Annotated in this window: 55 protein-coding genes (1 of these 55 cut by a window edge); 20 read left to right on the plus strand and 35 right to left on the minus strand. The window is 65.4% G+C overall.

Annotated elements, in window-relative coordinates:
* Positions 1-245: 245 nt before the first annotated feature.
* On the minus strand, positions 246-746 hold the full coding sequence (locus tag G3N58_RS16720) for a hypothetical protein (protein ID WP_205999664.1): 501 nt from the start codon (positions 744-746) through the stop codon (positions 246-248).
* A gap of 427 nt (positions 747-1173) precedes the next feature.
* On the opposite strand from G3N58_RS16720, the gene G3N58_RS16725 reads away from it, so the two are divergent.
* The 5 genes from G3N58_RS16725 (at position 1174) to fumC (ending at position 8107) form a co-directional block, all read left to right on the plus strand.
* On the plus strand, positions 1174-1392 hold the full coding sequence (locus G3N58_RS16725) for an RNA-binding S4 domain-containing protein (RefSeq protein ID WP_167285420.1): 219 nt from the start codon (positions 1174-1176) through the stop codon (positions 1390-1392).
* A gap of 392 nt (positions 1393-1784) precedes the next feature.
* A complete protein-coding gene (locus tag G3N58_RS16730; protein WP_167050297.1) occupies positions 1785-3197 on the plus strand; it encodes an MATE family efflux transporter in 1413 nt (470 codons plus the stop codon).
* Positions 3198-3611: 414 nt separating this feature from the next.
* Positions 3612-4571 (plus strand): bile acid:sodium symporter family protein, encoded by a 960-nt coding sequence (locus G3N58_RS16735; RefSeq protein WP_167050295.1) that lies wholly within the window; start codon positions 3612-3614, stop codon positions 4569-4571.
* 500 nt (positions 4572-5071) lie between these two features.
* Positions 5072-6691 carry a phospholipase D family protein gene (locus tag G3N58_RS16740; RefSeq protein ID WP_205999693.1) on the plus strand — a complete coding sequence of 540 codons (1620 nt, stop codon included), beginning with the start codon at positions 5072-5074 and terminating at the stop codon, positions 6689-6691.
* Between the two features lie 15 nt (positions 6692-6706).
* Positions 6707-8107: a class II fumarate hydratase gene (gene fumC, locus G3N58_RS16745; RefSeq protein ID WP_167050291.1), complete on the plus strand. Its 1401-nt coding sequence runs from the start codon at positions 6707-6709 to the stop codon at positions 8105-8107.
* 97 nt (positions 8108-8204) lie between these two features.
* On the opposite strand, the gene G3N58_RS16750 is transcribed toward fumC, so the two are convergent.
* Together G3N58_RS16750 and G3N58_RS16755 are read right to left on the minus strand one after the other, a co-directional pair.
* Positions 8205-8711 carry an acyl-CoA thioesterase gene (locus G3N58_RS16750; RefSeq protein ID WP_167050289.1) on the minus strand — a complete coding sequence of 169 codons (507 nt, stop codon included), beginning with the start codon at positions 8709-8711 and terminating at the stop codon, positions 8205-8207.
* A gap of 144 nt (positions 8712-8855) precedes the next feature.
* The gene (locus G3N58_RS16755) at positions 8856-8996 is read right to left on the minus strand and encodes a hypothetical protein (RefSeq protein WP_167050287.1); all 141 of its coding nucleotides are present in this window, start codon (positions 8994-8996) and stop codon (positions 8856-8858) included.
* Positions 8997-9373: 377 nt separating this feature from the next.
* Here G3N58_RS16755 and G3N58_RS16760 point away from each other — a divergent pair, with 377 nt between their 5' ends.
* Positions 9374-10099, plus strand: a complete 726-nt coding sequence (locus G3N58_RS16760; RefSeq protein ID WP_205999665.1) for a helix-turn-helix transcriptional regulator — start codon at positions 9374-9376, stop codon at positions 10097-10099.
* A gap of 372 nt (positions 10100-10471) precedes the next feature.
* The gene (locus tag G3N58_RS16765; protein WP_205999666.1) at positions 10472-13078 is read left to right on the plus strand and encodes a DUF6600 domain-containing protein; all 2607 of its coding nucleotides are present in this window, start codon (positions 10472-10474) and stop codon (positions 13076-13078) included.
* Positions 13079-13223: 145 nt separating this feature from the next.
* On the opposite strand, the gene G3N58_RS16770 is transcribed toward G3N58_RS16765, so the two are convergent.
* Both G3N58_RS16770 and G3N58_RS16775 read right to left on the minus strand, forming a co-directional pair.
* A complete protein-coding gene (locus G3N58_RS16770; RefSeq protein ID WP_167050281.1) occupies positions 13224-14195 on the minus strand; it encodes a thymidylate synthase in 972 nt (323 codons plus the stop codon).
* Between the two features lie 394 nt (positions 14196-14589).
* Positions 14590-15984, minus strand: a complete 1395-nt coding sequence (locus tag G3N58_RS16775) for a sigma-54 dependent transcriptional regulator (RefSeq protein ID WP_167050279.1) — start codon at positions 15982-15984, stop codon at positions 14590-14592.
* Between the two features lie 39 nt (positions 15985-16023).
* On the opposite strand from G3N58_RS16775, the gene G3N58_RS16780 reads away from it, so the two are divergent.
* From G3N58_RS16780 to G3N58_RS16790, 3 genes are all read left to right on the plus strand, one after another.
* Positions 16024-16299: a hypothetical protein gene (locus G3N58_RS16780; RefSeq protein WP_167050238.1), complete on the plus strand. Its 276-nt coding sequence runs from the start codon at positions 16024-16026 to the stop codon at positions 16297-16299.
* 223 nt (positions 16300-16522) lie between these two features.
* The gene (locus tag G3N58_RS16785) at positions 16523-16771 is read left to right on the plus strand and encodes a hypothetical protein (protein WP_205999695.1); all 249 of its coding nucleotides are present in this window, start codon (positions 16523-16525) and stop codon (positions 16769-16771) included.
* Positions 16772-16880: 109 nt separating this feature from the next.
* Entirely contained in the window at positions 16881-17381 is a 501-nt protein-coding gene (locus tag G3N58_RS16790; RefSeq protein WP_205999667.1) for a dihydrofolate reductase, read from the plus strand.
* Positions 17382-17520: 139 nt separating this feature from the next.
* Here G3N58_RS16790 and pmbA read toward each other — a convergent pair whose 3' ends face one another.
* The gene (gene pmbA / locus G3N58_RS16795) at positions 17521-18891 is read right to left on the minus strand and encodes a metalloprotease PmbA (RefSeq protein ID WP_205999668.1); all 1371 of its coding nucleotides are present in this window, start codon (positions 18889-18891) and stop codon (positions 17521-17523) included.
* Between the two features lie 295 nt (positions 18892-19186).
* On the opposite strand from pmbA, the gene yjgA reads away from it, so the two are divergent.
* Together yjgA and mog are read left to right on the plus strand one after the other, a co-directional pair.
* Positions 19187-19825, plus strand: coding sequence for a ribosome biogenesis factor YjgA (yjgA, locus tag G3N58_RS16800; protein ID WP_167050273.1), 639 nt, complete (start codon positions 19187-19189; stop codon positions 19823-19825).
* Positions 19806-20450 (plus strand): molybdopterin adenylyltransferase, encoded by a 645-nt coding sequence (mog, locus tag G3N58_RS16805; protein WP_167050271.1) that lies wholly within the window; start codon positions 19806-19808, stop codon positions 20448-20450. Before yjgA ends, mog begins: the two co-directional genes overlap by 20 nt.
* Before the next feature lie 74 nt (positions 20451-20524).
* Here mog and orn read toward each other — a convergent pair whose 3' ends face one another.
* Positions 20525-21142 carry an oligoribonuclease gene (gene orn, locus G3N58_RS16810; RefSeq protein ID WP_167050270.1) on the minus strand — a complete coding sequence of 206 codons (618 nt, stop codon included), beginning with the start codon at positions 21140-21142 and terminating at the stop codon, positions 20525-20527.
* 251 nt (positions 21143-21393) lie between these two features.
* Between orn and G3N58_RS16815 the strand changes: the two genes are divergently transcribed.
* Genes G3N58_RS16815 through G3N58_RS16825 form a run of 3 tightly spaced genes read left to right on the plus strand, consistent with a single transcriptional unit; the run spans position 21394 to position 23988 of the window.
* Positions 21394-22653: a M48 family metallopeptidase gene (locus tag G3N58_RS16815; RefSeq protein ID WP_167050268.1), complete on the plus strand. Its 1260-nt coding sequence runs from the start codon at positions 21394-21396 to the stop codon at positions 22651-22653.
* A complete protein-coding gene (rsgA, locus tag G3N58_RS16820) occupies positions 22650-23666 on the plus strand; it encodes a ribosome small subunit-dependent GTPase A (protein ID WP_205999669.1) in 1017 nt (338 codons plus the stop codon). The genes G3N58_RS16815 and rsgA overlap by 4 nt, the downstream gene beginning before the upstream one ends.
* A gap of 1 nt (position 23667) precedes the next feature.
* Positions 23668-23988, plus strand: a complete 321-nt coding sequence (locus tag G3N58_RS16825) for a DUF2007 domain-containing protein (RefSeq protein ID WP_167050262.1) — start codon at positions 23668-23670, stop codon at positions 23986-23988.
* 122 nt (positions 23989-24110) lie between these two features.
* Here the strand turns inward: G3N58_RS16825 and G3N58_RS16830 are convergent, their stop codons facing one another.
* From G3N58_RS16830 to rpsP, 6 genes are all read right to left on the minus strand, one after another.
* A complete protein-coding gene (locus G3N58_RS16830) occupies positions 24111-25049 on the minus strand; it encodes a CobD/CbiB family protein (protein ID WP_167050260.1) in 939 nt (312 codons plus the stop codon).
* A 128-nt stretch (positions 25050-25177) separates the two neighbouring features.
* Positions 25178-25966, minus strand: coding sequence for a CoA pyrophosphatase (locus G3N58_RS16835; RefSeq protein ID WP_205999670.1), 789 nt, complete (start codon positions 25964-25966; stop codon positions 25178-25180).
* Between the two features lie 89 nt (positions 25967-26055).
* Positions 26056-26442: a 50S ribosomal protein L19 gene (rplS, locus tag G3N58_RS16840; protein ID WP_167050256.1), complete on the minus strand. Its 387-nt coding sequence runs from the start codon at positions 26440-26442 to the stop codon at positions 26056-26058.
* A 165-nt stretch (positions 26443-26607) separates the two neighbouring features.
* Positions 26608-27387: a tRNA (guanosine(37)-N1)-methyltransferase TrmD gene (trmD, locus tag G3N58_RS16845; RefSeq protein ID WP_205193424.1), complete on the minus strand. Its 780-nt coding sequence runs from the start codon at positions 27385-27387 to the stop codon at positions 26608-26610.
* Positions 27388-27400: 13 nt separating this feature from the next.
* Positions 27401-28108: a ribosome maturation factor RimM gene (gene rimM / locus G3N58_RS16850; RefSeq protein ID WP_205990436.1), complete on the minus strand. Its 708-nt coding sequence runs from the start codon at positions 28106-28108 to the stop codon at positions 27401-27403.
* Between the two features lie 134 nt (positions 28109-28242).
* Complete coding sequence (gene rpsP, locus G3N58_RS16855) at positions 28243-28497, minus strand: 30S ribosomal protein S16 (protein WP_013090118.1); 255 nt, start codon at positions 28495-28497, stop codon at positions 28243-28245.
* Positions 28498-28743: 246 nt separating this feature from the next.
* On the opposite strand from rpsP, the gene G3N58_RS16860 reads away from it, so the two are divergent.
* Both G3N58_RS16860 and G3N58_RS16865 read left to right on the plus strand, forming a co-directional pair.
* Positions 28744-29853: a PQQ-dependent sugar dehydrogenase gene (locus G3N58_RS16860; protein ID WP_241017141.1), complete on the plus strand. Its 1110-nt coding sequence runs from the start codon at positions 28744-28746 to the stop codon at positions 29851-29853.
* 292 nt (positions 29854-30145) lie between these two features.
* Positions 30146-30613 (plus strand): TM2 domain-containing protein, encoded by a 468-nt coding sequence (locus G3N58_RS16865; protein WP_205999671.1) that lies wholly within the window; start codon positions 30146-30148, stop codon positions 30611-30613.
* A gap of 29 nt (positions 30614-30642) precedes the next feature.
* On the opposite strand, the gene G3N58_RS16870 is transcribed toward G3N58_RS16865, so the two are convergent.
* Entirely contained in the window at positions 30643-31788 is a 1146-nt protein-coding gene (locus G3N58_RS16870) for a PA0069 family radical SAM protein (protein WP_205999672.1), read from the minus strand.
* Between the two features lie 183 nt (positions 31789-31971).
* Positions 31972-32460, minus strand: coding sequence for an Lrp/AsnC ligand binding domain-containing protein (locus G3N58_RS16875; RefSeq protein WP_167050244.1), 489 nt, complete (start codon positions 32458-32460; stop codon positions 31972-31974).
* A 192-nt stretch (positions 32461-32652) separates the two neighbouring features.
* Here G3N58_RS16875 and G3N58_RS16880 point away from each other — a divergent pair, with 192 nt between their 5' ends.
* Positions 32653-33939: a D-amino acid dehydrogenase gene (locus G3N58_RS16880; protein ID WP_205999673.1), complete on the plus strand. Its 1287-nt coding sequence runs from the start codon at positions 32653-32655 to the stop codon at positions 33937-33939.
* 209 nt (positions 33940-34148) lie between these two features.
* Here G3N58_RS16880 and G3N58_RS16885 read toward each other — a convergent pair whose 3' ends face one another.
* The 6 genes from G3N58_RS16885 to G3N58_RS16910 all read right to left on the minus strand — a co-directional run bounded on the left by G3N58_RS16885 (position 34149) and on the right by G3N58_RS16910 (position 40520).
* On the minus strand, positions 34149-35951 hold the full coding sequence (locus tag G3N58_RS16885) for an acyl-CoA dehydrogenase (protein ID WP_205999674.1): 1803 nt from the start codon (positions 35949-35951) through the stop codon (positions 34149-34151).
* A gap of 98 nt (positions 35952-36049) precedes the next feature.
* Complete coding sequence (locus G3N58_RS16890; protein ID WP_205999675.1) at positions 36050-36985, minus strand: electron transfer flavoprotein subunit alpha/FixB family protein; 936 nt, start codon at positions 36983-36985, stop codon at positions 36050-36052.
* Positions 36986-37000: 15 nt separating this feature from the next.
* Positions 37001-37750 carry an electron transfer flavoprotein subunit beta/FixA family protein gene (locus tag G3N58_RS16895; RefSeq protein ID WP_205999676.1) on the minus strand — a complete coding sequence of 250 codons (750 nt, stop codon included), beginning with the start codon at positions 37748-37750 and terminating at the stop codon, positions 37001-37003.
* A gap of 248 nt (positions 37751-37998) precedes the next feature.
* Positions 37999-38796, minus strand: a complete 798-nt coding sequence (locus G3N58_RS16900) for a MetQ/NlpA family ABC transporter substrate-binding protein (RefSeq protein ID WP_205999677.1) — start codon at positions 38794-38796, stop codon at positions 37999-38001.
* Positions 38797-38842: 46 nt separating this feature from the next.
* The gene (locus tag G3N58_RS16905; protein ID WP_167049479.1) at positions 38843-39496 is read right to left on the minus strand and encodes a methionine ABC transporter permease; all 654 of its coding nucleotides are present in this window, start codon (positions 39494-39496) and stop codon (positions 38843-38845) included.
* Positions 39486-40520 carry a methionine ABC transporter ATP-binding protein gene (locus G3N58_RS16910; RefSeq protein WP_205999678.1) on the minus strand — a complete coding sequence of 345 codons (1035 nt, stop codon included), beginning with the start codon at positions 40518-40520 and terminating at the stop codon, positions 39486-39488. The genes G3N58_RS16905 and G3N58_RS16910 overlap by 11 nt, the downstream gene beginning before the upstream one ends.
* A 237-nt stretch (positions 40521-40757) precedes the next feature.
* Between G3N58_RS16910 and G3N58_RS16915 the strand changes: the two genes are divergently transcribed.
* On the plus strand, positions 40758-41675 hold the full coding sequence (locus G3N58_RS16915; RefSeq protein WP_205999679.1) for an alpha/beta hydrolase: 918 nt from the start codon (positions 40758-40760) through the stop codon (positions 41673-41675).
* Between the two features lie 95 nt (positions 41676-41770).
* Here G3N58_RS16915 and G3N58_RS16920 read toward each other — a convergent pair whose 3' ends face one another.
* Both G3N58_RS16920 and G3N58_RS16925 read right to left on the minus strand, forming a co-directional pair.
* Positions 41771-42580, minus strand: coding sequence for an enoyl-CoA hydratase (locus G3N58_RS16920; RefSeq protein WP_167049485.1), 810 nt, complete (start codon positions 42578-42580; stop codon positions 41771-41773).
* Between the two features lie 34 nt (positions 42581-42614).
* On the minus strand, positions 42615-43538 hold the full coding sequence (locus G3N58_RS16925) for a histone deacetylase family protein (RefSeq protein WP_167049487.1): 924 nt from the start codon (positions 43536-43538) through the stop codon (positions 42615-42617).
* 328 nt (positions 43539-43866) lie between these two features.
* On the opposite strand from G3N58_RS16925, the gene mltB reads away from it, so the two are divergent.
* The gene (gene mltB, locus G3N58_RS16930) at positions 43867-45078 is read left to right on the plus strand and encodes a lytic murein transglycosylase B (RefSeq protein WP_241016321.1); all 1212 of its coding nucleotides are present in this window, start codon (positions 43867-43869) and stop codon (positions 45076-45078) included.
* 114 nt (positions 45079-45192) lie between these two features.
* On the opposite strand, the gene cysM is transcribed toward mltB, so the two are convergent.
* The 12 genes from cysM to G3N58_RS16990 form a co-directional block, all read right to left on the minus strand.
* The gene (gene cysM, locus G3N58_RS16935; protein WP_167049491.1) at positions 45193-46095 is read right to left on the minus strand and encodes a cysteine synthase CysM; all 903 of its coding nucleotides are present in this window, start codon (positions 46093-46095) and stop codon (positions 45193-45195) included.
* Between the two features lie 341 nt (positions 46096-46436).
* Entirely contained in the window at positions 46437-46802 is a 366-nt protein-coding gene (locus tag G3N58_RS16940; RefSeq protein WP_167049493.1) for a helix-hairpin-helix domain-containing protein, read from the minus strand.
* 78 nt (positions 46803-46880) lie between these two features.
* Positions 46881-47873 carry an ADP-glyceromanno-heptose 6-epimerase gene (gene rfaD, locus G3N58_RS16945; RefSeq protein ID WP_205999680.1) on the minus strand — a complete coding sequence of 331 codons (993 nt, stop codon included), beginning with the start codon at positions 47871-47873 and terminating at the stop codon, positions 46881-46883.
* Between the two features lie 112 nt (positions 47874-47985).
* Entirely contained in the window at positions 47986-48993 is a 1008-nt protein-coding gene (gene rfaE1 / locus G3N58_RS16950) for a D-glycero-beta-D-manno-heptose-7-phosphate kinase (RefSeq protein ID WP_275691481.1), read from the minus strand.
* Positions 48959-50362, minus strand: a complete 1404-nt coding sequence (locus G3N58_RS16955; RefSeq protein ID WP_167284697.1) for a UDP-glucose/GDP-mannose dehydrogenase family protein — start codon at positions 50360-50362, stop codon at positions 48959-48961. Before G3N58_RS16955 ends, rfaE1 begins: the two co-directional genes overlap by 35 nt.
* A gap of 150 nt (positions 50363-50512) precedes the next feature.
* The gene (gene lapB / locus G3N58_RS16960) at positions 50513-51688 is read right to left on the minus strand and encodes a lipopolysaccharide assembly protein LapB (RefSeq protein ID WP_205999681.1); all 1176 of its coding nucleotides are present in this window, start codon (positions 51686-51688) and stop codon (positions 50513-50515) included.
* A 69-nt stretch (positions 51689-51757) separates the two neighbouring features.
* On the minus strand, positions 51758-52051 hold the full coding sequence (locus tag G3N58_RS16965; protein ID WP_167049501.1) for a LapA family protein: 294 nt from the start codon (positions 52049-52051) through the stop codon (positions 51758-51760).
* A 351-nt stretch (positions 52052-52402) separates the two neighbouring features.
* Positions 52403-52726 (minus strand): integration host factor subunit beta, encoded by a 324-nt coding sequence (locus tag G3N58_RS16970; RefSeq protein ID WP_007180889.1) that lies wholly within the window; start codon positions 52724-52726, stop codon positions 52403-52405.
* 21 nt (positions 52727-52747) lie between these two features.
* Positions 52748-54481 (minus strand): 30S ribosomal protein S1, encoded by a 1734-nt coding sequence (gene rpsA / locus G3N58_RS16975; RefSeq protein ID WP_167049503.1) that lies wholly within the window; start codon positions 54479-54481, stop codon positions 52748-52750.
* A 156-nt stretch (positions 54482-54637) separates the two neighbouring features.
* Positions 54638-55324 (minus strand): (d)CMP kinase, encoded by a 687-nt coding sequence (gene cmk / locus G3N58_RS16980; RefSeq protein ID WP_167284695.1) that lies wholly within the window; start codon positions 55322-55324, stop codon positions 54638-54640.
* 46 nt (positions 55325-55370) lie between these two features.
* A complete protein-coding gene (aroA, locus tag G3N58_RS16985) occupies positions 55371-56675 on the minus strand; it encodes a 3-phosphoshikimate 1-carboxyvinyltransferase (RefSeq protein ID WP_205989241.1) in 1305 nt (434 codons plus the stop codon).
* 18 nt (positions 56676-56693) lie between these two features.
* Positions 56694-56698 carry the final stretch of a prephenate dehydrogenase/arogenate dehydrogenase family protein gene (locus G3N58_RS16990; protein WP_167049509.1) on the minus strand. 937 nt of this gene lie beyond the right edge of the window, so the window shows 5 of its 942 coding nt (coding positions 938-942); the start codon falls outside the window, past its right edge; it ends in the stop codon at positions 56694-56696.

The raw sequence follows: 56698 nt of genomic DNA on the forward strand, positions 1-56698 counted from the left end.
GGTTGCCGGTTGCCGGTTGCCGGTTGCCGGTTGCCGGTTGCCGGTTGCCGGTTGCCGGTTGCCGGTTGCCGGTTGCCGGTTGCCGGTTGCCGGTTGCCGGTTGCCGGTTGCCGGTTGCCGGTTGCCGGTTGCCGTCAGAGCTTACGCTGTCGGGAAGTTCCCTGTGGAAAATCCGCGCCGGAGCACGCGCCCGCGTGTTTCTACGCCGCTCGCGCGCCCCGGCATCGGGGCCTGATGCCGGCGGCTTAATGCTTGACGTCGGCACCCTCGGCCTGCTCGCCCGCCTGCCCTTCCATGTTCATCTTCATCGCGTTGTTGGCGGTCTGCTTGTCGGCCTTCTGGTTGATCTTCGCGTCGCGCACCTGCTCCTTGTACTGTGTCTTCGCGGCCTTCTGCTGCGCCTTCATTTCCGCCCTCGACGTCTTCTTCGACGCGCGATATTCCGCGTTGGCCTTCGCATCGGCTTCACGCTTCTGCACGAGCGGGTCGGGCGAGCCCGGCGCCGTCAGACGGGTCGGCGGCGGGGCCGGCTCGACGCCCTGGGCGGCGGGCGCATCCGGAGTCGGCAGCGCGCCCTGGACAACAGGGACGGACGGGGCCGGCGGAGCAACGCCAACGGTGCCTTGCGTCTGGATCTGCGCCTGACCGCCGATGCCGGTGGCCGGCTGCGCGGTCTGTGCAACGGCGGCCGTCGCGGCAAAAGCGGTAAGGGCGGTACCGATCAGGAGCAAACGGATCTGGGTCATGGCTAAATCCTCTCTAAAGTGGTCGTGACACGGGCGGACGATCTGACGTCACGATGGCGGGGTATGCCGGATGCCTCGCGTGCCGCGCCCGGTCCTGGGCGTCGCCGGACCAGTTGCCATCAGGTGCGTATCCGAGGTGCGTATCCGGAATCCAGCGGGCTTCACTGCTGAGTTGCACTTTAGGAGTGAAATCCATCCGGTACGACTAGCGTTACGGAACGTTTCACTTTCCGACATCTGCATAACATCTGCTTTCAATTGCTTGCGGGGAGACCGGCGCCCGTCTCACCCGCCGACGGAACCGACCGCGCCGCCGCCGGCCGCCTCGTGCTCTGCTGGCGGCCGCCGGTTTCCGCTCGCGCCCGCGTTGTGCTTTATGATGCGAACCCCGACCGCCAACCCGCAGCCCCGCAAAGGCGCAAACGTCATGCCCAACCTCAATTTCACGCTCACCGGCGAGTACGTCGAACTGCACAATCTCCTGAAGATAACTGGCCTCGCGGACAGCGGCGGCTCCGCGAAAATGATGGTCGCGGAAGGTGCCGTGACCGTCGACGGTCAGGTCGAAACGCGTAAAACGTGCAAGATCCGCGCGGGCCAGGTCGTGCTGCTCGGCGATACGCGCATTGCGGTTCACGAGGGCTGACGCGGAGCCGAAGCCGCTTGCCGCGGCTCAAAGCCCGTGGCGCGGGGCCGGGGCCGCTGCCACGGTCCGCTTAGGCAATGCATCCACGGCCCCCGCCGCCGCACATCCGGCCCCACCGTCGCAGTCCGGAAATGCGCCGGACGGCACGCACTGGAACCGTGCATCCACCATCGACATTGGCCGGGCGAGGCAATAAGCTGTGGGTTTCGACAGGTAAGCGTAAGCGACAGCCCGCGCAACGAACCGCGCCGCCGGCCGCCGCGCCACGAATTGCTCCCCGTTCGTCGCGCCACCGGGCCGCCCGGCGCGCCGTTCCCGACCCGCGCCGCCGCTTTTGCCCGCGCCTCGCTGTCGCCACTTTTCGCCGCCAGGCATTTCATGACCCGCTTTTCATGACCCAATCCGGCTTCGCCCGCGCGGCCTCCCGGCCGCCGACCCTATCCCGCCACGCGGCCGACACCGCGCGGCTCGCCGCGCCGCTCGCCATTGCCCAACTGTCGCAGATGGCAATGAGCGTCACCGATACGATCCTGCTCGGCTCGCTCGGCCCCGACGCGCTCGCCGCCGGCGGCCTCGGCGCGAATCTGTTTTTCGTCGTCGTCACGCTGCTGCAGGGCGTGCTGACCTCGGTCAGCGTCAGCGTCGCGCACGCGCGCGGCGCGCAGGACGACGGCCGCGTGCCGCCTATCTACTGGACCGGTTTCGTGCTGTCGGTGCTGCTCTCGGTGCCGGCGTTCATCCTGCTGTCGTTCGCCTCGCAGATCCTGCTCGCGTTCGGCGAGCCGGGCCTGCTCGCGCACAACGTCGGCGAATATGCGGCGGTGCTGCGCTGGGGCGCGCCCGCGAGCCTGATCGGCGTGGGGCTCATGCGCTCGTTCCTGCCGGCGATCGGCGCGGCGCGGCGGCTGCTGTGGGTGTCGATCGCGAGCGTCGGCGTGAACGGCTTCCTGAACTACGGGCTGATCCACGGCGCCTACGGACTGCCGCGGCTCGGCTTTCTCGGCTCGGCGGCCGCGACCACGATCACCGTCTGGTTGACCGCGCTCGTGCTGATGGCGCTGCTGCATCTGCGGCCGCGTTTCCGGCATTTCGTCGTCGCGACGCGGCCCAGGCTGCCGCTGATGGGCGAGCTGTTCGGCATCGGCTGGCCGGTCGCGATCACCTACGGCGTCGAGTCGACCCTCTTCCTCGCGACGGGGCTGATGGTCGGCCTGCTCGGCGAATCGCAGCTGGCCGCGCATCAGATCGCGCTGAACGTCGCCTCGGTCGCGTTCATGGTGCCGCTGTCGATCGGCCAAGCCGCCAACGTGCGGGTCGGCTACTGGGCCGGCGCCGGCCAGCCGCTCGCCGCGCGCCATGCGGGCTTCGTCGCGCTGGCGCTCGGCGTCGGCTTCATGTCGATGTCGGGCCTCGTGCTGATCACCGCGCCGCACTGGATCGTCGGCCTGTATCTGCATCTCGACGACCCCGCCAACGCGCCGACCGTCGCGCTCGCGAGTTCGCTGCTCGGCGTGGCGGCGATCTTCCAGATCGTCGACGGCATGCAGGCGGTCGGCTCGGGCTGTCTGCGCGGCCTGAAGGACACGCGCATCCCGATGATCGCCGCCGCGTTCGGCTACTGGGTGATCGGCTTTCCGACCGGCTATCTGCTCGCGTTTCACGGCGGCCTCGGCGCGCGCGGCTTGTGGTGGGGGCTTGCCGCCGGCCTCGCGAGCGTCGCGCTGCTGATGACGCTGCGCTTTCACCGGCTGAGCCTGCGCCGGCTGCCGGCGGAACCGGCCACGCCGCCGGCGCGGCCGGTCTGAGCGAAATAGCGGAAACCCCCACTCCTGAAGCACTCCCTGCAAACGGTAAAATGGCCGCCTCGGCACGCGCGCGCTTACCCGCGTTCGCGCGTCGCGAGCCACGAGCCGCACACAGGCAGGCGCGCCTCACGAAGGCCTGCGCCGGATTGCGTAGCTGGGGCGCCTACCCTCGCCCACGCGGCCTGCCGCTCGAATGGGCTGCTCGCCACGCGCCGTGCATCGGATCGCACCGGGTTAGCCGCGCGTCGACGATGCCGTGGCCGCGCACCTGCTGTCACCGCTCACCGCTTCACGCGCTCCGGCGCAGCAAAAAAACGGAACGCCCGCCGCCGGTAGCCGACTCCCCGGCCGATGCCGGCTGCCGGACCCGTCACACCGATTTCTCGCAATAAAAAAACCTGAGGACCCACCGCCATGCTTGCCCGCGTCACCCGCCTGTTCCCGCTCTGGGCCGTGCTCGTTTCGATCGCCGCGTATTTCTCGCCAGCGTCGTTTGCCGGCGTCGCGCCGCACGTCACCACGCTTCTCACGATCATCATGCTGGCGATGGGCGTCACGCTGTCGGCGTCCGACTTCCTGCGCGTGTTCACGCGCCCCGCGCCCGTGATCGCCGGCATCGTGCTGCACTACCTCGTGATGCCGCTCGCCGCGTGGGTCATCGCCCGGGTGCTGCGCATGCCGCCCGACCTGACCGCCGGCATGGTGCTGGTCGGCAGCGTCGCGAGCGGCACCGCGTCGAACGTGATGATCTATCTCGCGCGCGGCGACGTCGCGCTGTCGGTCACGATCAGCGCGCTGTCGACGCTCGTCGGCGTGTTCGCGACACCGCTGCTGACGCGTCTTTACGTCGACGCGTCGATCGTCGTCGACGTGCAAGGCATGCTGATGAGCATCCTGCAGATCGTCGCGCTGCCGATCGTCGTCGGTCTCGTCATCAACCATCTGTTCGGCAAGCTCGTGCGCAAGGTCGAGCCGATTCTGCCGCTCGTCTCGATGGTCGCGATCGTGCTGATCATCGGCGCGGTGGTCGGCGGCACGCAGAAGAGCATTGCCTCGGTCGGTCTCGTGGTGATGCTCGGCGTCGTGCTGCATAACGGCATCGGCCTGCTCGGCGGCTACTGGGGCGGCCGGCTGCTCGGTTTCGACGAAGCCGTCTGCCGCACGCTCGCGATCGAAGTCGGCATGCAAAATTCCGGCCTCGCCGCGACGCTCGGCAAGCTCTACTTCACGCCGCTCGCGGCGCTGCCGGGCGCGCTCTTTTCGGTGTGGCACAACCTCTCGGGGTCGCTGCTCGCGGGCTACTGGGCCGGCCGTCCGGCGAAGGGCTCGACGCATGCCGACGGCGAGCGCGCGCTGAACGCCGAGCGCGGGTAAGTTGGGGCTTGGCGCGGCGATTGCGGTTCGGGTGATCGCCGCGCGCGCAGTGGTCAGCACGAAGCCCGTCGACGCGACGACCGTGGCCAACGAGCGCTTCAACAACGAAGTTGCGCGTCAGACGCCTCAAGGGCGGCTACGGTCATCGCAACGCACGAAGCAGCTGGCCCGGAGCCTGTCGGTGCGCGCCATGACGCAACGAAAGCCTCACCCGCGATCGCAATCTCGATCACGGCAACAGCGTGGCCGCCCTATCTCACCCTGCACGGCAACCGGGGAAAAAACACCCGCTCACCCGCCACGCACCCAGACGCCGCGCCAAACCACAAGCACGATCCCCCGCCACCTTATCGCCCTGCGCGGAACGAAAGCCACCTCGCCCGATTCCCCTTAGAATTGGCTTCTCGACAGCGCGGACCCTGCCTTCGCGCCAGTCGCCACGAGACGCTTGCGAAAAGGGAGAACACCACGTGCACGAGCCTCTCGCCCCGAGCCGGACCATGCCGCGCCGCCGGCGCGCACCGGGCATAGCGGGACGTATCCTTCTGCTCTGCTGCTTCGGCGCATTGCTGAGCGCGTGCGCCACCAGGCCGCCCGCTACCGCGTACGACCGCGCCCTCACCCACGCCCTCCCCGCCACCGCCGACACCCCGCTGCGCGCCGCGCTCGTGCCGCTCGAAGCGCAGCATCCGCGGCAATCGGGCTTCCGGGTGCTGTCGAGCGGCACCGACGCGTTGCAGATGCGCATCGCGCTCGCGCGCGCGGCGACGAAAACGCTCGACATGCAGTACTACATCGCCAACGAGGACACCACCGGCAAGCTGCTGCTCGGCGCCGCGCTCTATGCGGCCGATCACGGCGTGCGCGTGCGCATGCTCGTCGACGATCTGAACTTCAAGGACATCGACCGCACCATGGCCGGCCTGAACACGCACAAGAACATCGAGATTCGCGTGTTCAACCCGTTCGGCAGCGCGCAGGAAGGCATGTTCGAGCGCACCACGAATCTGTTCACGCAGATCGGCCATTTCACGCGCCGCATGCACAACAAGGCGATGATCGCGGACAACCAGCTGGCGATCGTCGGCGGCCGCAATCTCGGCGACGAATACTTCAGCGCCAGCGAAACGCTGCAATTCCGCGACCTCGATGTGCTGGCGGCCGGCCCGATCGTCGCGGATGTCTCCGCGAGTTTCGACGACTACTGGAACAGCGGCATCGCCTATCCGCTAAGCGTGCTCAACAAGCAGACGTTCGATCAGAAGGAGCTCGACCAGACGCGCGACGATCTGCGCGAGCACTGGCGCGAGAACGCCGATCCGTACAACGCGAAGCCGCTGAACGCCACGCCGCTCGCCTCGCAGATCGCGAGCGAGCAACTGGACCTCACCTGGGCGCCGGCCGAATTCGCGGCAGACCTGCCGGAGAAAATCGAGCATCCCTCGCCGGATTACGTGAGCCCGCCGATGCAACGGCTGTTCCAGCTGATGCGCGATGCGCGCCACGACTTCCTGATCATCTCGCCGTACTTCGTGCCGCACGAAGCGGGTGTCAAGGCGGCCGGCGAACTCACGCAGCGCGGCATCCGCATCGCCGTGCTGACCAATTCGCTTGCCGCGACCGACGCGGTCGCCGTGCAGGCCGGCTACAGTCCGTTCCGCGTGCCGCTGCTGCAACAGGGCGTCGAGCTGTACGAATTCAAGCCGCGCCAGGACACGCCGCGCGCGCGGCTGGTGGGCTCGAGTTCGCGCGCGAGCCTGCATGCGAAAACCTATGTGATCGACCACCGGATTCTCGTGATCGGCTCGATGAATCTCGATCCGCGCTCGGCGCATCTGAACACCGAACTCGCGCTCGTGATCCACAGCCCCGCCCTCGCGAATCAGGTCGCGAAGATCTTCGATTTCGCGACCCAGCCCGAGCAGAGTTATCGCGTGACGCTCGCCGACCCCACGCAGCTTGCCTACCTGTGCTCGATCGGCGCGCCGCGCTCGCCGCTCGTGTGGACCGACGTCGAGGACGGCCGGCCGCGCACCTACATTTTCGATCCGCAGGCGGGTTTCTACCGCAATGCGCTAACGGGTCTATTCTCCCTATTGCCTGTCAACGATGAACTTTGAGAAGTGGAGTGCAAGATGACTGAAGACGTACGCATGGAACGCGACACGTTCGGCGAAATCGCCGTGCCGAACGCCCGTTTGTGGGGCGCGCAAACGCAGCGCTCGCTGCAGAACTTCAAGATTTCGACGGAGAAGCAGTCGCCCGAACTGATTACCGCGCTCGCCGTCGTCAAGCGCGCGGCGGCCGAGGTCAATCTCGGTCTCGGCGTGCTCGACGAAAAGAAGGCGCACGCGATCATGCAGGCGGCCGACGAGATCATCGACGGCAAGCATCCCGGCGAATTTCCGCTCGCGGTCTGGCAGACCGGCTCCGGCACGCAGACCAACATGAACCTCAACGAGGTGATCGCGAACCGCGCGAGCGAGCTGCTCGGCGGCGAGCGCGGCGAGGCGCGCAAGGTGCATCCGAACGACGACGTGAATCGCGGCCAGTCGTCGAACGACGTGTTCCCGACCGCGATGCACGTGGCCGCCGCCTACGCGATCGTCAAGCATCTGCTGCCCGCGCTGAAGACGCTGCGCGACACGCTCGACGGCAAGGCGAAGGCGTTCGCCGAAGTCGTCAAGATCGGCCGCACGCACCTGCAGGACGCGACGCCGCTCACGCTCGGCCAGGAGTTTTCGGGCTATGTCGCGCAACTCGAGCACGGCATCCGTCACGTGGAATCGGCGCTGCCGCATCTGTACGAGCTCGCGCAGGGCGGCACCGCGGTCGGCACGGGCCTGAACGCGCATCCGCAGTTCGCGGACAACGTCGCGGCCGCGATCGGCAAGCTGACCGGTCTGCCGTTCGTGTCGGCGCCCAACAAGTTCGAGGTGATGGCCGGCGCCGACGCGCTCGTGTTCGCGCATGGCGCGCTGAAAACGGTGGCCGCGAGCCTGAACAAGATCGCCAACGACATCCGCTGGCTCGCGAGCGGACCGCGCTGCGGTCTCGGCGAGCTGTCGATTCCCGAAAACGAGCCGGGCAGCTCGATCATGCCGGGCAAGGTCAACCCGACCCAGTCCGAAGCGCTGACGATGCTGTGCGCGCAGGTGTTCGGCAACGACGTCGCAGTGAACATCGGCGGCGCGAGCGGCAACTTCGAGCTGAACGTGTTTCGTCCGATGATCGCGCACAACGTGCTGCAATCGGTGCGTCTGCTCGCCGACGGCGCGCTGAGCTTCAATGAGAACTGCGCGGTCGGCATCGAGCCGAATCGCGAGCGCATCGATACCTTGCTCAACGAATCGCTGATGCTCGTGACGGCGCTCAATCCGCACATCGGCTACGACAAGGCCGCGCAGATCGCCAAGAAGGCGCACAAGGAAGGCACGACGCTGAAGGCGTCGGCGCTGGCGCTCGGCTATGTCACCGAACAGCAGTTCGACGAGTGGGTGCAGCCGAAGGATATGGTGGGGCGCACGGCGGGGTAAGTGCGCCAGAAAGTGCGGCTGGAAGTGCGCGGGGCGGCGCGTGCAGCAGACGCGCCGCCAGTCTCGGCATGCAGGCTGGAGGGCAACCCCGCGGTGCTCAGATCTTCCCTTGAGCGACTTCTTCCGGCTTCAGCTCGACGATCGCGTCGAGCGCGTCCTTGACGTCCATCGCGTACTTGGCGAGGCGCTTCTGCTCATCGGTCTGCGGCACGAAAGCGGGCACCTGCACCGGATGGCCGTTCTCGTTGACGGCGACCATCACGACGAGGCAGTCCGTGGTTTGCAGCAGCTCGCCGCCTTTCGGGTCGCCCGCCTGCACCGACACGTGGATATGCATGCTCGTGCGGCCCGTCGCGACGACCCGCGCGCGCAATTCGACGAGATTGCCGACGAGGATCGGCCGGCGAAAACGGATATTGCCGACGCTGACCGTCACGCAATAGCGCCCCGACCAGACTGCCGCGCACGCATAGGCGGTCTCGTCGATCCACTTCATCAGCGCGCCGCCATGCACCTTGCCGCCGAAGTTGACCGAGATCGGCTCGGCGAGAAAGCGGAAGGTGGTTTCCGAACGGTCCAGCGGTGCGGTGGGGAGAGTGCTCATCTTGACTCCGGTCAATCGGATGCATTGAAAGGGGGCGATTATACGAGCGCAATATTGCGCGCGGCGCGGCGTCGAGCGCATGGAGAGGCGAAATATCCGCCGGGGAGCGCCTCGCGCGCGGCACGGCCGCGATAAAAACCGCGCCTAGTTGTGGACGCTGATGCCTTCGTCGATCGTGCCGTACATCTCGATGCTGCCGCTACCCGCCGAGCCCGAACCGGCACCGCCCTGCGCGCAGGCGCCCAGCAGCAGAACCGCAGCGGCGACGGCCAGAAGAGTTTTCATCACGCGTATTCCTGCAAAGACAGGCTTCGATTCTAGCCTGGCGGGCCGAGACGGCGCCGAAACGCGGGTTCCCGGCCCGAGCTGCCGGTTTTGGGCGCGCTTGCGGTATGGCATCGTTCACGCCAGGCTGAAACATCGAATCGCGCGGACGGATACAGTGGAGAGCAAGGCACGCCGCGTCGCCGCCGTGTGCCGCCAGGCTTGGCCGCTTGCCGAGGCTTGAGGCTAAAGGTTCAAGGCGGCTAATCGCAATGCTTCGCCGTCTGTCGCGTTGCCGCATTACCGCGTTAGCCGCCGGATCGACGTCAGCCACATCCAGCCAACCGCAGCCACCTTTGGACACGTCAAGCGGCGTTTCACACGACTCAGGAGCCCCGATGACTTCCCCCACAACAGCCCCCCGCGCCGACGACCAGAACCATTTCCCCGGCTTGAGCCGCATCGGCGCCTTGCTCGCCGACCCGGGCCGGGCCGCGATGCTGTGGGCGCTGATGGACGGCAGCGCCCGCCCCGCTGGCGAACTGACGATGATCGCAGGGCTCTCGCCCTCGGCGGCGAGCGCGCATCTCTCGCGCCTCACCGACGGCGGCCTGCTCGCGCTCGACGTGCGCGGACGGCATCGCTATTTCCGCATCGCCTCGCCGGAGATCGCGGCGTCGATCGAAGCGCTCGCCAACGTCGCCCAGCTCAGCGCGCCGCAACGGGCCGCGCCGCGCGCCGCGCGCACCGTGCCGCTCGAAATGCGCTACGCCCGCACCTGCTACGACCACATGGCGGGCGAATTGTCGGTGCGGCTGTTCGAGCGCATGCTCGCGCGCGGGATGCTCACCCAGCACGGCGCCTCGCTCGAAACCACCGTCGAGGGAGCCGCCCGGTTTGCCGACTGGGGCATCGCTCTGTCCGAACAGAAGAGCCGCCGCCGGCGCTTCGCGTGCACCTGCCCGGACTGGAGCATGCGCCGTCCGCACCTGGGCGGCGCGCTCGGCGCGGCGCTGCTCGATGCATGGTGCGCGCACGACTGGGTCGAACGCAGCGAGCGGCCGCGCATTCTGCGCATCACGCCTGCTGGACAACGGTATTTCGATGCGTTTCTCGCCGAATGAACGCCGAATGAGCACCAACGCAAGCACCAGTCGCCAGTTGCGACCCGATGAATACGAGTGAACGCGCGCCTGTCCCGCATCGTCTGACGCATCGCCGGAATCGTGCCGCTGGCCCGAATCGTCGAAACCGCGGGTGCAGCAGGAACCGCAAGCGCCACGTGAACCGCTCGTAGCAACCGTCCAATCCCAGCCGCCCCGAACCCGCGAACGACCGCTCGCCGGGCCCTGCCCGCGCGCCCTTGCACCCGGCGGAGACCTTTTGTTACCGCCAGCGAATCCACCTTACAAAAGTGGCGGCCCTGAAACATCGGCGACGGGTACAGTACCTTACGGGCCCGGCGGATTGCCGCGTCCGTCGGAGGGAGATCAATCATGACAAACGTTACCCAGACCACCATGAAATCCGGGATCGAACGACACGCACGCCAACGCCGGCTCTCCGGCTACACGCTGATCGCGGCCTCCGTGCTCGCGCTCGCCGCGCAAACCGGCTTCGCGCAGGAAGCGCCGCCCGCGCCAGCAGGCGCGGCCGCCACGCAGGGCGGCGATCCGCCCGGGCGCATCGCGCGTCTGAATTACACGGCCGGCACCGTGACCACCGAGCCCGCCGGCGCCGGCGACTGGTCGTACGCGCAGATCAACCGCCCGCTCACGGCCGGCGACCAGCTCTGGAACGACCAGAACGCGCGCTCGGAGCTGCACATCGGCTCGACCGCGGTGCGCCTCGGCCAGAACACGAGCCTCGACGTGCTCAATCTCGACGACACGAGCGCGCAGCTCAAAGTCGCGCAGGGCACGCTGTCGACGCACGTGCGCGAACTCCCGCCGGGCTCGTCGTATGAAATCGACACGCCCAATCTCGCGCTCGGCATGAACGGCCCCGGCGACTACCGCGTCGACGTCGCGCCGGACGGCAGCAGCACGACCGTCACCGTCAGAAGCGGCAGCGCGATCGCGTACGGCGACGGCGGCCAGGTGCCGGTCGCGGCGGGCCAGCAGATCCGCTTCGGCGGCACCAATCTGCAGCAGCTCGCCGACAACCGCGCGCCCGGCCTCGACGATCTCGACCAGTGGGCGGCCAGCCGCGACGCCACGGAAGACCGTTCCTTGTCGGCGCGCTACGTGTCGCGCGACATCCCCGGTTACGAGGACCTCGACGCCAACGGCACCTGGCGCGACAGCCCGCAGTACGGCGAAGTATGGGTGCCGCGCGCGACGCCCGCCGGCTGGGCGCCGTATCACGACGGCCACTGGGTATGGCAGGCGCCTTGGGGCTGGACCTGGGTCGACGACGAACCGTGGGGCTTCGCGCCCTACCACTACGGCCGCTGGGCCGACATCGACGGCTCGTGGGCGTGGGTGCCGGGTCCGCTCGAAGCCGCCGCGCCGCCCGTCTATGCGCCCGCGCTGGTGGCCTTCGTCGGCGACGATGACGGCGGCGTCGACTGGGGTGTGAATCTGGCGATCGGCGGGGCGATCGCGGCGGGCGTGGCGTGGTTCCCGCTCGGTCCGGGCGAGCCGTGGCATCCGCACTGGGGCGATCACGACCGCTGGAGCCCTGGGTACTACAACCGCGTGAACCGCACGACGATCGTCAACGACTACCACCGCAACGTGACGAACGTGAACATCCACAACACGTATGTGAACTATCGCGTGCCCGGCGGCGTGACAGCCGTGCCGGCGACCGCGTTCGTGCATGGTCAGCCGGTCGGACGTTTCGCGCAGAAGGTCGATCCGGGTCAATGGCGCAACGCGCGGATCAACCCCGGTGCGCCGGGAATCGCGCCGGTGCGCGAGAGCTTCGGGTCCGATCTGCGGCGCGCGAATTACCGGCCGCCCGCGAGCGTCGCCGCCCGGCAGGTCGTGGCGACGCGCACTCCGGCCATGCCGGCCGCGTATCGCGACGACCTCGCGCAGCGTTTCGCCCAAAGCGGCGGACGCGTGCCGGGCGGCGGTCAGCCGGTCGTGCGGACCTCGGTGCCCGCGCATATGATGGGCTCGCCGGGGACGCAGTCGGTCGCGAACGTGCGGGTCGTGCAGTCGCATATTCCGGGTCGGCCGCCGGGTATGGCGGCGGGTGTGCCAGGTACGCCGGGTGTGACGAATCCGGCGGCGGCACGCGGTGTCGTGCAGGCCGGGGCCGGACCGCGGCCGGGCGAAGGCGGTGCTCCTGGGCCGCGTGGCGAGACGCCGCACGGGCCGCAAGGACCACAGCCAAGGCCCGGCATGCCGCCGTCGATGGCCGGCAACCTGCCGCATGGGCCACAGGCGGGTCCGCAAGCCGGTCTTCAAGCGGCCGGAGGCGAGCATCCGGCTCCGACGAATGGCGTGCCGCGTCCGCCGCAGGCGGCCGGCGGCAATCCGGCCTATGCGCAACAGCACGGTACGCCGCAGCAATGGGGCGCAGTTGGACGCCAGCAGCCGGCCTGGACGCAGCCGCATACGCCGATGGCGCAGCAGGCGCCGCGTGCGGAGCAGCCTCGCGTGCCGCATCCGATGGACAATCCGGCCGCGCAACAGCAGGCGCGTCAGCCGGAGTTTCGTCCGCAAGGGGCGTCGCCGATGCAACAGTCGCCGCAAGTGCCGCGTCCGGAGCCGCAGGTTCAGCAAGCGCAGCAGCCGCATTTCGAGCCGCGTCCGCAACCGATGCAGCAAGCGCGCCCGGAACCGCAGCCTCAGCAGGCACAGCAACCGCGTTTCGAACAACGTCCGCAGCCGATGCCGCAAGCACGTCCCGAACCGCAGCCTCAGCAGGCGCAGCAGCCGCACTTCGAACCGCATCCGCAGCCGCAGCCGATGCCGCAACCGCGCCCTGAACCGCAGGTCCGGCAGGTGCAGCAGCCGCATTTCGAGCCGCGTCCGCAGCCGATGCAACAACCTCGCCCCGAACCGCGTCCGCAACCGCAGCAATCTCAGCCGCAGCACGCCGAGCAGCATCAGGGCGGCGGCAATCACGACGAGCATCACAAAGGCTGAGCGCGGCATCCCGGCAAGCGCCCCGCTACCGCATCAGCCAGCGGGAGCCGCAATAAAAAACCCGCGATCTTGCGATCGCGGGTTTTTTCGTATGCCGTACGCAACACGGGCGCCACCACCCCGCATCACACGGCTTCACACGGCTTCAGATCGCCATCGGCGCCGTCAGCGGCTCGTGGTGGCGATAGCCGGTCAGCGAGAAATCCGCGGGCTCGATCTTCTCAAGCCATTCCGGCTCGTACACACCGGTTTTCGCGTAATCAGGCACCCGTTCCGAGATCGCGAGCTGCGGGCTCTCGTACGGCTCGCGCGCGAGCTGCTGTTGCAGCATGTCGAGCTGGTTCTCGTAGATGTGCGCATCGCCGATGAAATAGCTGAACCAGCGCGGCGTATAACCGGTCAGCCGTCCGACGAGATGCAGCAGCGCCGCGCCCTCGGTCAGATTGAACGGCGTGCCGAGCCCCACGTCATTGCTGCGGATGTACAGACACAGCGAAATCTCGCGGCGCGCGACGTTCGGCAGGAACTGATAGAGCAGATGGCAGGCCGGCAGCGCGATCTGATCCAGCACAGCGGGATTCCACGCATGAAACAGAATGCGCCGGTCGGCCGGGTTCTGCATGATCGTGTCGAGGCATTGGCGCAACTGGTCGATCGCCTTGTAGAGCAGTACTTTCGGGCGGCCGTCCTCGTCGAATTGCGTGATCACGCGAAAGCCGCGCGCCTCGGCGTCGGCGAGCTGCGCGCTCCGGTCGGCGTCGAGCACCTTGTAGGCTGGCCATTTGCGCCACTGCACGCCGTACACGTCGCCGAGATCGTCGGGGCCTTCGCGATACGGATTCGCGAGCCACTGCGCGTTCTGGTTCGCGTTGCCGTCCCACACCTTGCAGCCGAGATCGCGGAAGTCCGCGGCGCTGCGCGAGGCGCGCAGAAACCCGACCAGTTCGCCGATCGCCGACTTGAACGCGAGCTTCTTCGTGGTCACCGCGGGAAAGCCCTGCTGCAGATCGAAGCGCAGCATCGCGCCCGGCATGCTGATGGTGCGGATGCCGGTGCGGTTTTCCTGCCACGTGCCGGTGTCGAGAATCGTGCGGACGAGGTCCAGGTATTGTTTCATGCGGTTTCCTTCGACGAGGCGCGAGAACGGCCCGATCCGCGCCACGGGATTGAGCAAAGCTCGATTCTAGCAAGCGCGCCCGGCCGACGCCCGGGCATGGCGAGCGGCGCCGACGATTTCAGCGTGAAGCCGATAGAGAGGAAAAGCGCGGGCTGGACGAAGCCAGCGCGGCCAGGAAATAGAAGCGGTGGAAGCGGCAGAAGCAACGGCATGCCGCAGGGGGCCCGCCGCAGCCTCTCTGCGGCGACATTCCGCGGGACCGATAGTGCAGAGGGCTAACTGACAGACCGGATAGACAAGGCGCCCCGCCACCGCCGATACGGCAGTTCGACGATTGCCGTCGGACCGCCCGCCTCACGGCACTTCAACTCTTGGGTCGCGAATCACTCCCGCATCAAAGATGCGGCACCGAAGCCGGCAGATCGCCATGCGGCGCCGTCATCGGCTCGCCTTCCATATGGCGCATGCCGTGCGAGCACAGCAGCCGATACAGCGTGACCCGCGAAATACCGAGCTCCTGCGCCGCGTCGCCAAGCCGCCCGCGATGCCGCAGCAGCGCGAGTTCGATCGCCTGCCGCTCGGCCGCTTCGCGCGCCTGCGCGAGCGACACCGGCACGATCTCGACATACTCGGCGAGTTCGAGGTCACGCGCGGTGATCGCGCGCCCCTCGGACATCACGATCGCCCGCCGCACCCGGTTGATCAGCTCGCGCACATTGCCTGGCCAGCCGTAGTTATGCAGGGCCGCGATCGCGTCGGGTGCGAAACCACGCAGGCGGCGACTCGCATCTTTCTTGAAACGCTCCAGCATGTGCCGCGCGAGCAGTTCGATGTCCTTGCCGCGCGCGCGCAGCGGCGGCTCATCGATCTGCAGCACACACAGCCGGTGATACAGGTCCGAGCGGAAACGCCCCTCGATCATCGCCGCGGTCATGTCCACGTGGGTGGCGGAGATAATGCGCACGTCGACGTCGATCGCGGTATGGCCGCCGAGCCGCTCGACCTTGCGCTCCTGCAGGAAGCGCAGCAGGCTCGCCTGGCTTTCGAGCGGCAGATCGCCGATTTCGTCGAGGAAAAGCGTGCCGCCGTTGGCGGCCTCGACGCGGCCGATCTTGCGCTGATTCGCGCCCGTGAACGCGCCGCGCTCATAGCCGAATAGCTCGGACTGCAAAAGATGCGGCGGAATCGCGCCGCAGTTGATCGGCACGAACGGCGCGTTGCGGCGCGCCGAGCGCTCGTGAATCGCGACCGCCGTCAGCTCCTTGCCGGTGCCCGATTCGCCGGAAATGAACACCGGCGCGTCGGTCATCGCGACCTTGCGGATCGAGCGAAACAGCGCCAGCATCGCGTCGCACGAGCCGACCATCTCGCCTTCGGCGCCCTGCGAACCGTCGTTCGAGGCCGTTTCGCTCAGCGAGATCATGCCGTACGCATGGCCGACCGAATCGACGATGCGATCACCCGAATACGGCACCGTCACGTAATCGAAACAGTAGTCGCGCACGAGCCGGCGCAAAGCTGCGTCCTGCAGCTGGCCAGGCGTGGTGGCCGCGACCCAGCCGACGTTCGGCATGGTCAGACAGGACTCGAATGCGGCGATCTCGTGCGGCTGGAAATCGCAGGACAGATCGAGAAGACCGCCCGCCGCCATGCCGGCGCGAACCGCCCGGCGCACATCGCGAGCCGAGCCCACGACTTCGACATGCCAGCCGCGCTGATGAAAACGCGTATTCAACTCCGCGCTCGGATCGCGCGAAACGTAAATCAGTTGCCGCGTTGCGGATTCCATTATTCAGATCCTCTCGTCAACGAACGTTAAGGACGACGCATGCACCTGAAACTGCGGTTCAGACACGCTGACTCGTTCGGGATTCGCGAATCGCAAAAACCGAACGGCCATTCCATTCCGTGCGGACAGCTGATCCCCAAGAAAGCGGCGTGTGTGTTTGAGACGGCCCGTTACGGGCCTTTTTTAAATCTGAAGCTCTTTTTCGAGAGCTTACTATACGTGCGGCGCTTCGAAAACAATTATGCGAATTCAGCCAAAAATCCCTTACCCATCAATGACATCCGTCCGGTAAAGATTTATTCAGCCGACCAATAAAACCATATTGCAAGTACTTTTTTCAGCCTTCTTCCGAAGGTAGTTCGTACCTTTCGAATTAACAAATTACAGGTATTTTCTGCTGCGTCGTTTCAGCACTGAAACGTTTTTCGCGGATTTCCACGGCATTACGCCTTCGTTAGCACGCCGCATCCCGATGCATCAATGGATTGCGCGCGATGGCACATGTTTCGCTAAATAGCGTCCACAAGGGAGAGACATCATGCGACTCGTTTTCCGTAGCGCTCCAATAAACCGCACGGCATTATTCGCGATTCGCGAAGCAGGCGCGCCAAAGCGACAACGCGGCGGCGCGGCCGGCATGCCGACGGTTGCCGCCACGCCGCAACGGCCAGGCGGCTCCCACCAGGTGACGCTGTGGGACGAAATCGCGCCGCCCGCGCCGCCGCCGGTGCCGGTCGACGCCATGCACGCCGGCGAAAGCAACGCCGCGACGTACCGGAAGGCATAGCGAACGGCGACGAAGCACCGGCAGCCGCAACGGCACACGGGGTTCCTCCGCAGCAGCCCACGCCTGCCCGTCGGGTAGAATCATCCGGTTACGTTCCCTTTCCCATTCGATGACGACGCTCACCCTGATCGTCGCTCGCGCCAGCAACGGCGTGATCGGCCGCGACAACCAGTTGCCCTGGCGACTGCCCGAAGACCTCAAGTTCTTCAAGCGCACGACGATGGGCGCGCCCATCATCATGGGCCGCAAGACGCACGAATCGATCGGCCGGCCGCTGCCGGGACGCCGCAACATCGTCGTGACACGCGACGCCGAACGGCGCTTTCAGGGCTGCGACACGGCAACCAATCTGGACGACGCGCTGCGCCTCGCCGCGCAGGACCAGGCGCCGCAGGCGTTTCTGATCGGCGGCGCGCAGCTGTACCCCGAGGGTTTGCGTCTCGCGCAGAAGCTCATCATCACCGAGATCGCCGCCGACTTCAACGGCGATGCGACCTTCCCCGCGGTCGACAAGACCGTGTGGGAAGAAATCGCGCGCGAGACGCATCACGCGCATGCGCCGAACGATTTCGACTACGCGTTTGTGACGTACCAGCGCAAAGAGCACTGAACGCGGACGCGCTGGCGGGTTTCGCGAAGCCGGCGCCATGCATCCCATGAAAAAACGCCACGCAATTTCCATTGCGCGGCGTTTCCCATTCCTGCTTGCTGCGAGCCGAGAGGAGCACGCGCCCCGCTCATTGCCCGAATTACTGCCCCGCGATCGTCATGCGCTCGATCAGTACCGAGCCGGTCTGCTTGGTGCCGCGCGTGATCGTATCGGCGCCGATCGCGACGATGTGGTGGAACATCTCCTGCAACGTGCTCGCGACCGTGATCTCCTCGACCGGATACAGGATCTTGCCGTTCTCGACCCAGAAGCCCGACGCGCCGCGCGAATAGTCGCCCGTCACGTAGTTCACGCCCTGCCCCATCAGCTCGGTCAGCAGAAGACCGGTGCCGAGCTTGCGCAGCATCTCTTCGAAGTCGTCCTCGGGACGCGTGTCCGAGCTCAGCAGCGAGAGATTGTGCGAGCCGCCCGCGTTGCCGGTGGTCTGCATGCCGAGCTTGCGCGCCGAGTACGTGGACAGGAAGTAGCCCTCCACGACGCCGTCCTTCACGACCGAACGCTGGCGCGTACGCACGCCTTCCTCGTCGAACGGCGCGCTGCCCATCGCGCGGGCGACGTGCGGGTCTTCGACCACCTGCACGTGCGGCGCGAACACCGGCTTGCCGAGGCTGTCGACCAGAAACGAGGTCTTGCGATACAGCGCGCCGCCGCTCGTCGCCTGCACGAACGCACCGAGCAGACCGGCGGCGAGCGGCGCTTCGAACAGCACCGGCACCTTGCGCGTATCGAGGCCGCGCGCGCCGATGCGCGCGAGCGCGCGCTGCGCCGCGTAACGGCCCACGGCCTCGGGATCGGCCAGCTCGGACGCGCTGCGCGTCGACGTGTACCAGTCGTCGCGCTGCATGTTGCGGCCGCTGCCCGCGATCGGCGCGCACGCAATGTAGTGGCGCGAGTACGGATAGCCGGCGAGGAAGCCGCGCGAGGTCGCCAGCACGAATTGCGAATGCTGCGCCGACACGCTCGCGCCTTCCGAATTCCTGATCTGCGGATCGGTGGCGAACGCGGCGTCTTCGGCGCGGCGCGCGATCTCGACCGCCTCGTCGGCGGACAGATTCCACGGATGATAGAGATCGAGGTCGCGCGGCGCGGTTTCGAGCAGTTCGGCTTCGGCAAGGCCCGCGCAATCGTCCTCGGCGGTGAAGCGGGCGATGTTGTAGGCCGCCGCGACCGTGTCCTTCAACGCTTGCGGCGAGAAGTCCGAGGTACTGGCGTTGCCGCGCTTGTTGCCGATGAACACCGTCACGCCGACCATCTTGTCGCGGTTGTGCTCGATCGTCTCGACTTCGCCGCGCCGCACCGAGACGGACAGGCCGTCGCCTTCGGAAATTTCCGTTGCGGCGTCGGTGCCGCCGAGCGCCTTCGCGTGACGAAGGATGTCCGAGGCGATTTCCTTCAGCTCATCCTGGGTATGCGGAAAAAAGCGCTGCTTGACGTCCATGTCTGCTGCCATTGTGGTTGCCGTCCTGTTCGGGGCCGCGCGGCCCTGGGTATGCGCACCGTGCGCCTTATGCCACGCGAGAAGACAGGTGGCGGCGCAGGCGTGCGAGATAAATGCATCCCGCGATCATAGCAAGGTAAGCGACGCCGTACCTGGCATTCGCGTCACGGCGCGAGGGCTTCGCGCGCGGCGGCGACAGTGCGCGAATGGGCATCACGCCGACGGCCTGGCAAACGGAATCCGCCGCGGCAGCGAACGCAGCCTCACGGCCGCGAGTTGGACTGGCGCCGCACGTTACAATATCGCCATGACACGCAAAACCCGCATTCAACCGATCGAATCCGTCGTGACGGAAGTCGACGAAAACGGCTACGACCGCCCGAGCAAGTCCCAGGTCAAGCGCGAAATGCAAGCGCTGCAGGACCTGGGTGCGGAGCTGGTCGCGCTGCCGAAAGATGCGCTCAAGCGCATGCCGATGCCCGAAAAGCTCGACGAAGCCGTGCGCGAAGCGCGCCGCATCACCGATCACGAAGGCAAGCGCCGCCAGATCCAGTACGTCGGCCGCGTGATGCGCTCGCTGCACGACACGGAAACCGCCGCGCTGCGCACCGCGCTCGACACCTACAAGGGCATCAACAAGACGGAAACGGCGAAGCTGCACTGGATCGAGCGCACCCGCGAGAAACTGCTCGCCGACGACGCCGCGCTGACCGAGTTCATCCGCCAGCACCCGGGCGCCGATCCGCAGCAGGGCCGCACGCTGATCCGCAACGCGCGCAAGGAAGCGCAGCAGAACAAGCCGCCGCGCTATTTCCGCGAACTGTTCCAGTGGATCAAAACCGCGGCCGGCGCGGACGAAGCCGACGACGCGTCCGATACCGCGCATGATGCCGAACCCGATACGGATTTCGCCCCGGAAGACGACGATGCCGACCGCGACGCCTGAGCAACGCCCACCACGCAACCACCCCGACGAGATCGTGATCGGCCTCGTGTCGATCAGCGACCGCGCCTCGGCCGGCGTGTACGAGGACAAGGGCATTCCGGCGCTGCAGGAATGGCTCGGCGCAGCGCTCGCGTCGCCGTGGCAGGTCGTCACGCGGCTGATTCAGGACGACGCGCCGACCATTTCGGCCACGCTGATCGAACTCGTCGACGAAGTGGGCTGCGATCTCGTGCTGACCACGGGCGGCACGGGCCCGTCGCGCCGCGACGTGACGCCCGAGGCGACGCTCGCGGTCGCGACGAAGGAGATGCCGGGCTTCGGCGAGCAGATGCGACAGATCAGCCTGAATTTCGTGCCGACCGCGATCCTGTCGCGCCAGGTGGCGGTGATCCGCGAAACGGCGGAGCACGCAGCGCTGATCGTCAACCTGCCGGGTCAGCCAAAGTCGATCAGGGAAACGCTCGAAGGTCTTCGCGACGACGAGGCGGCCGTCAAGGTGCCGGGGATTTTCGCGGCGGTGCCCTACTGCATCGATCTGATCGGCGGCCCGTACGTGGAAACCAACGCCGAGGTGGTCAAGGCGTTCCGGCCGAAGAGCGCATTGCGCGCTCCGCGGCAGGACTGAGGTTTATCCCGGGTTAAGCGCGGACTGGTCCGCGCGGCTTGGGCTTGGGCTTGGGCTTGGGCTTGGGCTTGGGCTTATTTGGCGCTCGCCGGTGCGTCCGGCGCCGGCTGCGACGGCACGAGGAAATGTTCGCGGTAGTACTTCAGCTCATCGATCGACTCGTGGATATCGGCAAGCGCCGTGTGCATCGCGCGCTTCTGGAAGCCCTTGTAGATGGCCGGCTGCCAGCGCCGGCACAGTTCCTTGAGCGTGCTCACGTCGAGATTGCGGTAATGGAAAAAGCGCTCGAGATCCGGCATCCAGCGCGCCATGAAGCGGCGGTCCTGACAGATCGAGTTGCCGCACATCGGCGACTTGCCGGGCGGCACGTACTGGGCGAGGAAGTCGCGAATCTGCTGCGTGGCGTCCGCCTCGCTCACCGTCGACGCCTTCACGCGGCCGATCAGACCCGAACGGCCATGCGTGTTCTGGTTCCACTCGTCCATCTTCGCGAGCGTCTCGTCGCTCTGATGGATCGCGAGCACCGGGCCTTCGACCATCCTGTCGAGCGTCGAATTCGTCACCACCACCGCAATCTCGATGATGCGGTCGGTGTCGGGCTCGAGCCCGGTCATTTCCATGTCCAGCCAGATGAGATTCATGTCGCTGCGCACGAGCGGCGGCTGTTCGGCGGATGCGAGGATGTCAGTCATGAGTGCAACCCTGATGGCCTGGCGGCGGGCTTCGCTGAAAACCCGCGCACCGTGGCGTGTGTTCGTTCGAAATGGATGCGCGGTTCGAGCCGGGGCAGGCCTGGCTGCTTAAGCGGCGGCCATGGCGGCCATGAAGCGCCGCCTGGCATCGCTGCCGTGGACCGCGCCCCGAGCCATTGCCGTGAACCACGCTCCCGCCGCGAGGCGGGAAGAAACATATAATTCTCGCATAGATACCACGGAATCCCCGGATGCCTACCCTGTACTTCACTGCCCTGTTCGTCGTCGCCGTCGTCGCGATGGTCGGCACCAAACTCTGGCTCGCGTCGCGGCAGATCCGCTTCGTCGTCGCCCATCGCGAACAGGTACCGAGCCAGTTCGCCACCACCGTCGCGCTCACGGCGCACCAGCGCGCCGCCGACTACACCGTCGAGCGCACGCGCCTCGCGATGATCGAGATCGTCGTCGGTGCGGCCGTGCTGATCGGGCTCACGCTGCTCGGCGGCGTGCAGGCGCTCGATCTCGCGCTGTCCGACTGGCTCGGGCGCGGCTACGCCGGCCAGATCGCGCTCGTCGCCGTCGTGATCGCGATCACGAGCGCCATCGACCTGCCGTTCGACTACTACCGGCAGTTCGTCGTCGAGCAGCGCTTCGGCTTCAACCGTATGAGCAAAAGCCTGTTCTTTCTCGACCGCATCAAGGGCGCGCTGCTCGGCATCGCATTCGGGCTGCCGCTGCTCTTCGTCGTGCTGTGGCTCATGAACCGCGCCGGCGATCTCTGGTGGCTGTGGGCCTGGGTTGTGTGGGTCGCGTTCCAGATGTTCGGCCTGCTGATTTTCCCGACCTTCATCGCGCCGCTCTTCAACAAGTTCGAGCCGCTGAAGGACGAAGCGCTCGTGAGCCGCATCGAGGCGCTGATGAAGCGCTGCGGCTTCGCCGCCAAGGGTCTGTTCGTGATGGACGGCAGCCGCCGCTCGGCGCACGGCAATGCGTACTTCACCGGCTTCGGCGCAAGCAAGCGCATCGTCTTCTTCGACACGCTGCTCGCGCGCCTGTCGGGCCGCGAGATCGAGGCGGTGCTCGCGCACGAACTCGGCCACTTCAAGCGCCGTCACGTGACGAAACGCATGCTCGTCACCTTCGCGATCAGCCTCGCGATGCTCGCGCTGCTCGGCTGGCTCACGCAGTGCGTGTGGTTCTACGAAGGGCTCGGCGTGCGGCCGTCGCTCGTCGGCGGCAATAGCGGTCTGGCACTCGTGCTGTTCTTCCTCGCGCTGCCGGTGTTCATGTTCTTCGTCACGCCGCTCGGCAGCCTCAGCTCGCGCAAGCACGAGTTCGAAGCCGATGCGTTCGCGGCGACGCAGACCGACGCGCAGGACCTCGTCAACGCGCTCGTCAAGCTGTACGAGGACAACGCGTCGACGCTGACGCCCGATCCGCTTTACACCGCGTTCTACTACTCGCATCCGCCGGCCTCGCAGCGGATCGACCGACTGCTGCGGCACGCATGAGCGGCCGCGCCCCGAAAAAAGCGCCGCGCGGCGCGCAAGCCGCCGCGGCCGGCCAGCATGGCGCGAACGGCGCCCGCACGGGCGGCCTCGTGGTCGCCGCGCACGGCCGCCACTATCTCGTCGCACCCGAAGACGGCGGTGCGTTGCTGCAATGCTTCCCGCGCGGCAAGCGCAGCGAGGTGGCGGTCGGCGATCGCGTGATCTACGAGCCGACTTCGGCGGATCAGGGTGTGATCGTCGAAATCGGCGAGCGGCGCAATCTGCTGTATCGCTCCGATCAATACAAATCGAAGCTGTTCGCGGCCAATCTCGACCAGTTGCTGATCGTGCTCGCCACCGAACCGCATTTCAGCGAAGACCTGCTCGGCCGTGCGCTCGTCGCCGCCGAGGCGAACGAGCTGAAGCCGCTGATCGTGCTGAACAAGATCGACGTGACCGGTGCGCTGGACGGTGCGCGCCAGCGGCTCGAACCGTATCGCGCGCTCGGCTATACGGTCCTCGAAGTGTCGATCCGGATGCAGCCCGACACCGCGCGCGCGGTGCTGACCGAGCATCTGCGCGGACACGCGACGCTGCTGCTCGGCCAGTCCGGCATGGGCAAATCGACGCTCGTGAATCTGCTGATTCCGGACGCCGAAGTCGCGACGCGCGAGATTTCGACCGCGTTGAACAGCGGCCGGCATACGACGACCTTCACGCGTCTTTATCCGCTACCGGACCTCGACGGCAAGGACGGAGCGGCTAGCGCACCTGCGACGAACGGCCCGGCCGGCGCACTGATCGATTCGCCGGGCTTCCAGGAGTTCGGCCTGCATCATCTGACCGAAGGCAAGCTCGAACGCGCGTTTCCCGAATTCCGCCCGCTGCTGCCGAATTGCCGCTTTTACAACTGCCATCACCTGCACGAGCCCGGCTGCGCGATTCTCGAAGCGATCGCCGATGGCCGCATCCGCCGCGAACGGCATGCGCTGTATGCGCAACTCGTGCACGAGGCCAGCCAGATCGTCCGCTGACATGAAGCTGATGCGCGCGCCGAATCTGATCACAGGGCAGCATTGGGTCAACGTGCTCGAGACCGCGGGCATTGCGTGCGAGTTGCACAACCGCTATCTGAACGGCGCGCTCGGCGAGATTCCGGCGGATCAATGCGCGCCGGAGCTATGGCTCGTCGATGAGCGCGATGAGGCGATCGCGCGGCGTTTGATCGAGGCGGCATCGCAAGGGCCGGCACCCGGCGCGCCGGGGTGGCGGTGTCAGCAATGCGGGGAGATGCTCGAGGCGCAGTTCACCGTGTGCTGGCAATGCGGGACCGCGCGCGATCCGTTGCAGGGGTGAGGTGAAGACAGGTGGATCGCCGGGTTGGTGAGGTGACCGGGAATTGAAAACGCCGGGCATTGCCCGGCGTTTTCATGTGCTGCGCGAGGCACGGCGGCCTGGCGCTGCATGATGACGTCATGCTAGGCGAGCCATACCGCGATGGTCAGCATCAACAGCAGAATCATCCACAGCACGACCGCGCGCCACACGAGACCTACCGCCGATTGCAACGTACGCGGCGTGCAGTCGTCGCCAACCTGCATCGGCCCGCCGTCGCCGGTAGCGAGCGCGTCGAGGCTCGACTGCTCCGCAAGCGGCCCGCTCAAACGCGCGCCAAGCGCCCCGCTTCCGGCAGCCAGCAGAACACCGTCGTTCGCATCGGGCCATTGCCGCGCGTGATTGCGCCAGGCGTAAATCGCATCCTCGAAATTGCCGACGATCGCAAAGCCAAGCGACGTCAGCCGCGCCGGCACCCAGTCGATCACGAAGAACACCCGCTGCGCGAAACTCGAAAACGCAACGGTGCGGTCGTCGGCCGGCCGCGCCCATGCGCGCGCGAGATATTCGGCACAACGGTACAGCACCGCGCCCGCCGGACCGACCGGAATCAGGAACCAGAAGAACACGCCGAACACATGGCGATGCGAGGCGACCACCGCATGAATCAGCGTATGGCGCACGATCTCGCTGACCGGCATGTCGACGGTATCGAGCCCGGTCCATTCGTTGAGAATTTCGCGTGCACGCGGCACGTCGTCGTTGTTCAGCGCGAGATGGATGTCGGTGAAGTAATGGCTGAACTGGCGGAAGCCGAGCGTGAAATACAGCACCACGACGTTCCACAGGAACGCGAGCATGAAGTGGATGTGATACAGCACGTAGTAGACGAGCGCGACCGCAAGCGTCCAGGGCACCACCACCACGAGCCATGCGAGCAGACCGTGGCGCTGCTTGCCGGCATCGAATCCGTGCGCCGCCGACTCCGCATGGTATTGAAGCAACGCAGACACCGGATTGTTCGGCGACAGTGCGCGTACCTGTTCAATGATCAGAGCCAGCAATACGGAGAAAAAAGTCATGCGATGCGCCGTGCTTTTTGAGTTTTTACGATTGTTTTATAACGATAGCACAGGGTCGGATGCCTCTGAGCGCAGACGCTGACAAACCGCCGACAACTGCATCGTCCACGCAACTCTGCGCGTTCAACTCATGCTGCAAGGAAACGATAGAGGTTGCGCAGCATCGCCGCCGTCGCCCCCCAGATGAAATAATCGCCGCCCTGCGCGGCGGTGTGTTCGGTTGCGGCTTGCGTTGCGCGGGTGTCTTCGAGAACGCCGGTTTGCTCGCCCGGCGGTTGCGCGGTGTGCTCCGCTATTGCCGCCGGCTCGCTGCGCGGGTACGGCATCGAAAAAAAGCGGCGCTCGCCGCCCTCGTAGCGGAACAGACGTTCTTCGTGATTGGCCGGATTCATCAGGAACGCGAGCGGCACCTCGAAGACTTCGGCCACTTCGAGCGTATCCATTTGCAGCGTGAACGGCGGATGCACGAGACCGATGACCGGCGATACGCAAAAGCCGGTGCCTGTCAGATAGTCGGGCAACGCACCGAGAATTTCCACACGCGATGAATCGAGACCGACTTCCTCGTGCGCCTCGCGCAGCGCGGTCGCGATAGCATCGGCATCGAACGGCTCCTGGCGGCCGCCGGGAAAACTCACCTGGCCCGCGTGATCGTTCAGATGGTCGGCACGCTGCGTGAGCAGCACGGTCAGGCCGTGCTCGCGGACTACGAGCGGCACCAGCACCGCAGCCACGCGCGGATCGATTCCGGTGTTGCGCCAAGGCGCGTCGGCAATTTTTTCGGGGGTCCAGGCAAGCTGGCGCTCGAAGCGTGCCCGTAGCGCATCGGGTGTAAGACGGTCGCCGGCCACCGGCGGCAGATCGGCACCTGTCGCGATGACAGGCAGGCTTTCGGGCTCGAAGACAGGGCGGATCAACGGGTCTCTCTGATCAGCAGGTGGGGATACCGCTATTTTGACCTGGCCAACAAAAAAGCACCCGCGAGGGGTGCTTTTTCTTACAGCATTTACGCTTCGGAAGCAGCGCGGTCTTTCGAGACCAGCTTTTCCTTGATTCGAGCCGACTTGCCCGAACGCTCGCGCAGATAGTACAGCTTCGCACGACGCACGTCGCCGCGACGCTTCACGACGATGCTTGCCAGCAGCGGCGAGTACGTCTGGAACGTACGCTCGACGCCTTCGCCCGACGAAATCTTGCGGACGATGAACGACGAATTCAGACCACGGTTACGCTTGGCGATCACGACGCCTTCGTAAGCCTGCACACGCTTACGCGTGCCTTCAACCACGTTCACGCTAACGATGACCGTATCGCCCGGACCAAAATCGGGAATGGTCTTTTCGCCGAGAACGCGCGCGATTTCTTCCTGCTCGAGTTTTGCAATCAGATTCATCACTGACTCCTAGATCCATCTTGTCGGCGTTCGTACCTGCCTTGCGCTGGTTTCCCGTGGGTTGCCCCACTGCGCTCGACGACGGCCCCGATAGAGGATGGGTTCACATCTGGCACCGCCCACGCATGAACGGCACCGCCTATACCCGCTCGAAAGACCGGGGCCTCAGGCCTTCGGCTCTTCCTTCGCGAGACTTGCGAGCCATGCCTCGTCGGCACGGCTTAGCATTTTATTCTTTCTGGCCTTCACGATCAGATCGGGCCGTTTGTTCAGCGTGTTGCGCAACGCTTCGCGCCGCCGCCACGCCTCGATTTCCGCATGATGGCCGCCGAGCAGCACATCGGGCACCCGCACACCCTCGTATTCCTCGGGCCGCGTGTAGTGCGGACAATCGAGCAGCACGTCGACGAAGCTGTCCTGCACCGCCGACTGCGAATCGTTGAGCACGCCGGGCAACTGACGCACGACCGCATCCATCAACGCCATCGCGGGCAACTCGCCGCCCGACAGCACGAAGTCGCCAAGACTGACTTCCTCGTCGACGACACGATCGAGCAGACGCTGATCGATCGCTTCATAGCGCCCGCACAACAGTATCAGACCGGGTTCGGCCGCGAACTTCATGACGCGCTCGTGATCGAGCGTCGCGCCTTGCGGCGACATCATCACGACGCGCGGCGCGCCGATGCCCTGCTGTGCCTGCGCCGCTTTCGCGGCGCCGATCGCCTCTTCGAGCGGTTTGGCCAGCATCACCATGCCGGGGCCGCCGCCGTACGGGCGATCGTCGATCGTGCGGTAGTTGTCGGTCGTGAAATCGCGTGGATTCCACGTACGCAACCCATAGCGCTCCTGCTTCGCGGCCCGGCTGGTGATGCCCCAGTCGGTCAGCGCGCGGAACATTTCCGGAAAGAGCGTCACGACATCGAACTGCACCGCTCTCTCCATTCAACGAAAGATTTCAATAATCGGCTTCCCAGTCGACGACGATCTGCTTCGCGGCCTGGTCCACCGTTTTGACATAGACGCCGACGAACGGGATCAAGCGCTCGTCTGCGACCGGCTTGCCGCTTTTGTCGGTAGCCGGATATTCGATACGCAGCACCGACTGCGCACCGTTGTCGATCATGCCTGCAACCCTGCCGAGTTCAAACCCGGCGAGGTTCACCACAGTGAGTCCGATCAGATCGACCCAGTAGAATTCGTCGGCTTCGAGAGCCGGAAATTCGCTGCGGCTGAGGTACACGCGAAAACCACGCAATGCGAATGCCTCGTCGCGGTCGGCGGTGCCGCCCAGATGGGCCACCACGCTGTCGCTATGAGTCCTGGCCTGCAAGGCCGGTGCGGACCTGCGCTCGTCGCCTCTGAGCAGCCACCAGCGTCTGGCGCTCAACAGGGCGTCGCCACCCCGCCCGGCATCCGCGTGGGCGGACACCTTGACCCAGCCTTTGAGGCCGTAAGCGTCAACGATTGCGCCGACTTCGACCGCATCGGCCGGCCAGCTTGCCAGCGTTTCCGCGCGCATTTCAGCGGCTGCGGAAGCGCTACTTGCCGCACTGGCTTTCGCCTTGTCTTCGGCCCGCTCGACCGGCTTGCGGACGAATGCACCGAACGACGCCTGACCAGACGCCTTTGCGCGACCAGAACTGCCGGAATCACGCTCAGACATGAGATAAACCCGGAGATAGCCTCGAAGACGACTTCGCCGTCTGCTTCAGTAAAACAATGTACGTATCGGACTGCCCACGCAAGCTGCGCGAGCCGCCGGCCGAACCGACGACGATACGCATGCGGACCGCCATATCAGGCAGCCGGCTGCGCCTTTTGCGCTTCCTTCACGAGGCGCTCGACGGTCGGCGACAGTTGCGCGCCAACGCCTTGCCAGTACGTGAGGCGGTCCTGAGCGATACGCAGGGACTCGCCCTTCGTAGCGACCGGGTTGTAGAAGCCGACGCGCTCGATGAAGCGGCCGTCACGACGGCTGCGCGAGTCGGTAGCGACGATGTTGTAGAACGGGCGCTTCTTGGAGCCGCCACGAGCCAAGCGGATGATGACCATATTAGAATCCTTGAAAACCGGGGTGCGGAACGACTGAAACACGCGATTATAGCGGGAAACCGACGCCATAACAAACACTTACCGGGATAAACTGAGCAATGCGGCTGCGCCGGCCCCCCATCGCGGGCTCGCGAACCCGCCCAAATGCCCGAAATACCTGAAGGATCGCCCGTGAAACGCCCGCAGCCCACTCCGTTTCTGCCCGCTTTTTTTCTCTTTCTGGCACGCTTGACGGGGCTTGCCCGCATGGCGCGCAGCCGGATTCCGCGCCTCGCAGCCACAGCCGTGCTCGCCACACAGACACTGACAGCGGCGGCCTCGCTGCCCATCGAGAAAATCAGACTGCCGCGGGGCTTTCACATCGAAGTATTGTCGGATGAAGTGCCGAGCGCACGCGCAATGACGCTCTCGCCGAAGGGCATTCTTTATGTCGGCAGTCTCGACGGGCACGTCTACGCGCTCGAACTGCGCAACGGCCGCGTGACGGGCCGCCACATCATCGCTTCCGGCCTGCAGATGCCGGCTGGCGTCGCATGGCACGACGGCGCGCTGTATGTATCCGCCGTGTCGAAGATCGTGCGCTTCGATGCGATCGACTCCCATCTCGGCAATCCGCCAAAGCCCGTCATCGTCACCGACAAGCTGCCCACGGAAACGCATCACGGCTGGAAATTCATCGCGTTCGGCCCGGACGGCAAGCTCTACGTGCCGCAAGGCGCGCCGTGCAACATCTGCGACAGGGACCCGAACCGGTTCGCCCTGATCGGCCGCATGGACCCCGACGGCAACCACTATGAAGTCGTGGCGCGCGGCATACGCAATTCGGTCGGCTTCGCGTGGCACCCCGTCACGCACGAACTGTGGTTCACCGACAACGGCCGCGACCTGCTCGGCGACGACATCCCGAGCGATAAGCTGAGCCGCGCGCCGCGGCTCGGGATGAATTTCGGCTTTCCCTACTGTCACGGCGGCGACACGCCCGACCCCGAATTCGGTAAGGACCACGCGTGCAGCGAGTTCACACCGCCCGTCGCCAAGCTCGGCGCGCACGTAGCCGCGCTCGGCATGCGTTTTTACGACGGCGCGATGTTTCCGGCCGACTACCGCAACAACATTTTCATCGCCGAACACGGCTCCTGGAATCGCAGCAAGAAGTCCGGCTACCGCGTCGTGCGCGTGATCGCCGATCCGGACGGCGGCAACGCGCGCCAGGAAGTCTTTGCCGAAGGCTGGCTACAACCGGGCGAAACCGTCTGGGGCCGTCCCGCCGACGTGCTGCCGCTGCCCGACGGCTCGCTGCTGATCAGCGACGATTACGCCGGCGCGATCTATCGCGTGACGTATTCGGCGCCTTAGCGATCGTTCGCAGGCTTGCCCGACAACCCCGAGGGCAGCCCCTCTGCAGCACCCGCCAAACCTGCGGGCCGCGCCGAAGAAAATCCGTCCGCACGAGACGTCTGCGTTGCCGCAAACACCCTTACACAAACGTTCAGCCCTCACGGCCGGCTCCCTACCCGCCTTCAGCCCCACGCCTAGTCGCAATGTGACCTCCCGCGCGCGGCAGGCGTAGAATGCGCGTCGGTCCGCGCCATGCGGCGCGCCGCTCCTGCCGCTCCTTTCGACCGCCCGTCATTCTGCCCACGCGTCCATGTCCACCGCTGCCTCGACTTCCCCGCGCTTCAGATCCAAGACCATTACCGCCGCGCTCGCGTTCCTTTTCGGTAGCCTCGGCGCCCATCGCTTCTATCTGTACGGCACCCGGGACATTTACGGCTGGGCGCATCTGATCGGCACGCTGATCGGCATTCCCGGCGTGATGTTGCTGATCGCCACCGAGCGCGCTTCGATACTCGGCTGGGTGCTCGCGACCACCGGCGCCATTTCGCTTTTCGCCGCGTTTCTTGCCGCGCTCGTCTACGGGCTGCGTCCGGATCAGAAATGGGACGCGCAGTTCAACGCCCACACCCAACGCAAAAGCCGCTCCGGCTGGACGGTCATTTTCATCGTCATCTTTTCGCTGCTGATCGGCGCGTTCCTGCTGATGACCGGCCTCGCCGTCTCGTTCCAGACCTACTTCGAGAGTCAGGTGGAAGCGGCCAAGGCGCTCTCGCAGTAACGGCCAGCGGGCGGGTTCCAGACACCGCGCTAAAACAGCCTCAATTGCGGATTGTCGCGTGACGCTTCCCGCTCACGCGATGGCTCGCCCCGCCGGAAGTGCGACATGTCGAGAATGCCCCGGTCGCGCCCGTTCAGCCCCAAACGGCGCACGGTCTGGTGAAAACGCTGCTTGAGCATGTCCGCCCATAAACCCTCTCCTTTCATGCGCGTCGAAAACGACGAGTCGTAGTCTTTGCCGCCGCGCATGTCGCGCACGCGGCTCATGACCCGCTCGGCCCGGTCGGGAAAATGCGCGCTCAGCCAATCCTTGAAGAGCGGCGCGACTTCCCACGGCAAACGCAGCACGATATAGCTCGCGTTGCTGGCACCGGCTTGCGCGCAGGCTTCGAGCACGCGCTCCATGTCCGGTTCGGTGACGAACGGGATGACCGGCGCAATGCTGACACCCACCGGAATACCGGCCTCGCTCAGCGTACGGATAGCGCGCAGACGGCGCGACGGCGTGGCCGCGCGCGGTTCGAGCGTGCGCGCGATGTCGGCATCGAGCGTGGTGATCGTGATCGCCGCCATGAATTGCCCGCGCGCGGCCATCGGCGCGAGCAGATCGATGTCGCGCTCGATCAGCGACGACTTGGTGATCGCCGCGAACGGCTGGCTGCGTTCGCTGAGCACTTCGATCACACGGCGCGTCAGGCGCAAGTCGCGTTCGGCCGGCTGCCATGCGTCGGTGGCCACGCCGAGCGCGATCGGCTCCGGCACATAGGACTTCTTCGACAGCTCGCGTTCGAGCAATTCCGGCGCATTGATCTTCGCGTAGATACGGCTTTCGAAGTCGAGCCCCGGCGACAGTCCCAGATAACTGTGCGTCGGCCGCGCAAAGCAATAGATGCAGCCATGCTCGCAGCCGCGATACGGATTCAACGACACGCCGAACGGAATATCCGGCGACGCATTGCGCGTGAGGATGGTCCTGGCGCGCTCCTCGAACACCTGCGTGCGCAGCGCCCTCGGCTCGCCGTCTTCCGTGGCGCCCGGCAGCCAGCCGTCGTCGACCGCTTCGCGCTGGTCGACTTCGTAGCGGCCTTGCAGGTTCGTCACCGCCCCGCGCCCCTTGCGAGACGCAGGCGGCGCAATCGGAAATTCGGGAATGGAAGAGGTGTCGGGATCGGTCACGGCAGGCCACAGCAAGAGCTACACAAACGCACGTCCAAACAAAAAAACGGCGCAAAATACCTGTATAAATATACAGTGTTTACGCCGTTTGTCGAGCGTTGTTTCCACGCCCGCGAACTGGGCGCTGAAGCCGCCGCCGCGCGCCCTTGCGCCTTTATTCCCTCTTGTGCCGCCTAGGAGCCGCTACTCGCCCACCGCGATCGTCAGCGTCTCCTTGATCTCCTCCATCACCACATAGCTCTTCGACTGCACCGCGCCCGGCAGCTGCAGCAGGATGTCGCCGAGCAGCTTACGGTAGTCGGCCATCTCGCCAATGCGCGCCTTGATCAGATAATCGAAGTCGCCCGAGACGAGATGGCACTCGAGTACCTCGGGGATCTTCTGCACCTCGCGCCGGAACTGGTCGAACATGTTGCCGCTCTTGTGGTCGAGCGTGATCTCGACGAACACGAGCAGCGCCGCGCCCAGCTCGGCGGGGTTCACGCGCGCGTGGTAGCCCATGATCACGCCGTCGCGCTCCATGCGCTTGACGCGCTCGATGCACGGCGTCACCGACAGCCCGACCTGCTCCGCGAGGTCCTTCATCGCCATCCGGCCGTCCTGCTGCAGGAGCCGCAGGATCTTGTGATCGAGCTTGTCGAGGGCCCGCACGGGCTGGCGCTGTGTACGCATGATGTTTTTTCTGAAAATGATGAAAATACGATAACAAAACCTGACGGGCTGTTAATAGTATAGCGGTTAACACTGGGCAAACCGCGTTACACCTCGGGTTAGCACTGACGAGTCGAACGTGAATCGAGCCAACTCGACACCGCCGGCGAACGCCACCGCCCTACTCACCCTTCTGAAATATCTGGAGCAGCTATGCGAGTCGTCGTTTTGGGCAGTGGCGTGGTCGGCGTGACGAGTGCGTACTATCTTGCGCGCGCGGGTCACGAGGTGACCGTCATCGACCGCGAGGCCGGCCCGGCGCTCGAAACCAGTTTCGCCAACGCGGGCCAGATCTCGCCGGGCTATGCGTCGCCGTGGGCTGCGCCGGGCGTGCCGCTGAAGGCCGTCAAGTGGATGTTCCAGAAGCATGCGCCGCTCGCGATCCGTCTCGACGGCACGGCGTTCCAGCTGCAATGGATGTGGCAGATGCTGCAAAACTGCACGGCGTCGCGCTACGCGGCGAACAAGAGCCGCATGGTGCGCCTCGCCGAATACAGCCGCGATTGTCTACAGGCGCTGCGCGCCGACACCGGTATCCGCTACGAAGGCCGCACCGGCGGCACGCTGCAGGTGTTCCGCACGCAGCAGCAGTTCGACGGCGCCGCGAAAGACATCGCCGTGCTGCAGGACGCCAATGTGCCGTACGAACTGCTGTCGGCGGCCGAACTCGCACAGGCCGAACCGGCGCTCGCCGCGGTATCGCACAAGCTCACGGGCGGCCTGCGTCTGCCCGGCGACGAAACCGGCGACTGCCAGATGTTCACGACGCGCCTGGCCGCGCTCGCCGAAGAACTCGGCGTCAAGTTCCGCTACAACACGCCGATCGACGCGCTCGCGATGGCGGGCGGCCGCATCGCCGGCGTGCAATGCGGCGGCGAACTGGTGCGTGCGGATTCGTTCGTGGTCGCGCTCGGCTCGTACTCGACGCGCTTCCTCGACGGCATCGTGAAGATTCCGGTCTATCCGCTGAAGGGTTACTCGATCACCGCGCCGATCGTCGATGCGGCGGCCGCGCCGGTGTCGACGGTGCTCGACGAGACCTACAAGATCGCGATCACGCGCTTCGACGACCGGATTCGCGTCGGCGGCATGGCCGAGATCGTCGGCTTCGACAAATCGCTGCGCCAGGCGCGCCGCGAAACGCTCGAACTGTGCGTGAACGACCTGTTCCCGGGCGGCGGCGATACGTCGAAGGCGACCTTCTGGACCGGTCTGCGGCCGATGACGCCGGACGGCACGCCGATCGTCGGCCGCACGCCGGTGCCGAACCTGTTCCTGAACACGGGGCATGGCACGCTCGGCTGGACAATGTCGTGCGGCTCGGGCCAGTTGCTGGCCGATCTGATGTCGGGCAAGCAGCCGGCCATCCGCGCCGACGATCTGTCGGTGCATCGCTATCTGGGTGAGACGGCGGGCGAGCATCGGCCGGCTTATGCGTGAGCGAGCGGCGCAAGCAACGTTGACTTCGGCATCGAACGGCATGCCGATGCGTTGATACGGACGTAGCAAGCATCGCTGAGTACGAACAGCAAAACCCAAATCGCAAAAACAAACGGCGCCTCACGAGGCGCCGTTTGCATTGCAGCCGGCATGAACATCCAGAGAACGTCCGCCGATCATCCAGCCACGATCGCGTCACCCATCCGCGCTCAGAACTGATCCTCCGACAACGCCAGCACGCCCTCGCCGCCCTTCGCATTGACGATCGCCACTTCGAGCGCCGCCGCCTGCGGCAGCACATGCTCCGCGTAGAACCGCGCGGTCGCGATCTTCGCGTCATGGAACGCGGGATCGTCGGCGCGCCGCGCCGACGCCGCGAGCATCGCCCGCGCCATCTGCCAGCCGCCGAGCACGATGCCCGCGAGCTTCAGATACGGCACGCTGCCCGCGAACACCGCATTCGGATCGCCCTTCGCATTCGCGAGAACGAAATCGACGACCGCGTTCATCGCCCGCTGCCCCTGCGCAAGCTGCGTCTTCATCGACGCAAACGCCTGCCCCTGTTGTGCATCTTGCTGCGCGCCCAGCGCCTCAACCGTTCCGGCAATGCCCGCAAGCAGTTCCTTCGCAACCTTGCCGCCGTCGCGCAGCGTCTTGCGGCCGATCAGATCATTCGCCTGGATCGCGGTCGTGCCTTCGTAGATCGGCAGAATGCGTGCGTCGCGGTAGTACTGCGCGGCGCCCGTTTCCTCGATGAAGCCCATACCGCCATGCACCTGCACGCCGAGGCTCGTCACATCGACCGACAGTTCCGTGCTCCAGCCCTTCACGATCGGCACGAGGTATTCGTAGATCGCCTGATGCTGCGCACGCGTCGCTTCGTCCGAATGACGATGCGCGAGATCGCAGTGCGACGCCGCGACATACGCGAGCGCGCGCGATGCCTCGGTGAGGCCACGCATCGTCGACAGCATGCGGCGCACGTCCGGGTGCTGGATGATCGCGACCGACTGCTTCGCCGAACCATCCACGGGACGGCTCTGCACGCGCTCCTTCGCATACGCGACGGCCTTCTGGTACGCGCGGTCCGAGATCGCGACGCCCTGCATGCCGACCGCGAAACGCGCGGCATTCATCATGATGAACATGTATTCGAGGCCGCGATTCTCCTCGCCGATCAACTCGCCGATCGCGCCGCCGTGATCGCCGAACTGCAGCACCGCGGTGGGGCTCGCCTTGATGCCGAGCTTGTGCTCGATCGACACGCAATGCACGTCGTTGCGCGCGCCGAGCGAACCGTCCTCGTTGACGAGAAACTTCGGCACGAGGAAGAGCGAAATGCCCTTCACGCCTTCGGGCGCGTTCGGCGTGCGCGCGAGCACCAGATGCGCGATGTTCTGCGCCATGTCGTGCTCGCCCCACGTGATGAAAATCTTCGTGCCGAACAGCCTGAACGAACCGTCGGCCTGCGGCTCGGCGCGCGTGCGCACGAGCGCGAGATCGGAGCCAGCCTGCGGCTCGGTCAGGTTCATCGTGCCGGTCCATTCGCCCGAGATCAGCTTCGGCACGAAGGTCTGCTTCTGCGCTTCGCTGCCGGCCGTCAGCAGCGCTTCGATCGCGCCGTCGGTCAGCAGGGGACACAGCGCGAACGACAGGTTCGACGCGTTCAGCATCTCGACGCACGGCGTCGCGATCAGCTTCGGCAGTCCCTGCCCTTCATAGTCGAGCGGATGCTGTACGCCCTGCCAGCCGCCCTCGGCGAACTGGCGGAACGCGTCCCTGAAACCCGGCGTCGCGGTAACGACGCCGTCCTTCCAGCTGCTCGGATTGCGATCGCCCTCGACGTTCAGCGGCGCGAGCACTTCGCCGCACAGTTTCGCCGATTCGTCGAGCACGGCCTGGGCCGTGTCGAGGTTCGCGTCCTCGAAGCCGGGCAGCGTCGCGATGTCTTCGAGTCCGGCCAGTTCTTTCATCACGAACAGCATGTCCTTGATGGGCGCCGTATAGCTCATGTCGGTTCTCCTCCCTTGATATGAAAAAAGGGCGCGGGACTTGATCGGTCCTGCGCCCTTCGCTTGCTGTCGGCAGCCTTTTTCAGGCGCCGCGGCGCTTAGCCGAGTTCGTTCACGAGTTCCGGCACGAGCGTGAACAGATCGCCGACCAGACCGTAATCGGCGACGCTGAAAATCGGCGCTTCCTCGTCCTTGTTGATCGCGACGATCACCTTCGAGTCCTTCATGCCCGCCAGATGCTGGATCGCCCCCGAGATGCCGACCGCGACGTACAGCTGCGGCGCGACGATCTTGCCGGTCTGACCCACCTGATAGTCGTTCGGCACGTAGCCCGCGTCGACCGCCGCGCGCGAGGCGCCCAGCGCCGCGCCGAGCTTGTCGGCCAGCGGCTCCAGAACCTTCGTGTAGTTCTCGCCGCTGCCCAGACCCCGGCCGCCCGACACGATGATCTTCGCGCTCGTCAGTTCCGGACGGTCCAGCTTCGTCACTTCACGGCTCACGAACTGCGAGAGGCCCGCGTCGGCTGCAGCCTCGATCTTCTCGACCGCCGCGCTGCCGCCTTCGGCTGCCACTGCATCGAAGCCCGTCGTGCGGACCGTGATGACCTTGATCGGGTCAGCCGACTGCACGGTGGCGATCGCGTTGCCCGCGTAGATCGGACGCTCGAACGTGTCCGGCGAGTCCACCGCCGTGATGTCGCTGATCTGCGCGACGTCGAGCTTCGCCGCGATACGCGGCGCGATGTTCTTGCCCGAAGCGGTCGCCGGCGCGAGGATGTGCGAGTAGTTCTTCGCGATGTTCACGACCGTCGCTTCGACGTTCTCGGCGAGACCCTGTTCGAGTTGCGGCGCGTCGGCGAGCAGCACCTTCGCCACGCCCGCGATCTTCGCGGCGGCGTCCGCTGCGGCCTGCGCGTTGTGGCCTGCGACCAGCACGTGAATGTCACCGCCGATCTTCTGTGCCGCGGCAACCGTGTTCAGCGTCGCGGCCTTGACCGACGCGTTGTCGTGTTCTGCAATTACAAGATTCGTCATTTCTTTCCTCGCCCCTTAGATCACCTTCGCTTCGGTCTTCAGCTTCCCGACCAGCGTCTTCACGTCCGGCACCTTCACACCGGCGGAGCGCTTCGGCGGCTCGGCGACTTTCAGCGTCTTCAGACGCGGCGTGACATCGACGCCGAGGTCTTCGGGCTTCACGGTTTCCAGCGGCTTTTTCTTCGCCTTCATGATGTTCGGCAGCGTCACGTAGCGCGGCTCGTTCAGGCGCAGATCGGTCGTCACGACGGCCGGCAGCGTCAGCGACAGCGTTTCCGCGCCGCCGTCCACTTCGCGCGACACGGTGGCCCTGCCGTCTGCCACGACAACCTTCGAGGCGAACGTGGCCTGCGGCAGATTCGCGAGCGCGGCGAGCATCTGGCCGGTCTGGTTCGAATCGTCGTCGATGGCCTGCTTGCCGAGGATCACCAGTTGCGGCTGCTCCCTGTCGACCAGTGCCTTGAGCAGCTTCGCAACGGCCAACGGCTGCAACTCCTCGTTCGACTCGATCAGGATCGCACGGTCAGCTCCAATCGCCAGCGCCGTGCGCAGCGTTTCCTGCGACTGCGCCACACCCGCCGACACCGCGATCACCTCGGTCGCCACGCCCGCTTCCTTCAGGCGCACCGCCTCTTCCACCGCGATTTCGTCGAACGGATTCATCGACATCTTCACGTTTGCGATGTCGACGCCCGTGCCGTCCGACTTGACCCGGACCTTCACGTTGTAGTCGACCACTCTTTTCACTGGCACCAGAATTTTCATGCACACGCTCCAAAGTTACGAATACGTCAACCCGACGAACATTATAGCGACTGCCCTCATGGCAGCCCTGTCGCGGGCGCATTAGCGAGAGGATATCGCTCCTCCGCGGCGCAACGGCAATATCGAACGATCGTTCTATTTTAATCTCTAAAAAACCCGGGAGACAACCCCGGGCTCCGACTCGCACCTCTAATTTCGCCTTGCCGTCGTCTTCTTCTTGCGAAGTTGGCGAGCGTCGGCTTACCAGGCTACCAGGCGGTAATGACCGAGCCGCCAAACTTGTTGTCGATGAACTGCTTGACTTCAGGCGAGTGATACGCGGCAACCAGCTTCGCGACCCACGGCTTGTTTCTGTCAGCCTCGCGGATCGCGATGATGTTCACGTACGGCCCCTTCGGGTCTTCGATCGCGATCGCGTCCTGCTTCGGTTTCAGGCCCGCTTCCATCGCGAAGTTGGTGTTGATCGCGGCGGCATCCACATCGCCCAGCGAACGCGGAATCTGCGCCGCGTCGAGTTCGACGATCTTCAGCTTCTTCGGATTCTCGACGATATCGAGCGGCGTCGCCTTCAGGCCCGCGTCGGCGCGCAGCTTGATGAGCCCCTGCTTCTGCAGCAGCAGAAGCGCACGGCCGCCGTTGGTCGGATCGTTCGGCACCGCGATCTTCGCGCCTGGCTGCAGTTCGGCGAGCGTCTTCAGCTTCTTCGAGTAGATGCCCATCGGGTAGGTGACGGTGTCCGCGATACGGATCAGCTTGTAGCCACGGTCCTTCACCTGCGCCTGCAGATACGGGTCGTGCTGATAGCTGTTCGCGTCGAGATCGCCGCTCGCGAGCGCCGCGTTCGGCTGCACGTAATCGGAGAATTCGACGATCTTGATGTTGAGACCGTTCTTCGCGGCGACCGTCTTCACGATGTCCATGATCTGCGCATGCGGACCGCCCGTGACACCGACCTTGATCGTGTCTTCGGCGTGCGCCGCGTTCATGGCGAACAGCGAGACCGCGCCGAGCGCGGCAGCCAGCTTGAGAATGAAGCGACGTTGCATGATGGACCCTCTCCGACTCTTCTAGCGGGTTATAACCCCGGTGGGTTTATTTGTGGCTCAGACGACGCACGAGCCAATCGCCAAACGACTGCACCAGTTGCACGAACACGATCAGGATCAGCACGACCGCGAGCATCACTTCGGGCAGGAAGCGCTGATAACCGTAGCGGATGCCGAGGTCGCCGAGACCGCCGCCGCCGATCGCACCGGCCATCGCCGAATAGCCGACCAGCGACACGAACGTGATCGTGAGCCCCGCGACCACGCCCGGCAGCGACTCGGGCAACAGCACCTTGAAGACGATCTGGCGGGTGGTCGCGCCCATCGCCTGGGCGGCCTCGATGAGCCCGCGGTCGACCTCGCGCAGCGCCGTCTCGACCAGCCGCGCGATGAACGGCACGGCGGAGATCGTCAGCGGCACGATGGCGGCCGCCGTGCCGATCGACGAACCGACGACGAGCCGCGTGAACGGAATCACCGCGACGAGCAGGATGATGAACGGTGTCGAGCGCACCGCATTGACGAGCACGCCCATCACGCGATTGAGGGCGACGTTTTCGAGCACGCCCTGACGGTCGGTCAGATACAGCAGCACGCCGAGCGGCACGCCGACCACGGCACCGATCAGTCCGGAAATGCCCACCATGACGAGCGTTTCCCAGAACGACTGGACGAACATATCGAACATTTCACTCAACATGCGAAAGCTCCTCGACCACCACACCCTGTTCGCGCAGATACGTGAGCGCCTGCGCCACCTTCGTTGGCTCGCCGCCCGCGAGCACCGCGAGCGAACCGAACGCCTGCCCCTGGATCTCGTCGATCTGGCCGTGCAGGATGTTGAAGTCGAGTTCGTAGCGGCGGATCGTCTCCGAGAGAATCGGCTGATCGACACCCGAGCCCGTGAACGCGAGGCGCAGCAGATGGCCGCTGCCGGTCTTCAGACGCTGCGCGACGCGCGCCTTCATGGCGGGCGGTAGTTCCTGCGCGATCACGTCGCCGATCAGCGCGCGCGTGACTTCGTGGCGCGGCTGCAGGAACACGTCGATCACCTTGCCCTCTTCGACGACACGGCCCGCGTCGAGCACCGCGACGCGGTCGCAGACCTGCTTGATTACGTCCATCTGGTGCGTGATCAGCACGATCGTGAGGTTCAGTTCGCGGTTGATACGCTTGAGCAGATCGAGAATCGCGCGCGTCGTTTCGGGGTCGAGCGCGGACGTCGCTTCGTCGGAAAGCAGCACCTTCGGCTTGCTCGCGAGCGCGCGCGCGATCCCGACGCGCTGCTTCTGGCCGCCGCTGATCTGCACCGGATAGCGGTCCTTCTGCGCCGACAGGCCGACGAGGTCGAGCAGCGGCAGCACGTTGGCCTCGATTTCGTCGCGCTTCATGCCGGCCAGTTCGAGCGGCAGCGCGACGTTCTCGTACACCGTGCGCGAGGACAGCAGATTGAAGTGCTGGAAGATCATGCCGATCTCGCGGCGCGCCTCGCGCAACTGCGCGGCGGGCAGCGTCGTCAGATCGCGGCCGTTGACGACGATGTTGCCTTCCGACTGCCGCGTCAGCAGGTTGATCGTGCGCACGAGCGTGCTCTTGCCGGCGCCGCTGCGGCCGATAATGCCGAACACCTCGCCGGCCGGAATCGTCAGATTGACGTTGTGCAGCGCCTCGACCCAGCCCCGGGGCCCGGCAAACCGCTGCGAAATATTGCGTATTTCAATCATGGAAAACGAAACGGCGACGACTGCCGGCGAGCATGGTGCTCCCGGCAAGCGGCCGCCGTTGCTTTTATTGGGATTTGAGGCCGCCATTCTACCGCAGCGGCGACATACTCTTTAATAATCAATTCCGATCTTTTCATAACCTGAAAGCATTAGAGGGACGTACAGTGCGCGAAGCTCGCGTGCCCCGTGCCGCAGCGACTATGATCGGGCGACATCCAACCAGGACACGCCGCAGCCATGCCGACACCCCCGAGCCACACCGTGCGCGCCAGCGCGGGCAACCTCGCTGGCAACGCCAGCAGCGACGCGCCGCCGCGCGCGTCGGTGACGACCGCCGACGGCGTGCAGTTGCCGCTCTATCGCTGGCAGCCCGCCGGCCCCACGCGCGCGACGGTCGCGCTGCTGCATGGTCTCGCCGAGCACGCCGGCCGCTACGCCGCGCTGGCCGGCCGGCTCAACGGCGCGGGCATCGAGCTCGTCGCGATCGATCTGCGTGGCCACGGCCATGCGCCCGGCAAGCGCGCCTACGTGAAGCGCTTCGACGACTATCTGCTCGACGCGCAGGCGCTCGTCGACGCCGCCGCGCAAAGCTGCGCACCGCTGTTCCTGATGGGGCACAGCATGGGCGGCGCAATCGCCGCGCTCCATGCGATCGAACGGCTTGCCGCAAGCGGCCGTCGCTTGAACGGCCTGATCCTGTCGAGTCCCGCGCTGGCGCCGGGCCGCGACGTGCCGCGCTGGATGCTCGCGGCGAGCCAGATAATCAGCCGCCTCTACCCGGGCTTCCCGGCGATGAAGATCGACCCCGCGCTGCTCTCGCGTCTACAGCCGGTGGTGAACGCCAATCGCAACGATCCGCTCGTGCATCACGACGCGATTCCGGCACGCACGGGTGCCGAGCTGCTGCTCGCGATGGCGCGCATCGAACGCGGCCGCGCGAATCTGTGCATGCCGCTGCTCGTCTATCACGGCACCGCGGACAAACTGACCGAGCCCGACGGCAGTCGCGCCTTCGGCGAGCACGCGGGCTCGCCGGATAAAACGCTTACGCTGTACGAAGGCAGCTATCACGAGACGATGAACGATCTCGACCGCGATCGGGTGATCGGCGCGTTGATCGAGTGGATCGAGATGCGGGCGGTGGGACGAAGCTGAGCGATGCGGGGTGCGACGGTGACCTCCTGGCGACCTCGAATTGACGGCTGCGCCCAGCGACGGTTGATGAACAGAACCACAGCGCTTGCGCCCGCCTACCGCTTCCAGTCCGGCGCGCGCTTGTCGATAAACGCCTGCACGCCTTCGAGCGCCGAGTCGTCCATCATGTTGCAGGCCATCGTCTGGCCGGCAAGTTGGTAGGCAGCCTCGATACCCATTTCGAGCTGCCGGTAGAACAGCCCCTTGCCCGCGCTGACCGCTTCGACCGGCTTCGCGCAGATGCTCGCGGCGAGCCGCGCGAGTTCGTCGTCGAGCATGTCGGCCGGGACCGCGCGATTGACGAGGCCCTGCTGCTGCGCCTGCGCGGCGTCGATGAAATCGCCGGTGAGCAGCATTTCGAGCGCCGCCTTGCGCGACAGGTTGCGCGACAGCGGCACCGACGGCGTCGCGCAGAACAGCCCGAGATTCACGCCCGAGACGGCGAAGCGCGCGGTATCGACGGCGACCGCGAGATCGCACATCGCGACGAGCTGGCAACCGGCCGCGGTCGCGATGCCGTGCACGCGCGCGATCACCGGCTGCGGCATGCGCTGGATCGTCATCATCAGCTTCGTGCAGCGCGCGAAAAGCCGCTGGTAATACTCAAGCGACGGCGCCGCGCGCATCTCCTTCAGATCGTGTCCCGCGCAAAACGCCCGCCCGGCCCCGGCGATCACGACAACGCGCGCGTCCGTCTTCGAGATCGCGCTCAAGCTCTGCTGCAGTTCGTCGAGCAATGCTTCGGATAGCGCATTGAACGCGGCGGGCCGGTTCATCGTCACGCGCACGACACCGCGCACGCGATACGCGTCGTGTTCGATCTCGACCAGTGAGACCTTGCCGCTGTCGGCGGGACTGGCGTTCATGGCTCGCTCCTCGCTGCCGGACGTTGTGGCGATATCAGATCCCGGCCAGCGCCCGCACGTGCGCGACCACGCTGCGCCCGAGCGCCGACAGGTTGTAGCCGCCCTCGAGACAGCTGACGATGCGCCCGCGCGCATAGCGCCGCGCGATCTCGCGCATCTGCTCGGTGATCCATGCGTAATCGTCCTCGACGAGCCCCATGTTGCCGAGGTCGTCTTCGCGATGCGCATCGAAGCCGGCCGAGATGAACAGCATCTCCGGCTTGAATTCGTGCAGGCGCGGCAGCCACAGCATGTCGACCGCCTCGCGCACGGCCATGCCGTTCGAGCGCGCCGGCATCGGCACGTTGCACATGTTGGACGCCTGGTTGTCGGCGCCCGTGAACGGATAGAACGGATGCTGGAAGATGCTGCACATCAGCACGCGCGGGTCGCCCGAGAACGCGGCCTCGGTGCCGTTGCCGTGGTGCACGTCGAAGTCGACGATCGCGACGCGCGCAAGGCCATGCACTTCGAGTGCATGACGCGCCGCGATCGCGACGTTGTTGAAGAAGCAGAAGCCCATCGCGCGCGCCGGCTCCGCGTGGTGGCCGGGTGGCCGCACGCTGCAGAACGCGTTGTCGTAACGGCCTTCGAGCACCGCGTCGGTGGCGGCGACCGCCGCGCCCGCGGCGCGCAACGCGGCTTGCCAGGTGTGCGGATTCATCGTCGTGTCGGGATCGATTTCGGCGATGCCCTCGGCCGGCGAGCGGCTGCGGATGTAGTCGACATGCGCCTGCGTATGCACGCGCAGCAGCGCGGTTTCGTCGGCGAGCGGCGCCGGCTCGCGCTCGATCAGCGTGTCGATGCGGCTCGCGATCAGTTGATCCTCGATCGCCTGCAGGCGCGCGGGACATTCGGGATGCCACCGCCCCATGTCGTGCAGCAGACAGTCGGCGTGGGAATAAAAGGCTGTTGCCATGGTTCTCTTGTGCGTCTCTTCTACGCGCGGCGCATGCGATGCGCGCGGCGTGTCTCCGTCGAGCGGCGCGCCCCGGCGCGCCAACATGCATCAAGTTACCACAGGCCGCCGCCGCGGCGTCGCCGCCTGACGGCTGTGGCACGATCGGCACGGTTTTGCGAAAGCCGTCGGGTATACTGCCCCGACCTGTTTCCCGGTGCCTCACTGTCTTCCACGCATTGCGCCCACTGCTCTCACTATGACCGTCAAGTCTGCCCTGTCCGCACGATCCACACGCAACCGGTTGCGCCTTGGCGCGCTGGCCGCCTCACTGTCCGCCGCATCGTGCATGCTCATGACAGCGAGTCCGGCGCACGCGCAAAGCGCCGCGCGCAAGGCGCCGGTGCTGGTCGCGCAGAGCCAGCCGCAGCAGCCGGTCCAGCAGGGGCAGACGTTCGAGGAAGAGATCATTCCGCAGCGTTACGCGAATAACGCGAATGTCGACGCGTTCATCAACGAGATGGTGGCGCGCTATGACTTCGACGCAGCCGCGCTGCACGCGCTCTTTGCCGGCGTCAGCTATTCGACGACCGCGGTGAAACTCGTGACGCCCTCGCCTTCGCCGTCGATCAAGAACTGGCGCGTGTATCAGGCGCGCTTCCTGGACCCGGTGCGCATCAATGCCGGCGTGCGCTTCTGGCGCGAGAACCAGGCCACCTTGCAGCGCGCCTATGAAGAGTTCGGCGTGCCGCCGGAAGTGATCGTCGGCATTATCGGCGTGGAGACGATCTACGGCCGCTACATGGGCAACTTCCGCGTGCTCGATGCCCTGACCACGCTGAGCTTCGATTACCCGAACACCGCCAATCGCGCGGATCGCCAGGCCACCTTCCGCAAGAATCTCGAAGACTATCTGGTGTGGACGCGCGACTCGCAGATCGACCCGACCACGGTGCTCGGCTCCTATACCGGCGCGATCGGCATTCCGCAATTCCTGCCGAGCAGCATCGTGCAATACGCGGTGAACTACGACGGCAACAAGGGGATCGATCTGCGTACGAGCCAGGCGGACGCGATCGGCAGCGTCGCGAATTATCTGCGGCAGAACGGCTGGGAAAGCGGCCGGCCGGTGGTGTGGCGCATCGCCTCGGATATCGGCAGCCTCGGCGTCGCGCAGGCGGCCGCCGACGGCCGGCCCGAACCGCACTGGCCGCTCGACCAGTTGCTGCGTGCCGGGCTCGTGCTGAACGAGCCGAACGTCGATATCGCCCAGGAAGCCGGCACGCCGGTGACGGTGGTCGATCTGCCGTCGCCGGGACGCGGCACCGAGTTCATGCTCGGCCTGAAGAACTTCTATGTGCTGACGCGTTACAACCGCAGTTTCTTCTATGCGCTCGCGGTGTATCAGCTGGGCCAGCGGGTCAAGGCGCAGATGCAGGCGCTCGATGCGGTCAATGCAGCGAAAGCGGCCAATGCGGTTGATACGGTCAATGGCACGGCATCGCAAGGAGCACAGGGAGCGCAAGCGCCGGCCGGTGCGCCGAACCCCGCTTCGCAATAAATGCCGCGACGAGGCGCCATGTGCGCTTCGCTTCGAACGACATCAAAAAGCGCCGGCTCGACCGGCGCTTTTTCTTGACACCTACGACTCGCGAGACTCGCTCGGCTCGCGCACTCAGGCCGGAAACACACCCGTGGACAGATAACGGTCGCCGCGATCGCAGACGATGAACACGATCGTCGCGTTCTCGACCTGGCGCGCGACACGCAGCGCGACTTCACATGCACCGCCCGACGAAATGCCGGCGAAGATGCCTTCGACCGACGCCAGGCGGCGTGCCATCGCTTCGGCTGCGGACTGGCTCACGTTCTCGACGCGATCCACGCGGCTGCGGTCGAAAATTTTCGGCAGATAGGCTTCCGGCCATTTGCGGATGCCGGGAATACGCGAACCTTCCTCGGGCTGCGCCCCGATGATTTCAATCTGCTGATTCTGTGTTTTCAGATACGTCGACACGCCCATGATCGTGCCGGTCGTTCCCATCGACGACACGAAGTGCGTGATGCGCCCTTCGGTGTCGCGCCAGATTTCCGGGCCCGTGCCTTCGACGTGCGCCGCCGGATTGTCCGGGTTCGCGAACTGGTCGAGGATGATGCCCTTGCCTTCGCGCTGCATCTGCTCGGCGAGATCGCGCGCGTATTCCATGCCGCCCGTGACCGGCGTCAGAATGATCTGCGCGCCATACGCGGCCATGCTCTGACGGCGCTCGACCGACAGGTCTTCCGGCATGATCAGCACCATCTTGTAGCCGCGGATCGCCGCGGCCATCGCCAGCGCAATGCCGGTGTTGCCGCTCGTCGATTCGATCAGCGTGTCGCCCGGCTTGATGCGGCCGCGCGCTTCCGCCTTCTTGATCATCGACAACGCCGGACGGTCCTTCACCGATCCAGCCGGATTGTTGCCCTCGAGCTTGGCGAGAATCACGTTGTTGCGGCTGCGGATCTCGTCGTCGGGGAGCCGGACCAGTTGCACGAGCGGCGTGTTGCCGATCGTGTCTTCAATCGTTTTGTATGCCATATCGGGTTCTGAAGCGAGCGATGCGCGAAAGTTTGTATTCAGTCCGTTGATTTTAAACCACCCTCTGCGACGCTGCCGTGCGCCCCTTCTGCCCGCATGGATGCCCGCACCGGCAAGGCCCAAAGCCCGCGGCCGGGGAGCCGCGGGAGCCCGTCATGGAAATGACAGCTGAAGGCGTGTCCATTTACGCCACTCACGCCACTCGCGATGGAGCAACGACAGCAGAACAAACTGAAAGCGGCCGCGGACCGCGCGTGCGCACGAAGCAGGCGAGCCGGATGCCCGCGGTGGTACGAAACCACACGAAACTGCACGAGCTTGCACACACGCGGCCCGCGCGCTTACTTCTTCACCGCCACGGCAGTGCCGTCTTTAGCCGTGACGGCCGGAACGGCCGTGCCCTTGGCCGGAGCCGCCGCCGCAACCTGCGCGCCAGCAGCCGCGCCAGCCGGACCGACAGCGAGACCCTCCGCCTGCAGGCGCTCGATGGTATGCCCGCCCATGCCCTTGACGCGCTTGCCGAGATCGGCCGGGTCCTTGAACGGGCCATGAGCGGTACGCTCGTCGAGAATGGCTTTCGCCTTCGCGGGACCGATGCCCTTGATGCCGCGCAGCGCATCCTCGTTAGCCGTGTTGACGTCGACCGTCGCATACGCGTGGCCGAAAGCGGCGAGCATGGCCGCGGTAACCAGAACTTTTCGAAACATATTGGAATCTCCCTGTTGCCACTGACCGGCGACCATCACCGGTCAGGAGATTCCAGTTTAAAGAGGTATCCGAATTATTTACACCTGGCCGAATAGCCAACGTACGTAGCGATCGACACCTTCCTGCACGCTCAGAAACGGCGCATCGTAGCCGGCCGCGCGCAGCTTCGACTGGTCGGCCTGGGTGAAGCACTGGTACTTGCCGCGCAGCGCGTCGGGGAACGGCACGTATTCGATAAGCCCGCGCTGTACCTGCTCCGCGAGCGACAGCGCCGGCTCGTTATTCAGCGCGCGCAGCGTGTTGACCACGGTGCTCGCGATGTCGTTGAACGGTTGCGCGCGGCCGGTGCCGAGATTGAAGATGCCCGATTTTTCGGGATGATCGAAGAAGAACAGGTTGACCTTCACGACGTCTTCGACCGAGATGAAATCGCGCGTCTGCTCGCCGGCAGCATAGCCGTTGTATTCGCCGAACAGCTTGACCTTGCCCTCGGCGCGGAACTGGTTGAAGTTGTGAAACGCGACCGACGCCATGCGCGCCTTGTGCGTTTCGCGCGGCCCGTACACGTTGAAGTAGCGGAAGCCGGCGATCTGGCTCTTCGCGGCGGGCAGCACGCGGCGGATCACCTGGTCGAACAGGAACTTCGAATAGCCGTACACGTTGAGCGGCTGCTCGACCTCGCGCTCCTCGACGAAGCGGCTCGAACCGCCATACGTCGCCGCCGACGAAGCGTACAGGAACTGGATGTTCTGCGCGAGGCAAACGTCGAGCACGTCGCGGCTATAACGATAGTTGTTGTCCATCATGTAGCGGCCGTCGGTTTCCATCGTGTCCGAGCAGGCGCCTTCGTGGAAGATCGCGCGCACCTTGCCGAAGTCGCCGCGCGCAAAGCGCTCGACGAATTCGGTCTTGTCGAGATAGTCGTCGATTTCGCAGTCAACCAGATTGCGGAACTTGTCCGCGCGCGTCAGATTGTCGACGGCGATGATGCGTTGTTCGCCGCGCTCGTTGAGCGCCTTCACGAGATTGCTGCCGATAAAACCGGCCGCGCCGGTGACAATGACGGTCATGATGATCCTGCGGTAGTTGAGCCTGCGGTAATGAGCCTGCGGTATGAGCTTCGCTCGGTCGCCTGCGCGAGCCCTGCGCGTCCGCCTGGACGGCAGGGCCCGGCAAGCTGCGTCAGGAAAAGAGTTCGTCGTAGTCGACGGTGGCGGTGCCGAGTTTGCCGACCACGATGCCGGCCGCGCGATTCGCGAGCCCGACCGCTTCGACAAGCGAGAGCCCCGCGCCGAGCATCGCGGCGAGCGTCGCGATCACGGTGTCGCCCGCGCCCGACACATCATACACTTCGCGTGCAACGGCCGACGCATGCAGGATGCCGTCGTCGGCGAACAGCGTCATGCCCTCTTCCGAGCGCGTCAGCAGCAGCGCCTTGAATTCGAGTTCGGCACGCAGCTTCGTCACGCGCGCGAGCAGATCCTCTTCGGACTTCCACTGACCGACCACCTCGCGCAACTCGGCGCGATTCGGCGTGATCAGCGTGGCACCGCGATAGCGTTCCCAGTCGTCGCCCTTCGGATCGACGAGCACCGGCTTGGCCGCCGCGTGCGCCTTCGCGATCATCTGCGTGACGTGCGTGAGACCGCCCTTCGCGTAATCGGACATCAGGATCACGTCGTGCGCCGGCAGCAGTTCGTCGAAGCGCGCGAGCCCCGCGAGCAGCACTTCGTGCGCCGGCGAATTTTCGAAGTCGACGCGCAGCAGTTGCTGCTGACGCGACAGCACGCGCAGCTTGATCGTCGTGAGCAAATCCGGATCGCGTTCGAGATGCGGCGTCACGCCGCTTTCGTCGAGCAGCTGCACGATGCGCTCGCCGGGCTCGTCATGGCCGACCACGCACAGGAGACCCGCCTGCGCGCCGAGCGCCACTGCGTTGCGCGCGACGTTCGCCGCGCCGCCAAGACGGTCTTCCTGACGCTGCACGTGCACCACCGGCACCGGCGCTTCCGGCGAAATGCGGTTCACGTCGCCGAACCAGTAGCGGTCGAGCATCACGTCGCCGACCACGAGCACGCGCGCCGCGCCCAGTTGCGCGCGCGGCACGACCGTCAACGGCATGGCCTGCCTGGACGCGGAAGCCGCGGGTAGGGTCTCAGGCATCGCCCGGAAGTTCAGAGGGTTGGGCATAGGGGCGTCCAATGGCGTGATAGTCGATGCCGAGTTCGGTCATCGCGTCCGGCTCGTAGAGATTGCGGCCATCGAAAATCAGCGGCGTCTTCAGTACCGATTTCAGATGCACGAAGTCCGGACTCTTGAACTCCTTCCATTCGGTCACGATCACGAGCGCGTCGGCGCCCGTCAGCGTTTCGTCCTGGGTGCTCGCGAAGCTCAGACGCGCGAGCTGCTCGGGTGCATCGTGCAGGTCCATGGCGAACACGCGGCGCGCTTCCGTGACCGCGACCGGATCGTACGCACGCACCTGGGCGCCGCGCGCGAGCAACTCGCCGATCACGCGGCGGCTCGGCGCCTCGCGCATGTCGTCGGTATTCGGCTTGAATGCGAGCCCCCATACCGCGAACGTGCGGCCGCTCAGATCGTCGCCGAGCTTCGCCGCGATCTTGTTCACGAGCACGTCCTTCTGCTGGTAGTTCACTTCCTCGACCGCTTCGAGAATGCGCAGGTTGTGGCCGCTTTCGCTCGCGGTGCGGATCAGTGCCTGCACGTCCTTCGGGAAGCACGAGCCGCCATAGCCGCAGCCCGCATACAGGAAGTGATAGCCGATGCGCGGATCGGAGCCGATGCCGCGGCGTACCGACTCGATGTCGGCGCCGACTTTATCCGCGAGATTCGACATCTCGTTCATGAACGAGATGCGCGTCGCGAGCATCGCATTGGCCGCGTACTTAGTGAATTCGGCCGAGCGCACGTCCATGTACAGCGTGCGTTCGTGGTTGCGATTGAACGGCGCGTAAAGGCGCTTCATCATTTCGCGCGCGCGCTGGCCGGCTTCGTCTTCGTCGATGCCGATCACGATGCGATCGGGGCGCATGAAATCGTCGACGGCCGCGCCTTCCTTCAGGAACTCGGGATTCGACACCACCGAGAAACGATGCTGCCTGCTGTCCGCGAGGCCGCGTTTCGCGAGCTCTTCCTCGATCACTGCGCGCACGCGCTGCGCCGTGCCGACCGGCACCGTCGATTTGTCGACGATCACCTTGAAGCCGTTCATCGTGCGGCCGATATTGCGCGCCGCCTCGAGCACGTATTGCAGATCGGCCGAGCCGTCCTCGTCGGGCGGCGTGCCGACCGCGATGAACTGCACGTCGCCGTGCGCGACGCTCGCCGCGACGTCGGTCGAAAACGTGATGCGTCCGGCCGCGCGCGTACGGGCAATCATCTCCTGCAGGCCCGGCTCGTGAATCGGCACGCCACCTTTGTTGAGGATGTCGATCTTGCGCGGATCGACGTCGAGACAGAAGACGTCGTTGCCGATCTCGGCGAGACACGCTCCGGTGACGAGGCCCACATAGCCAGTGCCGATAATGGTGATTTTCATACGTTTTCCGGTAGAGGGGTCCGGTGATGAGTGCCGGTCATGAGGCCGGCGGCGATGAATTCGTGGTGAAGCCCGCGCCGCTCGAACGGGGGCGGCTGGCATACGCGCAACGCGGTGGCCGCCGCGCCTGCCGGTCCGAGCGGCGCGGCGTCAGTTCGGCGCGGCAATCGGCTCGACACGGCGTGGCGCATAGGTTTCCCAACCGCTGCAGCCCGGGCATTGCCAATAGAAAAGCCGCGCCCTGAAACCGCAATTCTGGCACGTATAACGTGGCAGATTTTTGGTGCGCTGGCGGATCAGCGTGCGCATCAGCTCCAGTTCGCTGCGGCGCGGTTCTTCCGCGACCGCCTGCTGCGCCTCGAGCAAACGCGTCATGCCGGCCAGATTCGGCGACTTCTGCATTTGCGAGCGCGCGAGCGCATGCGCCGCCTCGGCGCCGCGCAGCGACGCGACGTGCTGATAGGCGACGTCGAGCAGATCGTTGTTCGGATGCTGGTCCACCCAGCTCGTGAGCAGATCGGCGCCTTCCTGCGCACGGCCGAGCGCTTCGTAGGCCTTCATGATTTTTTCGGCGACGAGCGGCAAATATGCGGAGTTCTGCTCCTCGACGCGCCGCCATTGCCGGACCGCCGCTTCGGGCTCGCCGCCGGCCGCGTCGACGTCGCCGAACAGGATCGTCGCGCGCACGTTGATCGGGTTCGCCTTCAGCGCAAAGCCAAGCTGGCGGCGCGCTTCGTCCGGCTTCTTCTGCTGCAAGGCTTCCTGCGCGAGCTCGCAATGGAACTGCGCGATTTCCTTATCGAGCGACGGCGCGCCCATCGTTTCGAGATGGCGCGCGGTGTCGATCGACTTGATCCAGTCCTTCTCGATTTCGTAGATCGTGAGCAGCGCGCGTTGCGCGCCCAAAGCGTAATCGCCGGCCTGCAGCGAGCGGAAGGTTTCTTCCGCACGATCGAGCAGGCCCGCTTTCAGGAAGTCCTGACCCAGTTCGTAGAGCGCGTGATCGCGTTCGCTGACGGGCAGGTCCGCGCGGCTCAACAGGTTCTGATGCACGCGAATCGCGCGATCCGTTTCGCCGCGGCGGCGAAACAGGTTGCCGAGCGCGAAATGCAGTTCGACCGTTTCGGGGTCGAGCTTGACGACCTCGATGAACGCGTCGATTGCCTGGTCAGGCTGCTCGTTGAGCAGGAAGTTCAGGCCGCGAAAATACGAGCGCGGCAGGTTCGCGCTTTCGGACAGCAGCGTCTTGAGGTCGTAGCGCGCCGCCATCCAGCCGAATGCGAATGCGACGGGTATGACAAGCAGCCACCAGAAGTCTAGATCCATGCGATTGATGCAAATGTGCGGGCAAGCGGAAACGAAAAGCCGCGCTCAACGCGCGCGGCACGGGGAAATTCAGATCAACGGCGGCAGCGGCGGCTGTTCGACGACCGGCGGCGTTTCGCGCGCCACACGCAGCTCGCGCTTGAGACGGCCATTTTCCATGCGCAAGCGCACGACGGCCGGCATCGCCGACACAAGCCCCGCGAGCAAACCGACCACGAAAAACGCGAGGCCAATCAGGATCAGGGGCGCCGACCAGGCATAGCCGGCGAGGAAATTCAGCGTAGCGGGTTGCGTATTGGACAGTGCCAGCACCAGCAGCAGCACGAACACCAGCACGCGGATCAGCCAGACGATAAATTTCATGAGTAAGTCTCTTGACGGCAGTTGCGGGGTGACGCCGGCTTGATGACGCGTCGCGCCACGGTGTTGCCCGCGCCGAAGTGACCCGTATTGTAATTGAAGCCCTCGCGGCTGGGCAGCAGGTGGTGGCGCAGAGGCTTGCCGGGGGCTGGTCTCTGGTTGCCGCGAGCGGAAGTGCGGGCGCACATAGGAACGGCAAGCGCCGCCTGGTTTGTGACCTGCGCCTGCGTAGGTATCACCGCACCAGCCACACAGTACAGACGAAAAAAAAGCGCCCGAAGGCGCTTTTCCTGGTCTTTTGCCGACTGGCTTTGGCCGCTGACGCTAGCTATGCCACGCTGCACAGCGAAGCATTTACAGGTCGTCATCCGGCTCTTCGGCCTTCAACGGCTCGCCCGCGCGGCGATCCACCCGCTCGCGCAACTCCTTGCCCGGCTTGAAGTGCGGTACGTACTTCTCAGGTACCAGCACCTTCTCGCCCGACTTCGGATTGCGTCCGACGCGGGAGGGACGGCGGTTGAGGCCGAAGCTGCCGAAGCCGCGAATTTCGATGCGATGGCCGTTGGCAAGCGCCTCCGACATCGCATCGAGCATCGTCTTCACCGCGAAATCCGCATCTTTGAGAACAAGCTGCGGAAATCGCGTAGCCAGCTGGGCGACCAATTCCGATTTGGTCATACTGCAGCAGACCTCTCAGGCTTACTGGTTCTGGCCGTCGAGCTTGGCCTTCAGCAGCGCGCCGAGGTTCGTCGTGCCGGTAGCGGCTGCGCTCGAATCCGAAGCAGCGAGACCGCGGATGGCTTCCTGTTGCTCGGCCGAATCCTTCGCCTTGATCGACAGGTTGATGCCACGCGACTTGCGATCGATGTTGATGATCATCGCGTTGACCTTGTCGCCTTCCTTCAGCACGTTGCGAGCGTCTTCCACGCGGTCTTGCGCGATTTCCGAAGCGCGCAGGTAGCCTTCGACTTCACCCGAGAGCTGAACCACGGCACCCTTCGCGTCCACGGTCTTGACCGTGCCATCGACGATCGAACCCTTGTCGTTCATTGCAACGTAGTTGCTGAACGGGTCGCCTTCGAGCTGCTTGATGCCCAGCGAAATGCGTTCCTTCTCGACGTCGATGCCGAGAACGATCGCTTCCACTTCGTCGCCCTTCTTGTACTTGCGGACGGCTTCTTCGCCGGTTTCGCTCCACGACAGGTCCGACAGGTGAACCAGACCGTCGATACCGCCCGGCAGACCGATGAAGACGCCGAAGTCGGTGATCGACTTGATCGCGCCTTGCAGCTTGTCGCCCTTCTTGAAGTTGCGGCTGAAGTCGTCCCACGGGTTCGGCTTGCACTGCTTCATGCCGAGGCTGATACGGCGGCGGTCTTCGTCGATTTCGAGAACCATGACTTCGACTTCGTCGCCCAGCTGGACAACCTTCGACGGCGCAACGTTCTTGTTGGTCCAGTCCATTTCCGACACGTGGACGAGGCCTTCGATGCCCGATTCCACTTCGACGAATGCGCCGTAGTCGGTGATGTTGGTGACCTTGCCGAACAGGCGCGTGCCCGACGGGTAACGGCGCGAGATGCCTTCCCACGGATCGTCGCCCAGTTGCTTGATACCGAGCGAAACGCGGTTCTTTTCCTGATCGAACTTGAGGATCTTCGCGGTGACTTCCTGGCCAACCGACAGCACTTCGCTCGGGTGACGCACGCGACGCCATGCGATGTCGGTGATGTGCAGCAGGCCGTCGATACCGCCGAGGTCGACGAACGCACCGTAGTCGGTGATGTTCTTGACCACGCCTTCGACGATCGCGCCTTCCTTCAGCGTTTCGAGCAGCTTCGCGCGCTCTTCGCCTTGCGTTGCCTCGATGACAGCGCGGCGCGACAGCACGACGTTGTTACGCTTGCGGTCGAGCTTGATGACGCGGAATTCGAGGGTCTTGCCTTCGTACGGGGTCGTGTCCTTGACCGGACGCGTATCGACCAGCGAACCCGGCAGGAACGCGCGGATGCCGTTGACCATGACAGTCATGCCGCCCTTGACCTTGCCCGTGATCGTGCCGGTCACGAGCTCGTTGTTGTCGAGCGCTTTTTCCAGCGACAGCCACGAAGCGAGACGCTTCGCCTTGTCGCGCGACAGGATCGTGTCGCCATAGCCGTTTTCCAGCGCGTCGATCGCGACGGAAACGAAGTCGCCCGCCTGCACTTCTACCTCGCCCGCGTCGTTCAGGAACTCTTCGAGCGGGATGTAGGCTTCGGACTTCAGACCAGCATTCACGACCACGAAGTTGTGGTCGACACGCACGACTTCGGCGGAGATCACTTCGCCGGCGCGCATGTCCTGCTTGGTCAGCGACTCTTCGAACAGAGCCGCAAAAGATTCGGTATTCGGGGTAGAGGTTTGCAGGTCGGACATAAAAATCAGAATTTGCATGGTTTTCGCAGCGCCTGGCTCACCGGACGGTCAGCAACTTCGGCAAAAACGCGAATGCCACGCGGGGTTAAAGGGTTAAAAACAACGCTTCGCGACCATCGCGAAGCACCTACCAACAACGGAACTGTTGCGCCGCCGCTGCGTTACTGTTTCGAGTCACGCATGCGGGACTAGCGCTTCATACCATTGCACCACCTGCTCGACCGCCTGGTCGACCGACAATGCGGAGGTATCAAGCAGCTTTGCATCCGCCGCGGGCTTGAGCGGCGCGGCTGCGCGCTGACTGTCACGCTCGTCGCGCTCACGCAAATCCCGGAGCAAGTCATCTATATTAGCAGAAAATCCTTTTTGGATCAATTGCTTATGCCGGCGCGCCGCGCGCGCTTCCACGCTCGCGGTCATGAACACTTTCAGCACCGCATCCTGGAAGATCACGGTGCCCATGTCGCGACCGTCGGCAACAAGCCCCGGCTCCTTGCGAAACGCCCGCTGACGCGCCACCAGCGCGGCTCGCACGGGCACGTGCACGGCGATCGCCGAGGCCTGGCTGCCCACTTCCTCGGCGCGGATTTCGTTCGACACGTCGACGCCGTCGAGTTGCGCGAGCCCCTCGCGAAACGTGATGTGAAGGTCGTCGATCAGCGTCACGAGCGCGTCGACGTCGTTTTCGGCAACGCCGTAGCGCAGGCTCGCGAGCGCCGCGAGCCGGTAGAGCGCGCCGCTGTCGAGCAGGTGAAAGCCGAGGTTCGCGGCGACCAGCGCGGCCACGGTGCCTTTGCCGGAGGCACTCGGGCCGTCGATCGTAATGACGGGCGTCTGGTGAAAGGGACGGGTCGGTTTCATCGAAAAAGTCGCACGTCAGTCGGTTCGCAAGCGAATCCGGGTTGAATCAGGGTTGGGCGAGCGCGGCGAAGCGCTCGAAATAATCGGGGAACGTCTTGCCGACGCACTTCGGGTCGTTGATGCGGATCGGCACGCCACCGAGGCTCACAAGCGAAAAGCACATCGCCATACGGTGGTCGTCGTAGGTGTCGATCGCGGCGTTCGGAATCAGCTTTTCGGGCGGCGTGACGACAAGGAAATCCTCGCCCTCCTGCACCTTCGCGCCGACCTTGCGCAGTTCGGTCGCCATCGCGGCGATGCGGTCGGTCTCCTTCACGCGCCAGCTCGCGATGTTGCGCAGCGTGGTCGTGCCGTCCGCGAACAGCGCGGCGACGGCGATCGTCATCGCGGCATCGGGAATCAGGTTGAAGTCCATGTCGATCGGGTCGAGCTTGCCGTGATCATTGCCGACGCCGCGCACTTCGATCCAGTCCTCGCCCATCTGCAGGTTCGCACCCATCCGGATCAGCGCATCGGCAAAGCCGACGTCGCCCTGGATGCTCGCGCGGCCGACGCCCTCCACTTTCAGCGGGCCGCCGCCGAGCGCGCCCGCCGCAAGGAAATACGACGCCGACGACGCATCGCCCTCCACCATGATCCGGCCCGGCGACTGATAGCGCTGCCCCGCCGGTACGACGAACTGGTGCCAGCCGTGCCGCTCGACCTTGATGCCGAAGCGCTCCATCAGCTTGATCGTGATCTCGATGTACGGCTTCGAGATCAGCTCGCCCTCCACCTGCACGGTGGTGACGCCGCTCGCGGTACGCAGGAGCGGCAGCGTCATCAGCAGCGAGGTCAGGAACTGGCTCGACACGTCGCCGCGCACGCGGATCGGCGCCTCGGCGGAAATCTGCGCGGGACGAATCCGCAGCGGCGGATAGCCTTCGTTCTGCTCGTAGTCGATCTGCGCACCGATCTGCCGCAAGCCGTCGACGAGATCGCCGATCGGCCGCTCGTGCATGCGCGGCACGCCGTGGATCCGGTAGTCGCCGCCGTTCACGGCGAGCGCCGCGGTCAGCGGACGCACCGCCGTGCCCGCGTTGCCGAGGAACAGGTCGGCCGTGCGCGCGGTGAACGCGCCGCGCGTGCCGGTGACGACGCAGGTGTCGCCGTCGCGCTTCAGACGCACGCCGAGCTTTTCGAGCGCGTCGAGCATCACGCGGGTGTCGTCGGAATCGAGCAGGTTCGTGATCGTCGTGTCGCCCTCGGCGAGCGCCGCGAGCAGTAGCACACGGTTCGAGATGCTCTTCGAGCCGGGCAGACGAACCGTGCCGGACGCACGGGAAAAAGGTCCGAGATCGAGGAATTCCATGATGAGTCCAGTTTCCGGTTATT

The organism is Paraburkholderia sp. Ac-20342 (genome assembly GCF_017104985.1).
Taxonomy (GTDB): domain Bacteria; phylum Pseudomonadota; class Gammaproteobacteria; order Burkholderiales; family Burkholderiaceae; genus Paraburkholderia.

Coding starts and splice junctions, on each gene's coding strand:
- G3N58_RS16720 (WP_205999664.1), bottom strand. CDS start 746: ATGACCCAGATCCGTTTGCTCCTGATCGGTACCGCCCTTACCGCTTTT.
- G3N58_RS16725 (WP_167285420.1), top strand. CDS start 1,174: ATGCCCAACCTCAATTTCACGCTCACCGGCGAGTACGTCGAACTGCAC.
- G3N58_RS16730 (WP_167050297.1), top strand. CDS start 1,785: ATGACCCAATCCGGCTTCGCCCGCGCGGCCTCCCGGCCGCCGACCCTA.
- G3N58_RS16735 (WP_167050295.1), top strand. CDS start 3,612: ATGCTTGCCCGCGTCACCCGCCTGTTCCCGCTCTGGGCCGTGCTCGTT.
- G3N58_RS16740 (WP_205999693.1), top strand. CDS start 5,072: ATGCCGCGCCGCCGGCGCGCACCGGGCATAGCGGGACGTATCCTTCTG.
- fumC (WP_167050291.1), top strand. CDS start 6,707: ATGACTGAAGACGTACGCATGGAACGCGACACGTTCGGCGAAATCGCC.
- G3N58_RS16750 (WP_167050289.1), bottom strand. CDS start 8,711: ATGAGCACTCTCCCCACCGCACCGCTGGACCGTTCGGAAACCACCTTC.
- G3N58_RS16755 (WP_167050287.1), bottom strand. CDS start 8,996: ATGAAAACTCTTCTGGCCGTCGCCGCTGCGGTTCTGCTGCTGGGCGCC.
- G3N58_RS16760 (WP_205999665.1), top strand. CDS start 9,374: ATGACTTCCCCCACAACAGCCCCCCGCGCCGACGACCAGAACCATTTC.
- G3N58_RS16765 (WP_205999666.1), top strand. CDS start 10,472: ATGACAAACGTTACCCAGACCACCATGAAATCCGGGATCGAACGACAC.
- G3N58_RS16770 (WP_167050281.1), bottom strand. CDS start 14,195: ATGAAACAATACCTGGACCTCGTCCGCACGATTCTCGACACCGGCACG.
- G3N58_RS16775 (WP_167050279.1), bottom strand. CDS start 15,984: ATGGAATCCGCAACGCGGCAACTGATTTACGTTTCGCGCGATCCGAGC.
- G3N58_RS16780 (WP_167050238.1), top strand. CDS start 16,024: ATGCACCTGAAACTGCGGTTCAGACACGCTGACTCGTTCGGGATTCGC.
- G3N58_RS16785 (WP_205999695.1), top strand. CDS start 16,523: ATGCGACTCGTTTTCCGTAGCGCTCCAATAAACCGCACGGCATTATTC.
- G3N58_RS16790 (WP_205999667.1), top strand. CDS start 16,881: ATGACGACGCTCACCCTGATCGTCGCTCGCGCCAGCAACGGCGTGATC.
- pmbA (WP_205999668.1), bottom strand. CDS start 18,891: ATGGCAGCAGACATGGACGTCAAGCAGCGCTTTTTTCCGCATACCCAG.
- yjgA (WP_167050273.1), top strand. CDS start 19,187: ATGACACGCAAAACCCGCATTCAACCGATCGAATCCGTCGTGACGGAA.
- mog (WP_167050271.1), top strand. CDS start 19,806: ATGCCGACCGCGACGCCTGAGCAACGCCCACCACGCAACCACCCCGAC.
- orn (WP_167050270.1), bottom strand. CDS start 21,142: ATGACTGACATCCTCGCATCCGCCGAACAGCCGCCGCTCGTGCGCAGC.
- G3N58_RS16815 (WP_167050268.1), top strand. CDS start 21,394: ATGCCTACCCTGTACTTCACTGCCCTGTTCGTCGTCGCCGTCGTCGCG.
- rsgA (WP_205999669.1), top strand. CDS start 22,650: ATGAGCGGCCGCGCCCCGAAAAAAGCGCCGCGCGGCGCGCAAGCCGCC.
- G3N58_RS16825 (WP_167050262.1), top strand. CDS start 23,668: ATGAAGCTGATGCGCGCGCCGAATCTGATCACAGGGCAGCATTGGGTC.
- G3N58_RS16830 (WP_167050260.1), bottom strand. CDS start 25,049: ATGACTTTTTTCTCCGTATTGCTGGCTCTGATCATTGAACAGGTACGC.
- rplS (WP_167050256.1), bottom strand. CDS start 26,442: ATGAATCTGATTGCAAAACTCGAGCAGGAAGAAATCGCGCGCGTTCTC.
- trmD (WP_205193424.1), bottom strand. CDS start 27,387: ATGGAGAGAGCGGTGCAGTTCGATGTCGTGACGCTCTTTCCGGAAATG.
- rimM (WP_205990436.1), bottom strand. CDS start 28,108: ATGTCTGAGCGTGATTCCGGCAGTTCTGGTCGCGCAAAGGCGTCTGGT.
- rpsP (WP_013090118.1), bottom strand. CDS start 28,497: ATGGTCATCATCCGCTTGGCTCGTGGCGGCTCCAAGAAGCGCCCGTTC.
- G3N58_RS16860 (WP_241017141.1), top strand. CDS start 28,744: ATGGCGCGCAGCCGGATTCCGCGCCTCGCAGCCACAGCCGTGCTCGCC.
- G3N58_RS16865 (WP_205999671.1), top strand. CDS start 30,146: ATGTCCACCGCTGCCTCGACTTCCCCGCGCTTCAGATCCAAGACCATT.
- G3N58_RS16875 (WP_167050244.1), bottom strand. CDS start 32,460: ATGCGTACACAGCGCCAGCCCGTGCGGGCCCTCGACAAGCTCGATCAC.
- G3N58_RS16880 (WP_205999673.1), top strand. CDS start 32,653: ATGCGAGTCGTCGTTTTGGGCAGTGGCGTGGTCGGCGTGACGAGTGCG.
- G3N58_RS16885 (WP_205999674.1), bottom strand. CDS start 35,951: ATGAGCTATACGGCGCCCATCAAGGACATGCTGTTCGTGATGAAAGAA.
- G3N58_RS16890 (WP_205999675.1), bottom strand. CDS start 36,985: ATGACGAATCTTGTAATTGCAGAACACGACAACGCGTCGGTCAAGGCC.
- G3N58_RS16895 (WP_205999676.1), bottom strand. CDS start 37,750: ATGAAAATTCTGGTGCCAGTGAAAAGAGTGGTCGACTACAACGTGAAG.
- G3N58_RS16900 (WP_205999677.1), bottom strand. CDS start 38,796: ATGCAACGTCGCTTCATTCTCAAGCTGGCTGCCGCGCTCGGCGCGGTC.
- G3N58_RS16905 (WP_167049479.1), bottom strand. CDS start 39,496: ATGTTGAGTGAAATGTTCGATATGTTCGTCCAGTCGTTCTGGGAAACG.
- G3N58_RS16910 (WP_205999678.1), bottom strand. CDS start 40,520: ATGATTGAAATACGCAATATTTCGCAGCGGTTTGCCGGGCCCCGGGGC.
- G3N58_RS16915 (WP_205999679.1), top strand. CDS start 40,758: ATGCCGACACCCCCGAGCCACACCGTGCGCGCCAGCGCGGGCAACCTC.
- G3N58_RS16920 (WP_167049485.1), bottom strand. CDS start 42,580: ATGAACGCCAGTCCCGCCGACAGCGGCAAGGTCTCACTGGTCGAGATC.
- G3N58_RS16925 (WP_167049487.1), bottom strand. CDS start 43,538: ATGGCAACAGCCTTTTATTCCCACGCCGACTGTCTGCTGCACGACATG.
- mltB (WP_241016321.1), top strand. CDS start 43,867: ATGCTCATGACAGCGAGTCCGGCGCACGCGCAAAGCGCCGCGCGCAAG.
- cysM (WP_167049491.1), bottom strand. CDS start 46,095: ATGGCATACAAAACGATTGAAGACACGATCGGCAACACGCCGCTCGTG.
- G3N58_RS16940 (WP_167049493.1), bottom strand. CDS start 46,802: ATGTTTCGAAAAGTTCTGGTTACCGCGGCCATGCTCGCCGCTTTCGGC.
- rfaD (WP_205999680.1), bottom strand. CDS start 47,873: ATGACCGTCATTGTCACCGGCGCGGCCGGTTTTATCGGCAGCAATCTC.
- rfaE1 (WP_275691481.1), bottom strand. CDS start 48,993: ATGCCCAACCCTCTGAACTTCCGGGCGATGCCTGAGACCCTACCCGCG.
- G3N58_RS16955 (WP_167284697.1), bottom strand. CDS start 50,362: ATGAAAATCACCATTATCGGCACTGGCTATGTGGGCCTCGTCACCGGA.
- lapB (WP_205999681.1), bottom strand. CDS start 51,688: ATGGATCTAGACTTCTGGTGGCTGCTTGTCATACCCGTCGCATTCGCA.
- G3N58_RS16965 (WP_167049501.1), bottom strand. CDS start 52,051: ATGAAATTTATCGTCTGGCTGATCCGCGTGCTGGTGTTCGTGCTGCTG.
- G3N58_RS16970 (WP_007180889.1), bottom strand. CDS start 52,726: ATGACCAAATCGGAATTGGTCGCCCAGCTGGCTACGCGATTTCCGCAG.
- rpsA (WP_167049503.1), bottom strand. CDS start 54,481: ATGCAAATTCTGATTTTTATGTCCGACCTGCAAACCTCTACCCCGAAT.
- cmk (WP_167284695.1), bottom strand. CDS start 55,324: ATGAAACCGACCCGTCCCTTTCACCAGACGCCCGTCATTACGATCGAC.
- aroA (WP_205989241.1), bottom strand. CDS start 56,675: ATGGAATTCCTCGATCTCGGACCTTTTTCCCGTGCGTCCGGCACGGTT.